The sequence below is a fragment of the uncultured Thiohalocapsa sp. genome, from assembly GCF_913062725.1.
Lineage (GTDB): Bacteria > Pseudomonadota > Gammaproteobacteria > Chromatiales > Chromatiaceae > Thiohalocapsa.
This window is the reverse complement of the sequence record NZ_CAJXWY010000005.1, coordinates 57,672-102,634: the sequence shown is the minus strand read 5'-3', so window position 1 is coordinate 102,634 and position 44,963 is coordinate 57,672. Positions and strand designations below refer to the sequence as shown.

The 44,963-nt window shown below is 67.8% G+C and carries 35 protein-coding genes (1 of these 35 only partly in view); 18 read left to right on the top strand and 17 right to left on the bottom strand.

Translation table 11 applies throughout. The features are described 5' to 3' along the window. The coding region (locus QZ588_RS02475; RefSeq protein ID WP_295539465.1) for an Rpn family recombination-promoting nuclease/putative transposase at positions 1 to 460 on the bottom strand (460 nt) is incomplete at its 3' end. Between the two features lie 826 nt (positions 461 to 1,286). Between QZ588_RS02475 and QZ588_RS02470 the strand changes: the two genes are divergently transcribed. Together QZ588_RS02470 and QZ588_RS02465 are read left to right on the top strand one after the other, a co-directional pair. Beyond that, positions 1,287 to 1,562 (top strand): hypothetical protein, encoded by a 276-nt coding sequence (locus QZ588_RS02470; protein WP_295539462.1) that lies wholly within the window; start codon positions 1,287 to 1,289, stop codon positions 1,560 to 1,562. Continuing rightward, positions 1,559 to 1,966, top strand: coding sequence for a type II toxin-antitoxin system VapC family toxin (locus tag QZ588_RS02465; protein ID WP_295539459.1), 408 nt, complete (start codon positions 1,559 to 1,561; stop codon positions 1,964 to 1,966). The genes QZ588_RS02470 and QZ588_RS02465 overlap by 4 nt, the downstream gene beginning before the upstream one ends. Positions 1,967 to 2,081: 115 nt before the next feature. On the opposite strand, the gene QZ588_RS02460 is transcribed toward QZ588_RS02465, so the two are convergent. Next, entirely contained in the window at positions 2,082 to 2,612 is a 531-nt protein-coding gene (locus QZ588_RS02460) for a hypothetical protein (protein ID WP_295539457.1), read from the bottom strand. A gap of 101 nt (positions 2,613 to 2,713) precedes the next feature. Between QZ588_RS02460 and QZ588_RS02455 the strand changes: the two genes are divergently transcribed. The 3 genes from QZ588_RS02455 to QZ588_RS02445 all read left to right on the top strand — a co-directional run bounded on the left by QZ588_RS02455 (position 2,714) and on the right by QZ588_RS02445 (position 4,886). Further along, complete coding sequence (locus tag QZ588_RS02455) at positions 2,714 to 2,965, top strand: type II toxin-antitoxin system HicB family antitoxin (RefSeq protein ID WP_295539455.1); 252 nt, start codon at positions 2,714 to 2,716, stop codon at positions 2,963 to 2,965. After that, on the top strand, positions 2,965 to 3,183 hold the full coding sequence (locus tag QZ588_RS02450) for a type II toxin-antitoxin system HicA family toxin (protein WP_295539452.1): 219 nt from the start codon (positions 2,965 to 2,967) through the stop codon (positions 3,181 to 3,183). The genes QZ588_RS02455 and QZ588_RS02450 overlap by 1 nt, the downstream gene beginning before the upstream one ends. 692 nt (positions 3,184 to 3,875) lie before the next feature. Further along, positions 3,876 to 4,886: an AraC family transcriptional regulator gene (locus QZ588_RS02445; protein ID WP_295539449.1), complete on the top strand. Its 1,011-nt coding sequence runs from the start codon at positions 3,876 to 3,878 to the stop codon at positions 4,884 to 4,886. Between the two features lie 129 nt (positions 4,887 to 5,015). Here the strand turns inward: QZ588_RS02445 and QZ588_RS02440 are convergent, their stop codons facing one another. The 8 genes from QZ588_RS02440 to QZ588_RS02405 all read right to left on the bottom strand — a co-directional run bounded on the left by QZ588_RS02440 (position 5,016) and on the right by QZ588_RS02405 (position 16,798). Then, positions 5,016 to 7,682, bottom strand: coding sequence for a nitrate reductase (locus tag QZ588_RS02440; RefSeq protein WP_295539447.1), 2,667 nt, complete (start codon positions 7,680 to 7,682; stop codon positions 5,016 to 5,018). A 133-nt stretch (positions 7,683 to 7,815) separates the two neighbouring features. After that, the gene (gene nirD, locus QZ588_RS02435; protein WP_295539444.1) at positions 7,816 to 8,151 is read right to left on the bottom strand and encodes a nitrite reductase small subunit NirD; all 336 of its coding nucleotides are present in this window, start codon (positions 8,149 to 8,151) and stop codon (positions 7,816 to 7,818) included. 69 nt (positions 8,152 to 8,220) lie between these two features. Further along, positions 8,221 to 10,659, bottom strand: a complete 2,439-nt coding sequence (gene nirB, locus QZ588_RS02430; RefSeq protein WP_295539441.1) for a nitrite reductase large subunit NirB — start codon at positions 10,657 to 10,659, stop codon at positions 8,221 to 8,223. Between the two features lie 157 nt (positions 10,660 to 10,816). Further along, positions 10,817 to 12,178, bottom strand: coding sequence for a CmpA/NrtA family ABC transporter substrate-binding protein (locus QZ588_RS02425; RefSeq protein WP_295539438.1), 1,362 nt, complete (start codon positions 12,176 to 12,178; stop codon positions 10,817 to 10,819). A 140-nt stretch (positions 12,179 to 12,318) separates the two neighbouring features. Then, positions 12,319 to 13,170, bottom strand: a complete 852-nt coding sequence (locus tag QZ588_RS02420; protein WP_295539435.1) for an ABC transporter ATP-binding protein — start codon at positions 13,168 to 13,170, stop codon at positions 12,319 to 12,321. A gap of 53 nt (positions 13,171 to 13,223) precedes the next feature. Beyond that, on the bottom strand, positions 13,224 to 14,255 hold the full coding sequence (locus tag QZ588_RS02415) for an ABC transporter permease (protein WP_295539432.1): 1,032 nt from the start codon (positions 14,253 to 14,255) through the stop codon (positions 13,224 to 13,226). 39 nt (positions 14,256 to 14,294) lie between these two features. Further along, entirely contained in the window at positions 14,295 to 15,788 is a 1,494-nt protein-coding gene (locus tag QZ588_RS02410; RefSeq protein ID WP_295539431.1) for a CmpA/NrtA family ABC transporter substrate-binding protein, read from the bottom strand. 428 nt (positions 15,789 to 16,216) lie between these two features. Beyond that, entirely contained in the window at positions 16,217 to 16,798 is a 582-nt protein-coding gene (locus QZ588_RS02405; protein WP_295539429.1) for an ANTAR domain-containing protein, read from the bottom strand. A 660-nt stretch (positions 16,799 to 17,458) separates the two neighbouring features. Here QZ588_RS02405 and QZ588_RS02400 point away from each other — a divergent pair. The 5 genes from QZ588_RS02400 to QZ588_RS02380 all read left to right on the top strand — a co-directional run bounded on the left by QZ588_RS02400 (position 17,459) and on the right by QZ588_RS02380 (position 22,598). Beyond that, entirely contained in the window at positions 17,459 to 19,543 is a 2,085-nt protein-coding gene (locus QZ588_RS02400) for an FAD-dependent oxidoreductase (RefSeq protein WP_295539427.1), read from the top strand. Between the two features lie 4 nt (positions 19,544 to 19,547). Continuing rightward, positions 19,548 to 20,984, top strand: a complete 1,437-nt coding sequence (locus QZ588_RS02395) for a cytochrome c3 family protein (RefSeq protein ID WP_295539425.1) — start codon at positions 19,548 to 19,550, stop codon at positions 20,982 to 20,984. A 116-nt stretch (positions 20,985 to 21,100) separates the two neighbouring features. Further along, on the top strand, positions 21,101 to 21,706 hold the full coding sequence (locus QZ588_RS02390) for a DUF3365 domain-containing protein (RefSeq protein ID WP_295539423.1): 606 nt from the start codon (positions 21,101 to 21,103) through the stop codon (positions 21,704 to 21,706). Next, the gene (locus QZ588_RS02385) at positions 21,706 to 22,125 is read left to right on the top strand and encodes a c-type cytochrome (RefSeq protein WP_295539422.1); all 420 of its coding nucleotides are present in this window, start codon (positions 21,706 to 21,708) and stop codon (positions 22,123 to 22,125) included. The genes QZ588_RS02390 and QZ588_RS02385 overlap by 1 nt, the downstream gene beginning before the upstream one ends. A 53-nt stretch (positions 22,126 to 22,178) precedes the next feature. Further along, positions 22,179 to 22,598: a globin family protein gene (locus QZ588_RS02380; protein WP_295539420.1), complete on the top strand. Its 420-nt coding sequence runs from the start codon at positions 22,179 to 22,181 to the stop codon at positions 22,596 to 22,598. A gap of 43 nt (positions 22,599 to 22,641) precedes the next feature. Here QZ588_RS02380 and QZ588_RS02375 read toward each other — a convergent pair whose 3' ends face one another. From QZ588_RS02375 to QZ588_RS02355, 5 genes are all read right to left on the bottom strand, one after another. Next, positions 22,642 to 23,958: an MFS transporter gene (locus QZ588_RS02375; protein ID WP_295539417.1), complete on the bottom strand. Its 1,317-nt coding sequence runs from the start codon at positions 23,956 to 23,958 to the stop codon at positions 22,642 to 22,644. Between the two features lie 66 nt (positions 23,959 to 24,024). Then, positions 24,025 to 24,444, bottom strand: coding sequence for a DsrE family protein (locus QZ588_RS02370; RefSeq protein ID WP_295539415.1), 420 nt, complete (start codon positions 24,442 to 24,444; stop codon positions 24,025 to 24,027). A gap of 231 nt (positions 24,445 to 24,675) precedes the next feature. Then, positions 24,676 to 26,094, bottom strand: a complete 1,419-nt coding sequence (locus QZ588_RS02365; protein WP_295539413.1) for a PhoH family protein — start codon at positions 26,092 to 26,094, stop codon at positions 24,676 to 24,678. A gap of 2 nt (positions 26,095 to 26,096) precedes the next feature. Next, complete coding sequence (locus QZ588_RS02360) at positions 26,097 to 26,567, bottom strand: peroxiredoxin (protein ID WP_295539411.1); 471 nt, start codon at positions 26,565 to 26,567, stop codon at positions 26,097 to 26,099. 117 nt (positions 26,568 to 26,684) lie between these two features. Beyond that, positions 26,685 to 27,224: a glycine cleavage system protein R gene (locus QZ588_RS02355; protein ID WP_295539410.1), complete on the bottom strand. Its 540-nt coding sequence runs from the start codon at positions 27,222 to 27,224 to the stop codon at positions 26,685 to 26,687. 221 nt (positions 27,225 to 27,445) lie between these two features. Here QZ588_RS02355 and dapA point away from each other — a divergent pair, with 221 nt between their 5' ends. The 3 genes from dapA (at position 27,446) to QZ588_RS02340 (ending at position 30,497) form a co-directional block, all read left to right on the top strand. After that, positions 27,446 to 28,324: a 4-hydroxy-tetrahydrodipicolinate synthase gene (gene dapA / locus QZ588_RS02350; protein WP_295539408.1), complete on the top strand. Its 879-nt coding sequence runs from the start codon at positions 27,446 to 27,448 to the stop codon at positions 28,322 to 28,324. A gap of 148 nt (positions 28,325 to 28,472) precedes the next feature. After that, complete coding sequence (gene bamC, locus QZ588_RS02345; protein ID WP_295539405.1) at positions 28,473 to 29,636, top strand: outer membrane protein assembly factor BamC; 1,164 nt, start codon at positions 28,473 to 28,475, stop codon at positions 29,634 to 29,636. A gap of 81 nt (positions 29,637 to 29,717) precedes the next feature. After that, complete coding sequence (locus QZ588_RS02340; RefSeq protein ID WP_295539402.1) at positions 29,718 to 30,497, top strand: MBL fold metallo-hydrolase; 780 nt, start codon at positions 29,718 to 29,720, stop codon at positions 30,495 to 30,497. Positions 30,498 to 30,605: 108 nt separating this feature from the next. On the opposite strand, the gene QZ588_RS02335 is transcribed toward QZ588_RS02340, so the two are convergent. Next, a complete protein-coding gene (locus QZ588_RS02335) occupies positions 30,606 to 31,118 on the bottom strand; it encodes a hypothetical protein (protein WP_295539399.1) in 513 nt (170 codons plus the stop codon). Positions 31,119 to 31,466: 348 nt separating this feature from the next. Here QZ588_RS02335 and metG point away from each other — a divergent pair, with 348 nt between their 5' ends. From metG to QZ588_RS02315, 4 genes are all read left to right on the top strand, one after another. Continuing rightward, positions 31,467 to 33,581 (top strand): methionine--tRNA ligase, encoded by a 2,115-nt coding sequence (gene metG, locus QZ588_RS02330; protein ID WP_295539397.1) that lies wholly within the window; start codon positions 31,467 to 31,469, stop codon positions 33,579 to 33,581. 187 nt (positions 33,582 to 33,768) lie between these two features. After that, positions 33,769 to 35,313, top strand: coding sequence for an efflux RND transporter periplasmic adaptor subunit (locus QZ588_RS02325; protein ID WP_295539395.1), 1,545 nt, complete (start codon positions 33,769 to 33,771; stop codon positions 35,311 to 35,313). 2 nt (positions 35,314 to 35,315) lie between these two features. Then, positions 35,316 to 38,480, top strand: a complete 3,165-nt coding sequence (locus QZ588_RS02320; protein WP_295539393.1) for an efflux RND transporter permease subunit — start codon at positions 35,316 to 35,318, stop codon at positions 38,478 to 38,480. Between the two features lie 166 nt (positions 38,481 to 38,646). Further along, entirely contained in the window at positions 38,647 to 42,081 is a 3,435-nt protein-coding gene (locus QZ588_RS02315) for a DUF2126 domain-containing protein (RefSeq protein ID WP_295539390.1), read from the top strand. Positions 42,082 to 42,171: 90 nt separating this feature from the next. Here the strand turns inward: QZ588_RS02315 and ftsH are convergent, their stop codons facing one another. After that, entirely contained in the window at positions 42,172 to 44,253 is a 2,082-nt protein-coding gene (gene ftsH, locus QZ588_RS02310; RefSeq protein ID WP_366929526.1) for an ATP-dependent zinc metalloprotease FtsH, read from the bottom strand. A 365-nt stretch (positions 44,254 to 44,618) separates the two neighbouring features. Here ftsH and QZ588_RS02305 point away from each other — a divergent pair, with 365 nt between their 5' ends. Then, positions 44,619 to 44,963, top strand: the beginning of a protein-coding gene (locus QZ588_RS02305; RefSeq protein WP_295539387.1) for a Na(+)-translocating NADH-quinone reductase subunit A. Its footprint extends 1,098 nt past the window's final position; 345 of the gene's 1,443 nt are visible here — the first part of the coding sequence; its start codon is at positions 44,619 to 44,621; its stop codon lies beyond the right edge, outside the window.

Genomic DNA, 44,963 nt, shown 5'->3' with positions numbered 1-44,963 from the left:
GGCGCACATCCGGGCGGGCGCGATCGCGCATCTCAAAGCACCACAGCGCCTGCTCGGCCTGCTCCGGCGCCTCGAACAAGGTGAAGTCGAGCAGGTGAATCCCGACCACGGGCTTGAGGCGCTGGTAGCCCTCACCGGCCTCGAGCTGCTCGCTCAGCAGGCGCGCCAGATACAGGATGCCGCGCGCGCTCCAAGCCGCGAAGCGTCGAACCTGCATCTCGATAGTGTAGTGCCGGCGCTGCTCGTCGATGGCCCTGAGATCGAGCACCAACTGCTTACCGCTGAGCCGCTCGGGCGTGAGGCGCGGGTTGAGCAGACTGACCTCGACGATCGGCGGCTCGTCGCTGCGCACGACATTGATCAGGTCGACCAGCAGCGCGGGCTCCTCGGAGAAGACGCGAAAGACGACGTAGTCGTTCTTCGGATCGAGCAGGTCAACGGCGGTTGGCATCTCAGGCATGCGGGCCGCTCCGGTGAAGTACGCGACCATGATACACACCGGTGTTCCGCATCCCAAGCCGCTAGCGCCTGTTCGCGCGCCGCCGCGCGCCGCCGTTGCCATGGCGCACACTCAAGGATGGCCGTGACCCGACAGCAATGCCGCCGTCTCCGGCGCGACCAGCGCGTCCGGCACGCCTGCCGTTGTCATCAGTCCGCGGGCGATTCCCGTACGAATTGACGGGCAGTCCGTCGCCCTGTGGCGTAAGCGGACCACGGCGCCGGGGTGTTTGCTGCCGATCCCCCAACTGCCGCAGCCGACCTCTCCCTGTGTAACTACCGCCCGGCGCGTCCCTGGTTTTGCCGGCAAACGGGGCAATGACGAGGCAATCATTGGTCAAACGCGCCAAATTCAGGGCAAAGTGCGCCACATTGGCCAAAATCGCCCATCGCCGATAGCACTGGCAGCGTCGCGGTGGTAGCGTCGGCGGATCGACCATTCAGCAGGTGAGGGCACAACCAACGGTTTTGGCGCGCTTTGCCATGGCATTGGCGCATTTCGTCATGGCATTGGCGCGTGTCGCCAATAGCCCATTCACATCTGTTGCCTGCAACGACTCAGTCATTGATTCCCAGCCCCGCGTCGACGGCGGGGGTGCTGCCGCGCCCGGCCCAGCCCGGTCCCACCCGGCCCAGCAGGTGTGGCATGCGCCGCGCCCTCGACGTCCTGATCGGTGTTGAGTTCAGCCGCGAGCAACGCGCGGTGGTGGGCTTCGATCTGGAACAGCTGACTTGATCGCCCAGCAGGTCACTGCTGCTTGACGAAGGTTGCGGCAGGGGATAGCGTGATGCATGAAAAGTACATGCGAGATGCATCTATGCCAGCGCTTCAGATTCGCGACTTGCCGGACGATGTTTACCAAGGCGTTGCCGCGGCGGCCAGGGCCGAACATCGTAGCCTTTCTCAACAAGCGGTTGTTGAGCTTCGACGCGCGTTGGGGCTCATCGACACCGCGCGGCGTCGCCAACGGATCGTTGCCATGCTGGCGGCAAGCAACCGCTGCCTGCCAGCAGATGCGCCCACGCCTGAGGCGCTGCTGCGTGAAGATCGAGAACGGCGGTGACAAGCACGGTCATCCTTGATGCGTCCGCGGCCGTTCGCGCCGTTATGGATTCGAACGCACAGCCCGCGCTGCTTTCTCGTATCGCCGAGGCGACCACCGTGATTGCGCCGACATTGTTGCGTGCCGAGGTCGGCAATGCGCTTTGGCAGTACGCCCGCGCCGGGGTGGTATCGGCAAGTGATATTGTCGATCGGCATCATGAGGCAATGGCACTGATCGATCTGTTCGTCGACGACGCTGCCTTGTTCCCCGAAGTCCTGACGCTTGCCGCTGCGCTGGACCATCCCGTGTATGATGCCCTGTACGCTCTGACCGCGAAGCGTCACGCCGCGGTCTTGTTGACCTTCCATCGGCGCCTGCATGGTCTTTGTGCGAATGAGCGCATTGAGGCCGAACTGTATTGATTATGGATCCCGGTTCACGGCTTTCTTCGCTAGATCCCCCCAAAGCAATCGCATCAACTCTCTCTAATGTTCGAGAACCCTGATATTTGGCTGTTTCTCGATCATGCTGGGGACTTCAACCTATTTCGCGCACATAAAAGTGAGTTCTAAAGAGAAAACCTCTCTGGGTCTCGACTTTGAAGCTCCGCAGCACGGTGTTCAGCGCCCTGTTATTGGCCGCTGCAACCACCGCGTCGAAGACGGCCCGCTCGTCCCAGCCTGCTGCCTTGGCCTCGTCGATCAGCTCGGCGGTGATCAGGTCCTGGTCCTTGACGGCGGTGAGTGCGAGTTTCAGCAGCGTCAGCTCGTTGGGCGGTAGAGGCGCCTGGGCCGGGTTGTCCCGGGCTGCGCGCAGCCGATCAAGGTCCAGGCCCATCTGCATCAGCCAACCCTCGTTGAGGTCGATGCAGAAGCGGCACCGCGCGGAGCTGGAGACCAGGTAACGGATCATGGCGGTGAGCTGTGGGGACAGCTTGGTGCCGCCCTGGAAATACCCGACCGCGGCCAGGAATGCCTCCAGGAGCGGTCTTTGTGTGCCTTGGCCATCAACAGGACGCCCTCCTAGGGCCGTCGCCACGATCCGCTCTCTGGTGGCTGAGCTGCTCACGGGCTCATATCATAGTTGACCGGTCAAGCATCCCTCGATAGGCTCAGAGCCCAGATGGTGGCTGACACGCACCCTCAATCCAATTGTCTACCCGCTGAACAATGCTTACAGAGTACATCGACGCAGCGCTGGCTCGCGCCCGTTACGAACTGATCGAAGACCCGGCGGCGCCCTACTACGGTGAAATCCCGGAGCTTCCCGGCGTTTGGGCAAGCGCCGAGTCCCTGGAGGCCTGTCGCGCCGAGCTCAAGGAGGCGGTCGAGGGTTGGCTGTTGCTCAGCGTTAAGCGCTCGTTGCCGATCCCGCCGTTGGGCAACGTCGAAATCGCCGAGATCGACGCCGAAGTGGCCTGATGCCCAAATTTCTGGCGATCAGTCACGCCGAGCTGATCAGAAAGCTGCGCAAAGCGGGTTTTGAAGGTCCCTTTCCTGGAGGGAAGCACCTGTTCATGCTGCGGGGCGACCAGCGGCTGACCCTACCGAACCCCCACCTCGGAGATATTTCGGTCGCGCTGCTGCAGCGTATCCTTCGCCAGGCAGGCATCGAAGGCGATCAGTGGCATGGTTTGTAGATGCTTGATCGATCAATACTCGATGGAAGCCGGTTGTGGCTTTCTCAGTGGATTCGTTCGAGATTGCTTAATACTACTTTGTTATCTTGGCTCTTCGGGATTCCAGTAGAGTACATACACTATCGCGAATTTTCAGCCGGTTAGAGCGACGAGAAGATCAAGATTAGCGCGAATAACGAGCCACTGCGGCAAGTCCTCGAGTCATTACTCGACTTGCCCGAGACGCGGGTCGAAGAGGCCTTTGAAGACCGCAACGGACAAATCCTGGTGAAGCTGGTCAGCACCCAAGCGGGCATGCCTGCCGTCGTCATCGGTCCGCGGGCGATTCCCGTACGAATTGACGGGTAGTCCGTCGCCCTGTGGTGTCCAAGCGGATCGCCGCCTGATCGGGCGCTGACGACCGCGGCGCCGGCGTGTTTGCTGCCGATCCCCCAGCTGCCGCAGCCGATCGCGCCCTGTGTGCCGACCGCCCGGCGCGTCCCCGGCACTCCCGACAAACGGCGCAATGACGGGACAATCATTGGTAAAACGCGCCAATTTAATGGCGAAGCGCGCCAAATTGGCCAAAATCGCGGATCGCCTGTGGCACTGACAGCGTCGCGGTGGTAGCGTTGCCCCTTCCACGTTTCAGGGCAAACACCATGCGGCAAAAAGCTTATCCCCTATGGGCCCCGCTGCACGCATTCAGACTGATGCGGCTGGACCTCACCCAAATCCTGCTGAATGCCGAATTGGATCCGGCACTGCAGTACATTGACGCCATAACCGGTGGAGAGGACGAGCTCTATCGTCTATTCGCCGCGGCGGCGCAAGTGGATGGCAAGCCCGACTTTGGTCTGCGTCTGGCTGTGGCCTATACGCGCGTGCCCTGCGGCGTCACCTATTACGGCTTTCATGCCGCCGCCAATTTTGGTGCCGCCCTCAAGCTGCTGGTCAAATACAAGGGCGACACCTCCCCCAACACACTCAACAGCACCAGCGATGGCCGATATTTTTCGCTGCATCACGCCGGCCCACGGCCGGACATGGACAGCGTAGGCGCCCTGCTGACGTTTTCGTGGCTGGTGGAAATGCAGCGCGTCACCTACCGCGACCCCGCAAAGCCCGTGGTGGTGACGCTCAAAGCGCCGGTGCCGGATCTCCCTTTGTACGAGCAGCATCTGGGCTGCCGCATCGATCTCACCAACAAGAACAGCATCAGATACACGCATGCCGCGCTGCGTGCGACGCCGTTGACCTCGCCGACCATGCAATCGTTCCGCAATCGTGTCGACGCCCGCGAGCTGGTGGCCGACACGGCCGAGGAGGGCTCGAGCTTTGCCGCCCTCGTCAAAGCCTGTATCCAATGCAACATGAGCACCGGCCGGATCAAAGTGTCGGACATCGCCATATCGCTCTGCACAAGCCCGCGCACCTTGCAGCGCCGGCTCGCAGACGAAGGCGTTTCACTGAAAGACCTGCAGGATGATGTTCGCCGCGAGTTTGCATTGAGCCTGTTGCAGCGGGAAGCCATCACCTTCATTGATGTTGCCCAGCGATTGGGCTACGGCGATGTGGGCACCTTCTTCAAGGCGTTCAAGGTCTGGTACGGCACCACCCCGGCGCAGTATCGCCAAGCCCACCAAGCGCGCCAAGCCCAACAAGCGCGCCATGGGCATGCCGAGCGGCCGGCGCAGTTCAACACCCGGCGGCGCGCAGGCTAGCGGCCATCGATGCGCCGGCAGCGGAGCTTGCCGTGAGCCGGCTTCGCGGGCAATCCGTGCCGGTGGGCAAGGGCGCCGATGCGAGCGCCGCGGGCCCAGGCCGGGCGGCGCCCGGGTCACCTGCTGCGCTCAGGCGGCGCGGCGGACGTTGGCGAGCAGCCGATTCAGCTCTGGAATGCACGAGCCGCAGTTGGTGCCGGCCTGCAGCGCCGCCCCCAGCGCCTCGGCGGTGTCGAGCCCGGCGCTGCGGATGGCCTCGATGAGGGTGTTCTGGCCAACGTTGAAGCAGGCGCAAATGGTCTCGCCGGCGTCGGCCTGACCGCGCGGCGGCCGCCCGGCGAGGAGGCCGGCGCGGGCGGCGGCGTCGAGCTGGCTTTGCCCGAACAGGTCGGCGAGCCAGCCGCTGCGGGGCAGGCTCGGTGTGGGTGCGATGAAGACACAGGCCTGCAGGCGCCCGTGCAGGAGGCGGGCGCCGCGGTAGCGGCCGTGGGTGGGATCGACGAAGTCCAGCCAGTCGCCGTCGGTGCCGAGGTGCCAACGCGCCCAGGCGGCCCAGTCCGGCATCGGCGCGCTGCCGGCGATCTCCAGGCGCCAGTGTTGCTCGGCGCGCACGGCGACGCAGTAGCGCGCGTCGTCCAGCGCAATGCGCTCGCGGCTTAGCACGAAACCGTACCAGGCGGCGCGGAAGGGACGCACCCGCACCGGCGTGTGCTTGAGCTCCGGCTGACCGGAGATCGGGTCCAGCGCCGGGCTCACCAGCGCATCGGCGCGGGCGAGGCGGGCCAGCGCGTCGCTCCAGTGCATGGGCACGAAGACTGACCCCGGGCGCTGGTCCGCGTCCACCTGCACCCGTGCGAGCATCCGGCCCCAACGGCTGACGAGCTCCGCCAGGGCGCCGTGCGCCAGGCCCTGGGCGGTGGCATCCACCGGGTGCACCTGCACGAAGGGCTCGCTGATGTGGCTCGCGAGCCGGGGGGCGAGACCGGTGCGGGTCATGGTGTGCCATTGATCGCGGATGCGGCCGCTGTTGAGTGCGAGCGGATAGTCGTCGTCCGGCGCCGTCGCCGGCGGGCGCGGCGTCACCGCCACCAGCCGGGCCTTGCCGCTGGGGGTGTAGAAGCGGGCGTCGGCGAAGATGCGCGGGGGCTGCCGGCCGGCCGCTGGGGTTGCCGGACAGGGCCACTGGGTGGGGGGCAGGGCAGCGTAGTCGGCGTCGCTCAAGCTCGCGAGCTGACCGATGTCGAAGTCCCGGCGGCCGTGGTTCTCGAACGCCGACAGGGCCGCGTGCTCGCGGAAGACATCCGCGGCGCTCTGATAGGCGAAGGCGTGGGCGAAGCCCAGGCGGCGGGCCACCTGGGTGATGATCCACCAGTCCGGCCGCACTTCGCCGGGCGGCGCAAGAAAGGCCCGCTGCCGGGAGATGCGCCGCTCCGAGTTGGTGACGGTGCCGTCCTTCTCGCCCCAGCCGGCGGCGGGCAGCAGCACGTCGGCCGTTCTGGCGGTGTCGGTGTCGGCGAACATCTCGGAGCAGACCACGAACTCGCAGGCCTGGAGCGCTACACGCACCCGGTCCGCGTCCGGCATGCTGACGGCGGGGTTCGTGGCCATGATCCAGATGGCCTTGATGCGGCCCGCGCCCACCGCCTCGAGCAGATCCACGGCCTTGAGGCCCGGCGCGGTGGCCATGCGTGCGGCGCCCCAGAAGCGCCCGACCCGGTCCACATCGTCCGCGGCGAAGTCCATGTGTGCCGCCAGCTGGTTGGCGAGTCCGCCCACCTCGCGGCCGCCCATGGCGTTGGGCTGACCGGTGATGGAGAAGGGCCCCATGCCGGGGCGGCCGATGCGCCCGCTGGCGAGGTGGCAGTTGATGATGGCGTTGACCTTGTCGGTGCCGCAGGACCACTGATTGACGCCCTGGCTGTAGAGGGTCAGCACGTGCTCGGTGCTGGTGAACAGCCGATAGAGCTCGGCCACCTGGCTCTCCGGCAGGCCGCAGCCGGCGGCGACCACGGGCACCGAGCCGGCGCTGGTGCGGGCCGCCTTGAAGGCGGCGGCGAAGCCCTCGGTGTGCTGTTCCAGAAAGTCCCAGTCCACCGCGTCTTCGCGCTTCAGCCAGTTGAGCAGGCCGTTGAAGAGCAGGGTGTCGGTGCCGGGGGCCAGGGCCAGATGCAGGTCGGCGATCTCGCAGGTGGCGGTGCGCCGCGGGTCGATGACGACGATCTTGCGCTGCGGATGGTCCTTTTTGGCCTGCTTGAGGCGTTGATAGAGCACCGGATGGCACCAGGCGGTGTTGGCACCCACCAAAAGGATCAGTTGCGCCTGCTCCAGGTCTGTGTAGTCGCAGGGCACGGTGTCGGCGCCGAAGGCGCGCTTGTAGCCGGCGACACTGGAGGCCATGCACAGGCGCGAGTTGGTGTCGATGTTGGCGCCGCCGATGAAGCCCTTCATCAGCTTGTTGGCGACATAGTAGTCTTCGGTGAGCAGCTGGCCGGAGACGTAGAAGGCGACCGCATCGGGCCCATGGCGGTCGATGACCTGCTTGAAGCCTTGCGCCACCCGTGCCAGCGCCTGGTCCCAGCTCACCGGCTGATCACCGATGCGCGGCTGCAGCAGCCGGCCGTCGGTGGCCAGGGTATCGCCCAGGGCGGCGCCCTTGGAGCACAGGCGACCGCCGTTGGCGGGATGGTCCGGGTCGCCGGTGACCTGCGCGCTGGTGCCATCGGCGCCCGGCGTCACCAGCAGGCCGCAGCCGACGCCGCAGTAGGGGCAGGTGGTGCGAACGGGGGCGTTGCTCATCGGCCGGTGATCCATGGTTGCGTTCGTGTTGCGGCGCGCCCTGCTGCGCGCCCGGCCCGCGGGGAGCGGCCGCTGGCGTGCGCCGCCGTGGTGGTGTCTGGGATGCGGCGGACCGCCGCACCGATTTGGGGGCTCAGACCGGTGTCATGGAGACCAGCACCCGGTCGCCGTCGATGCGAACCGCAAAGGTTGCCGCCCGACCCTCGTCCGGCGCCTGTGCCTGGCCGGTGGCGAGGTCCATGCAAAGGTTGTGCAGCGGGCAGGCGACGGTGCGGCCGTAGACGATACCCTCCGACAGCGGGCCGCCCTTGTGCGGGCAGCGGTTCAGCAGCGCGAAGACCTCGTCTTCGGCGTTGCGGAACACGGCGATGTCAACGCCGTTGCGCTTCAGCACCCGGGCGCCGAGGCGCGGAATGCTGGCGATGGGGCCGATGTCGACCCAGGTGTGCTCGGCCATCACGGCGCTCATGTGGTTCGTCTCGCGTGTCGATGGTTGGGCTTGTGCTGCGGCGGCGGTGCTGACAGCGCTTGCGGGGTGTCAGCCATTGGCCTCGTGCAGCGGCGTGAATTCATGTGCCTCGGCGCCGGCGGCGCGCGCTTTCCATGGATCGACCTGGGCTAGCTTTTGCGACGCCAGGAAGCGCTTGTAGAGCGCCTTGCGGCCGACCTCGTCGTCCACCACACGCTTGCGCACATAGGCGATGCCGACGCGCTCCACCCAGGGCGCGGTGCGCTCCAGGTAGCGGGCCTCCTCGCGGTAGACCTGCATGAAGGCGCCGCAGTATTCCTTTACCTGCTCCGGGGTCTCGACGCGGCAGAGCACGTCGGTGGCGCGTACCTTCACGCCGCCGTTGCCGCCCACGTGCAGTTCCCAGCCGGACTCGATGGCCACCACGCCGAAGTCTTTGATGGTGGCCTCGGCACAGTTGCGCGGGCAGCCGGAGACGGCCATCTTGAACTTGTGCGGCGTCCAGGAGCCCCAGGTGAGCGCTTCCAGATCGATGCCCATCTGGGTGGAGTTCTGCACACCGAAGCGGCACCATTCGGAGCCGACGCAGGTCTTGACGGTGCGCAGCGCCTTGCCGTAGGCGTGGCCGGAGACGAAGCCGGCGTCGGTGAGGTCTTTCCAGATGTGCGGCAGCTGCTCCTTGGTGAGCCCGAGCAGGTCGATGCGCTGCCCGCCGGTGATCTTGACCGTGCGCACGTCGTACTTCTCGGCGGCCGCGGCGATGGCGCGCAGCTGGGCAGGCGAGGTCTCGCCGCCGAAGATGCGCGGGATCACCGAGTAGGTGCCGTCCTTTTGGATGTTGGCATGGGCCCGTTCGTTGATGAAGCGGCTCTGGCTGTCGTCGGCGGTCTCGTTGGGCCAGGTGGCGATGAGGTAGTAGTTGAGGGCCGGGCGGCAGACGTGGCAGCCGTCGGGCTGGCGCCATTCCAGCGCCTGGAACACGTCGCCCATGCTGGTCAGGTGCTGGTCCCGGATGGCCGCACGCACCTGATCGTGGGTGTAGTCGGTGCACTTGCACAGCGGCTTGGCCTCGGGCACGGAGTAGTCGCTGCCCAGGGTATTGGCGAGGATCTGCTCCACCAGCCCGGTGCAGGAGCCACAGGACGCCGCCGCCTTGGTGTGTGCCTTGACGTCGTCGAGTGTGAATAAGCCTTTGGCGGTGATGGCGCGCACGATCTCGCCCTTGCACACGCCGTTGCAGTCGCAGACCTGCATGTCATCGCTCATGGCCGCGGCCTGGGTCTGGCCGCCGTGGCCGGCGTCGCCCAGGTGCGCCTGCCCGAACAGCAGATCCTCGCGGATGCCGGAAATGTCTCTGCCCTCGCGCATGAGCTGGAAGAACCAGGCGCCGTCGATGGTGTCGCCGTAGAGCACGGCGCCCGTGAGCCTGTTGTCCTGGATGACCAGCTTTTTGTAGACGCCGGCGCCCGGGTCCTGGAATAGGATCTCCTCGCACGCCTCGCCGCCGCGATAATTACCGGCGGAGAAGAGGTCGATGCCCGTCACCTTGAGCTTGGTGCTGGTGACCGAGCCCTCGTAGCGGCCGTAGCCGAGCCGGGCCAGGTGATTGGCGCAGACCTTGGCCTGCTCGAACAGCGGCGCCACCAGGCCGTAGCACTGGCCGCGGTGCTGCACGCATTCGCCGATGGCGTAGATGCGCGGGTCGTAGGTGAGCATGGTGTCGTCGACGACGATGCCGCGCTCGCAGTGCAGGCCGGCCCGTTGCGCCAGTGCCATGTTGGGACGGATGCCCACGGCCATGACCACCAAGTCCGCCGCCACCTCGGTGCCGTCCTTGAAGCGCACCCGCTCGACCCGGCCGTCGCCCTCGATGGCCGCGGTCTGCGCCTCCATCAGGAACTGCAATCCCCGCTGCTCCAGGGACGCCTGTAGCAGCGCCGCGGCGGGCTTGTCGAGCTGGCGCTCCATGAGGCTGTCGAGCAGGTGCACCACGGTGACGTCCATGCCCCGTTGCTGCAGGCCATAGGCCGCTTCCAGTCCCAGCAGGCCGCCGCCGATGACCACCGCCCGCTTGTGCTCCCGGGCGGTGGCGATCATGGCATCCACGTCGGCGATGTCGCGGTAACCCATCACGCCCGGTAGCTCGGCGCCGGGCACCGGGATCATGAAGGGATAGGAGCCGGTGGCCAGGATCAGGCGGTCGTAGGGCACCGCCAGCCCCTGCTCGCTCCTGACGACGCGCGCCTTACGATCGATGTCCACCACCGGGTCGCCGGTGTGCAGGGTGATGGCGTGCTCGTCGTACCACGCCCGGGTGTTGAGCATGATCTCGTCGATGGTCTTCTCGCCGGAGAGCACCGGCGAGAGCAGGATGCGGTTGTAGTTGGGGTGCGGCTCGGCGCCGAAGACGGTGATGTCGTAGAGATCCGGCTCCAGCTGCAGCAGCTCTTCGATGGTGCGCATGCCGGCCATGCCGTTGCCCACCAGGACCAGTCGTTCTTTTGCCATGGTGCTTGTGGCCTCGTGTCGGTGCGGTGCCCGGCCCCGTCGCCTTGCCCGTCGCGCGCTGCGTCGGTGTGCGGTGCGCGTGGTGGTGGCGGGTACCGGGGTCGATGCGTGTTTGTGTCTAACCCTCGGCTGATTGTTTGCGTCGGGGCCGTTGGCTTCAGTCGGCGCCGGCGGCGACGCTGCTCGGCGCCGGTCCGGCATTGGCGGCGGCCAGCGCGTCCAGGGCGATGGCGCGGTGATGGACGTCGAAGCCGCTCAGATAGCCCACCGGGTCGAGGGGGTCGAACCGCCGCCCGTCGAAGAAGCGATCCGGCCCCATGGCGATGGGGCTGGTGGCGTCCGTGAGCATCCAGCCGCGGCTGTGCCGGCCTTCGGGCTTGTGGTCGCACTCGGGCAGCGCGAGCCCGAGGGTGTCGGCGGCGTCCCGGTACAGGTCCGGGCGGTAGCAGGCCGCCGCCGTGGCGGTGAGGTCGATGGGACGGTCGATCTGGCCCCAGCGCAGCATCTGCGTGAGAAACCACAGGGCATGGGAGCGCCACGGAAAGGTCGCGGCGAAGCGGAAGAACACGTTGAAGTCCGCCATCGTCACCGCCGGCTCGTCCAGCGCATAGCGAAAGGTGCCGGTCATGGACTGGCGCACGGTTGCCACCGGTGCATTCACATAGCGGGCCTGGGCGATGAGCTCGGCCACCGTCGGGCGGTTTTCGTGGGCATCGGTCCAGCGCGCCGCTTCCAGCAGCGCCGTCAGCAGGGCGCGGTGGGTGTTGGGATACTGCTCCGCCCACTCCAGGTTGACGCCGAAGACCTTCTCCGGGTTGTTGTTCCAGAGCTCGTAGTTGGTGATGAGGACCCGCCCCAGGCCCTCGGCGACGGCGACGGAGTTCCAGGGCTCGCCGACACAGAAGCCGTCGACGTTGCCGGCGCGCAGTTGCGTGACCATCTGCGGCGGCGGCACCACCACCAGGCTCAGGTCCCGGTCCGGGTCGATGCCGGCGGCGCCGAGCCAGTAGCGCAGCTCGTAGGCATGGGTGGACAGGGGGTAGACCACGGCAAAGGTCAGCGGCCGGCCTCCTTGCTGCTTGCGCTCTGCGATGACCCTGGCCAGTGCCCGGGCGCTGCAGGGCCGGTGGCTGAGGGCGCCGGCATCGAGCTCACGCATGCGCTCGTACAGCGGCTGCGACACGGTGATGGCGTTGCCGTTGAGGTCCAAAGACAGCGCCGTGACGGTGGGCTTTTGGCTCGGGCCCAGGCCCAGGCTCGCCGCCAGCGGCATGGGTGCGAGCATGTGCGCGCCATCGAGAATGCCGATGCTCACCTTGTCGCGGACATTGGCCCAGGAGGTCTCTTTGGACAGCTCCACTTCCAGTCCGACGTCGGCGAAGTAGCCGCGCTCCTTGGCCACCACCAGCGGCGCACAGTCGGTGAGCGGAATGAAGCCGATGGTGAGCTTGGTCTTTTCCAGGCCTTGACCGCCGCCGGCATGGGCGCTGCGGCGCAGCCAGTTGGGGATGATGTTCATCTGCGACAGTAGAACGTTTGAGCCGTGATGTTTGTGGGGCCGGGGATGCCGGCTGCGCGTGGCGGTGGACACGGCCGTCGCACCGTGACTGGTCTGTCACACCCGGTGCCGCATGATCGCAGTGCGGACACGACGCCGCTTTAGCCGTTGGCCGCCAGCGGCAGCGGCGCGGCGTCTTGGCCCGCGTTGGGCTTGTGGCTGACCAGCCGCGGTTTGTCGTGGCGCTCGTGCAGGAATTTCACCACCTCGGCACGGTAGTGGTTGTAGGCCGCATCCTCGGCCAGTGCCAGGCGGTCGCGGGGGCGCAGCAGATCCACAGCCAGCACCTGACCGACGGTGGCCGCCGGGCCGTTGGTCATCATCACGATGCGATCCGACAGCAGTACGGCCTCATCGACGTCGTGGGTGATCATGATGACCGTGTTGTTGAGGCGCGCCTGGATCTCCATCAGCGAGTCCTGCATGTGTGTGCGGGTCAGGGAATCCAGGGCACCGAAGGGCTCGTCCAGCAGCAGCACTTTCGGCTCCATGGCCAGTGCCCGGGCGATGCCCACACGCTGCTTCATGCCGCCGGAGATTTCGCCGGGGCGGCGCTCCAGCGCGTGGTCCATGTGCACCAGGGTGAGGTTGTGGCGGGTCCATTCGTCACGTTCCCTGCGGGTCCTGGTCTTGCCGAACACCTGGTCCACCGCCAGGCGCACGTTGTCGTAGACGCTGAGCCAGGGCAGCAGGCTGTGATGCTGGAAGACCACGGCCCGGTCGGGGCCGGGCTCGGTGACCTCCCGCGCCTCCAGCAGCACACCGCCGGTGCTGGCCCGCAGCAGGCCGGCGACGATGTTCAGCACCGTGGATTTGCCGCAGCCGGAGTGGCCGATGAGCGAGACGAACTCGCCCTCGGCGATGTCGAGCTTGATGTCGCGCAGTACCTCGAGCTTGCCCTTGGGCGTATCGAAGCTGATGCCGATGTGATCGATCTTGAGGAAGCTTTGCATGGGCACTAGCCAGTGTCGGAGAGCGGGTGGCGGGGTGCGGGTGGCACCTGCGCTCAGCGCAGGATCGCGTCCTTGTCCCAGGAGAAACGGCGTTGCAGCATCAGCATGGCCCGGTCCAGCAGGAAGCCGATGACACCGATGACCAGTACGGCCACCATGATGCGGGCCAGTGAATTGGAGCTGCCGTTTTGGAATTCGTCCCAGACGAATTTACCAAGCCCGGGGTTCTGCGCCAGCATTTCGGCGGCGATGAGCACCATCCAGCCGATGCCGAGGCTCAAGCGCAGCCCCGTGAAGATCATCGGCATAGCCGACGGCAGGATGATCTTCAGCGTCTGCTTGAGCCAGCCCAGGCGCAGCACCCGGCTCACATTCATGAGGTCCTTGTCCACGGTGGCCACACCGACGGTGGTATTGATGATGGTGGGCCAGAGGCAGCAGAGGGTCACCGTGATGGCGGAGGTGATGAAGGACTTGGAGATCGCCGGGTCATCGCTGACATAGACGGCGCTGACGATGATGGTCACCAGCGGGAGCCAGGCCAACGGTGAGACCGGCTTGAAGACCTGGATGATGGGATTCATCCCGGCATAGAAGCCGGCGCTCATGCCGCAGACGATGCCGATGGGGATGGCGATGATCGATGCCAGCAGAAAGCCGGTGCCAACGGTGATGAGGCTGGTCCAGATCTGGTCCACGAAGGTGGGATAACCGGTGTATTGACGGTTCCTGATGCGCGCCAGCTTCTCTTCCGGCTCGCCGGCGGCGATGGATGCCTGCAGGCGTTTGTCGAGGCGTTCATAGAAGGCCGCTTCACGCTCGCGTGCCATCTGGTGCTCGTCCCACAGCGACTGACCTTGCGCCCAGACCTGCGCCGGCCCCGGCAGCTGTCCAAGGCTGGTCTGCACCTGGGCGGCGCCGGCGGACCAGAGCAGCAGGAAGAGACCGATGCCAAGCAGCGGCAGCAGCAGGCTCGTGGTCAGCCCGCCGGCGACGCGGGTCATGCCGTCGCCGGCGAGCCAGTCCAGACTGCGGGCGAGCCGGGGCAGCGTGAAGGTCTTACTGGTGATATCGGTGGCGGCCATGGCGTTGCTCCCAATACATCTGTGGTTGTGCCGCGGGGCTCAGAGGACCTGGTCCCCCGACAGCCCGATGTCGAATTGCTCGAGGTATGCATTGGGCTTGGAGCCGTCGTAGTCGACGCCGTCGATGAAGCCGGTCTGCCTGGGCTTGAAACCGGTCTCGGTGGCGAAGTCCGGGAAGTCGGATGCCGCCATCAGCCCATCGGCGATGAGCGCCTCGGCGGCCTGTTGATAGATGTCCGGGCGGTAGACCTGCCTGGCCGTCTCGATGTACCAGTCATCCGGCTTGGGCTCGGCGATCTGGCCCCAGCGGCGCATCTGGGTCAGGTACCAGATGGCGTCCGAGTAGTAGGGATAGGTGGCGTGGTAGCGGAAGAACACGTTGAAGTCCGGCACCTCGCGCTTGTCGCCCTTCTCGTACTCGAAGGTGCCGGTCATGGAATTGGCGATGACCTCTTCGTCCGCACCCACGTAGTAGGGCCGGCTGAGGATCTCCACGGCCTCTGCGCGGTTGGCGTTGTCGTTCTCGTCCAGCCATTTGGCGGCGCGGATCATGGCCTTGACGATGCGCACCGTGGTATTCGGATAGTCCTCGGCGAATTCCTTGGTGATGCCGAAGACCTTCTCGGGGTTGTTGGGCCAGATCTCATAGTCGGTGATCACCGGCACGCCGATGCCCTTGAACACCGCCTGCTGGTTCCAGGGCTCGCCGACGCAGTAGCCGTAGATGGTGCCCGCTTCCATGGTGGCCGGCATCTGCGGCGGTGGCGTGACGGACAAGAGCACGTCGGCGTCGATCTGGCCGTCGATGTCGCCCTTGTGCGGTGCGTAATAGCCGGGGTTCAGCCCGCCGGCGGCGAGCCAGTAGCGCAGCTCGTAATTGTGTGTGGATACCGGAAAGACCATGCCCATCTTGAACGGCCGGCCTTCCGCCTTGTAAGCCTCCACCACCGGCTTCAGGGTCTCGGCGCCGATGGGATGCTGCGGGCGGCCGTCGTCCAGCTTCGGCACATTGGGCTTCATCGCTTCCCAGACGGCGTTGGAGACGGTGATGCCGTTGCCGTTCAGGTCCATCGACAGCGGTGTGATGATGTGCGCCTCGGTGCCGAAGCCGATGGTGGCTGCCAGCGGCTGGCCCGCCAGCATGTGCGCGCCGTCCAGCTGGCCGTCGATGACGCGGTCGAGCAGCACCTTCCAGTTGGCCTGCGCCTCCAGGGTCACGTACAAGCCTTCGTCTTCGAAATAGCCCTTCTCGTAGGCGATGGCCAGCGGCGCCATGTCCGTGAGCTTGATGAAGCCGAACATCAGGTCTTCTTTTTCTGGCGCGCCGAGTGCCTCGCCGGCGACGGTGACCGGCGTGAGCGACGAGCCGGCCGTCACCGCGAGGGCGGCGGCGAGCAAGGCCCGCTGGAGGAAGCCGCGACGGGTCGGGGTCGGGTCAGTGGGACGGTGGGTCATGAGCTTGCGATGCCTTGGGGTTGGAGCGAAGAAGGTGAGTGACTGGATGCGCTGAGTGTTCGGAGCGGGGCCGGGCATGAAAAAAGGCGTCCACCGCGGCCCTGCATGCGCAGAGCCCGATGGACGCCTTTGTCCGGTGGCCGGCCGCCGTGGCCGAGCCGATTCATGCGTTGTTAGCTGCTTGGGGCACGCTTGGCCCGGTTGTTTGGCCCGGTTGTGCGACGGTGTTGCGACCCGCCTTTGGGTCTGCCCGACGTTGGACTTTCGCCGTCGCTGTTATGCAGGGCCAAGCACAAGTGGTGCCAACCAGTGACTGTGGCGGCGCTGCCGGGCCGTCGCCGTTTCGAAGTCGCTGTTTTGACGGCGTTGTTGCAACTGCGTCGTGGGGTTCGCGCCGGCCGGTTGCGCGGCCGCGGCACCGCACGGAAGTTGCACGACGACGGTGCGCAAGGGGCGCTCGACGCACCAGCAGTGCCCAGTGGTGTGATCGCGGCTCACGCGGGCGCTCAGCCCTGCATCAGCTCGGATGCGGCGATGACGCTGTCGGCGATCTCGGCGAGACGCTTATTGCGACGCATGGCGAGTTGGCGCATGGCCTGGTACGCCTGTGCCTCGCTCACTCCCTGCTGCTGCATGATGAGGCCCTTGGCGCGCTCGATGAGCTTGCGCTCGGCGAGCTTGTTGCGCGTCTGCGAGAGCTCCTGCTCCAGGGCCCGGTACTGGGTGAAGCGTGCCATGGCTGCGTCGACGATGGGCCGCACCCGGCGATTCTCCAGGCCGTCGACGACGTAGGCCGTCACCCCGGCCTCCACCGCCCGGCGAATACTTTCGCCGGCGTCGTCCTGGGTGAACATCACCATCGGTCGCGGCTGCCGGGCCTGCACCATGCGCAGATTCTCCAGGGTGTCGCGGCTCGGCGAGTCGATATCGATGAGCACCACATCCGGGGCGTGGCGGGCGACGGCGTTCAGCAGGTCGTCGTCCGGCGGCACACAGGCGACGATGTCGAAGCCTTCGGCGGCGAGCGTCGGCCCCAGCACCTCGCGCCGGGTGGGGCGTGGGTCGACGAGCATGACGCGGATGGACATGGGGCTGAGACTCCTCGGGGCGTCGGATGCCGGTGCAGGGGTGCGGGCGGGCTATGGAGATGCAGGGTGTTGCGTCACGGCCTTCGTCGCCGGCTCCGGCCCTGGACACCCACCGCGTTCGCCATCGGCCGGGGTGCGGGCGGTCGTGCCTGTCCGTCCAACTGTCGGTTGAAGCAGCTTTCGAGCCAAGGCATGCGCAGCGGTGGATGCCGCCGCTTCAACCGTAGGCGGGTCAGCGCCCCCGGGCGCCGCTCGCGTCGATGCTCAGCAACGGCGCTCATGCAGCCCCGGTGGTTGGCACGCCGCGGGTGCACCAGCACCGGCGCTCTGCACCAAGAGCGCGCATCTTCCGTTGCCATAACAACCACTTACCGAGATAGGTATTTGCTGATATTCGCAATCGACCCAAGGGCTTGATTGCGATTCGTCAAGTCTGGCACGCCACATGCAAGCGATGTGATGCGACTTCGATGGGCCAACGCTGGCCCACATCGGCGGGGCCGGCGCAACCGGCGCCCGCCGCGGGCGGCGAGGCACAGTGGCCCCGCCCACCGCAAAGACATCCGGCTCATCGTTGAGCCGCCTGGCAACGGCGCCCTGACCCCTTACAGCTGCTTTCGCTGCTGTTAAGCGGGTTGGGCGCCGTTTTTGTTTTGGGCGATGGCCGTCAGCGATGGCGTCACCGCCCCCGACGAGGACCAACCACAGGTGCAAGCCCCGCTGGACACCATCGCAGCACCGCCGGTCGCTGGCGCGTGCACGCCACAGTACGCCACGACAGTCATGCGAGCCGCGCCCGCCGGGACACTGCCCACCATTGTCATCGGCACCGGCCCCGTCGGTATCCGCACCGCACGGGAGGTGCTGGAGCGCGGCGCCGCAGACGCCGCTGGCGTCTGGCTCTTCGGTGACGAGCCGGTGGCGCCCTACAACCGCGTGGTGCTGTCCTGCTACCTGGCCGGCGAGACGGACGACATCGATCTGACGCTGCCATCCGACCCACGGCTGGTGACGCAGTTCGGCGTGCGGATCATCGCCATCGACCGCACCGCTGCAACGGTGACCGACTCCCTTGGTTGCGTGCACCCCTACGAGCGGCTGGTGCTGGCCACCGGCTCACGACCGCGCATACCGGCAATCCCCGGCGTGGACCTGCCAGGGGTATTCACCTTCCGGGATCTCGCCGATGCGGAACGGCTGAAGGCCCGCACCGCCCGCGCGCGGGCGGTGACCGTCATCGGCGGTGGCATCCTCGGGCTGGAAACGGCGCGGGCGCTGCATGTGGCCGGCACGCGGGTGCGTGTGATCGATCACAACGCCCATGTCATGTTCAGCCAGCTGGACGCCGCCGCGGGCGAGCTGTTGGGCGCCTTCGTGGCGGATCAGGGCATCGAGGTCATCGCCGGCGACCGGGTGCAGCAGATCATCGGCGTCGGCCAGGTGACGGGCGTACAACTCCACTCCGGGCGGCTCATCGACTGCGACACCGTGGTCATCGCCGCGGGCATCGTGCCCAATGTCCAGCTGGCCCGGGATGCCGGGCTGGGGGTCGCCCACGGTGTGCGCGTCGACGACGGCATGCATACCTCTGATCCACGCATCTTCGCCGTCGGTGAGTGTGCGGAGCATCGCGGCGTGGTCTATGGGCTGGTGGCCCCGGGGCTCGAGCAGGCGGCGGTGGCCGGGCACAACATCGTCGCCGCCCGCACGCATCGGGTCGAGGCCCGTTATCCGGGCTCGGTGACCACGGCGCGGCTGAAGGTCGTCGGCTGCGAGGTGTTCAGCGCCGGCGATGTACAGGAGTCCGAGGTCAACCGCCCCCATGCCCTCCATCGAGACGTCGATCAGGGCATCTATCGCAAGCTGATGCTCGCCGGCAATCGCCTCATCGGCGCCATCGCCATCGGCCCCTGGCACGAGAGCAATCGCCTGCAGGAGGCCATCGTCGCCCGCCGCCGACTCTGGCCCTGGGAAGTCTCCCGGTTCCAGCGCACCGGCGTGCTCTGGTCGACGCTCGAAGAACAGAGCATCTTCGACTGGCCGGCCAACGCCGCCGTGTGCAATTGCACCGGTGTCAGTCTGGCGCAGCTGCGTACGGCGCTGGCGCAGGGCGCCACCAGCCAGTCGCTGCTCTCGGCGCGCACCAGCGCCGGCACCGTCTGCGGCTCCTGCCGGCCACTGCTGGCCGAGCTCGCCGGCGCCCATGCCCCCGATCCGGTGCCCGCCGCCGGCGGCCTGGCGACCTTCTCGGTGCTGTCGCTGCTGCTCGGTGTGGCCATCTTCCTGCTGCCCGGGCTGCCGCTGAACGCCTCGGTGCAGGATGCCCTGCGTTGGGACGTGCTGTGGCGGGAGTCGTTGTGGAAGCAGGTGACGGGCTTCTCGCTGCTCGGCCTCGCCGCGGCGGTGTCCGTGCTGGGGCTGCGCAAGCGCTTGCCCGCCTTCACCCTCGGTCGCTTCGACGGCTGGCGGCTGGTGCACGTGCTCTTGGGCGCGCTCGCCGTGGCGGTGCTGCTGGCGCATACCGGCATGCGCCTGGGCAGCAACCTGAATCTCTGGCTCATGGCGAGCTTCACCGGTCTCCTGGTCGCCGGCGGTATCGGCGGGGCGGTGATTGCGCTGGAGCACCGGCTGCCGCGGCCAGTCGCCAGGCGCAGCCGTAACACCGCCGTCTGGGCACACGTGCTGCTGGTGTGGCCGTTGCCCGTGCTGCTCGGCTTTCACATCCTCAAAGGCTATTGGTACTGAGCCCATGGCAACGCGCAACTATCCGCGCCTGTGGGCGCTGTGGATCGCCAGCACCCTGTTGGGCATCGTGATTCTGGCCAAGGTGTTGGCCAACGGCGAAGACAAGCGGCTGTTCATGCCGGGGCCGCTGAGTCACGGCCACCATCAGATCGCGCTCGCCTGCAACGCCTGCCATGTGGATGCCTTCGGCGGCGGCGAGGTGATGGAGGGGGCCTGTGAGCACTGCCACGGCGAGCAGCGCGAGAAGCCGCTGGATTCGCACCCCAAGGCCAAATTCCGTGACCCGCGCAACGCCGATCGCCTCACCGCGCTGAACGTGCTGCGCTGCGTCACCTGCCACGTGGAGCACCAGCCGGAGCTGCTGAAAGGCGCCGGCTACACCCAGCCCGTGGATTTTTGCTTTCACTGTCACCAGGACATCGGCGACAACCGCCCCACCCACGCGGGACTCGGCTTCGAGACCTGCAACAGCGCCGGCTGCCACAACTTCCATCACAACCGGGCGTTGTACGAGGACTGGCTGCTGCGCCATCAGGACGAGCCGGACCTGTTGCCGGTGGCCGAGCGCGGACTGCCCGCGCGGGACTTCGCCGACGTGCTGGACCAGCTGATGGACTATCCGCGCAAGGCCTACCCGCCGCAGCCGCTCGCGTTGGCGGATGCCGATGCGCCGCCCGCCGCCCGCGGCGATGCCATCGACCGGGATTGGCTCGAGACCAGCCATGCCGCCGCCGGCGTCAATTGCTCCGCCTGCCATCAGCCGACGGACGCCCCCGGCGAGCCCGGCGCATGGATCGACCGGCCCGATCACAGCGCCTGCGCCGGCTGCCACGGCGCCGAGGTGGACGGCTTCACCCGCGGCCTGCACGGCATGCGACTCGCCGCCGCCGTGGGTGAGGCGGCGAAACATCCCCTCGCGCCCATGACCCCCGCGGATGCCCGTCTGCCCATGCAACCGGACGCCCGCCACGCCGCGCTCACCTGCACCAGCTGCCATGGCGCGCATCGCTTCGACACCGCCTCGGCGTCGGTGGACGCCTGCCTCGGCTGCCACGCCGACGAGCACAGCCTCGCCTATGTCGGCTCGCCCCATCATCGGCTCTGGCAGCAGGAGCAGGCCGGTGAGCGACCGGCTGGCAGCGGCGTCTCCTGCGCGAGCTGCCACATGCCGCGGGTGGACTTCGAGGCCAACGACTGGCTGGAGCGCATCCTGGTGCAGCACAACCAGAGCGCCACGCTACGCCCCAACGAGAAGATGATCCGGCCCGCCTGCCAGCATTGCCACGGGCTCGGCTTCTCCATCGACGCCCTCGCTGATCCGGCGCTCATCGCCAACAACTTCCGCGGCCGGCCGTCGGTGCACATCGAGAGCATCGATATGGCCAAGGCCAACGAGGCCCGGGCCCAGGCCGAGCTGCAGGCGGAACTGGAGGCGAATTGAGACCCGCGCGATTTCCGCGGCCGCGGGCGAAGCCGGCGCCGCACTGGAGCGATGGGCCGATTGCCCAGCAGGACGCATCCGAGTCAAGCCAACACCCTCAAGGGGAGCCAATCCACATGAAGACCCTGCACAAGCTGAGCCTCACCGCCGCCGTGGCCGCCATCGCCGCCGGCACCTTCGCCGTCGCCGACATGCCGCAGGAGGCCGACCAGCCCACCGTCACCCCGCGCGCCATGGCCGACGCGCTGCACCTGGTGATGGACTCCGACCGCGCCGTCTACACCCGCAAGATCGTCAACCGCCTGGCGGCCAAGGATAAGGTCATCTCCGCCAGCGAGCATTACGACGACGACAAGGCCCTGGTGCTGCCGGCGCAGATGTTCCGCTACGGCGCGGAGATGGTCGCCGAGCGCGCCCAGGACAAGCCGGACGTGAACTTCAGTTATTCGCTGCAGTCGCTCTGGCCCGTCAATAAGCAGAACGCGCCTCGCACCGACGCCGAGAAGACGGGCCTGCAGTATGTCGCCGACAACAAGGGCGATAACTACTACGCGGTGGAGACCCTGGGCGACACGAAATACTTCACCGCCGTCTACGCGGATGTGGCCGTTGCCCCCGTCTGCGTGTCCTGCCACAACGAGCACAAGGACTCGCCGAAGCGCGACTTCGAGATCGGCGATGTCATGGGTGGTGTGGTGATCCGCATCCCCATGGAAGGCTGATGGGCGCAGGCGCCGCCCGCCGGTGCCTGCTGGGCCTGCTCGTCGCCGCACCCGCGGCGGCGGCCGCCGGCACCGCAGATCGCTATCCGGTGTTCACTGACGAAGGTCTGGCCACCGGCCGGGCCATTTGGGTGGAAAACTGCATGACCTGCCACGGCTACGGCATCGCCGGTGCGCCGGACCCGAACAAGGCTAAGGCCTGGGCGCATCGGCTGGAGAAGCCCCGCGAGACCTTGTACGACCATGCACTGAACGGCTTCTTCGGCCCCGACGGCACCATGATGCCCGCCCGCGGCGGCAATGCGGCGCTCAGCGACGCCGAGGTCAAGCGCGCCGTGGACTATATGGCCGCGGTGGCCCGGCGTGCCAATGACAAGGTCCGCGCCGAGACCGACCAACACCCCAACACCAACCCCTGAGCTCGAGTCACGCGGTCGCCATTGCGGCCGCATTTCACAAAAGAGGAACCGCCATGTCCCCCGACACCATCAGCCACGTCCAGACCTCCTGGGCCAAGGTCAAGCCCATCGCCGATCAGGCCGCCGAGCTCTTCTACGGTCGCCTGTTCGAGGTCTATCCAGAGGTTCGTCCCATGTTCAAGGGCGATATGCAGGCCCAGGGGCGCAAGCTCATGGCCATGATCAACACCGCCGTCAATGCCCTGAACAACCTCGATGCCGTCGTTCAGCCGGTGAAGGACATGGGCGCCCGCCACGCCGGCTATGGTGTTGCCGACGGCGACTACGACAAGGTGGCCGATGCCCTGCTATGGACGCTGGAGAAGGGCCTCGGCGATGACTTCACGCCCGAGGTCAAAGGCGCCTGGGTGGAGGTCTACACCACCCTCGCCGCCACCATGAAGGCCGGCGCCGCGGAGCAGCAGGCCGCCTGAGCGCGCCCTGCGTGGCATGCCCCCGGGCCGGACTCGCCCTCGATCAGCTGCCAATGGGTGCCTGCGCCAGCGTTCTGGGGGCCGCCCGCAGGCGCACGTACAGACTGGCGAAGAACAAGAGCACGTTGATGCTGCCCACCACCACGAAGGGCGCCCGGGGGTCCACCGCATCGAACAGCCGCCCGCCCACCGCGGTGATGATCAGGATGCCGACGGCGCCGGAGATATTGAAGGCGCCGAGCACCGAGCCGCGTTGATTCCTCGGGGTCTCCTGGCCGATCAGCGACTGCGCGGCCAGAAAGACGCTGATCTGGCCGATGCCCTGCAGAATGAAAAAGACCAGCCGATAGTCGCCGTAAGGGTCATCGAGCAGGAGCAGGGCGAGGTTGCCCACCGCCGCCAGCACCATGCAGACGGCGAGTCCGGTGACGCGGTCCATGCGGTCGAGGATGGGCCCCATCACCGGCGCCCAGAGCAGGGCGGCGATCTGTGCGATGACGAAGATCAGCGTACCGTTCATCACCGCCTCGGCGTTGGTCATGCCGGCGGCACGCCCGGCCAGGGTGCCCCAGAGGATGAGGAACGCGGCGTTGATGGATTGGTCGCCGCGGGCGATGAAGGCCGCGGCATAGGCGAGCAGGACGCGCGGGTTACGCGCCTGGGCAAAGCCGCTCAGGAAGAGCGCCCGCACCGTCGGGCGTTCCTCGCGATGCACCGGCACACCGGCCTGCAGCCCGAAGCGGACCGCCACTGCGCCGACGATGCAGATCAGGGCCACGCCCAGGTGCGTCAGTATGCCCGCCTCCAGTGGGCCGAAGCCGCGCAGCGTGAGCAAGTCCGGCAGGGAGCCGAAGCCCTGGTTCATCACCACCACCCCGAGGCCGCTCAGCACGCCCACCATGGCCACCAGCTTGCCGCGGCAGCGCTCGATGGGATAGTCCACCAGCACCGTGGACAGCGCCCCCGCCACCGCCACCACGCCGATGCCGTAGACGACCCGATAGGCGAACAGCCAATCGACGGACGGGGCGAGCGGGTAGAGCACGTAGGTTGCGCTGAGCATCAAAAAACCGACGGCGAAGACCCCACGCCGGCTGATGCGATCGATGAGGACGCCCGCCGGGATGAACAGCAGCAGCGTGATGATCTCTGTCAGTAGCACCAGATCGCCGGTGATGGTGCCCTGAACCGACTCCGACACGCCCAGATGGGCGTTGAGGATGTAGGTCTGACCGGCGGTGATGAAGGTCATCAGGCCGATGGACAGGAACGCCGAGAGCAGAAACGTATAGCCATTGCCGCGGCTGACGCCCGCCGCAAGCACGACGGGGCCGATTCTGTATTGGGTCGGGTCGGGCATGGGTGACCTTGCGTGAGGCGGGTGACGTGGCTGCGGTGACTGGTGAGCCTCGGGCGGCTGTCGTCGTCAGGGCCGAATATACGCGTAGCCTTGCCCCTGCAGCTCGGTGATGCGGGTGACACCGCCTTTCTCGGCGATCTGGAACCCGGGGAGCAGTTCGTCCGGTGCCAGCCCCAGGGCCTCCAGGGTATTGCCGCAGGCCTCGAAGGTGACGCCTTGCGCCTGCAGTGCGGCAATGTCGCTGCGCACCCGATCCACCGCCTCGATGTCGTTGAAGCGCCTCACCGCCGGGCCGAGGGAGACCAGCACGATGTCGATATGCGCGCCGCCGCCGACACCGTTGATGTGGTTCTTGATGTTGTTGAGCGCGAAACTGACCCTGTCCTCGTCGGCGACGTGATAGACCACCCGGGGCTTGTCGCCGGCCAGTGCGACGGCGGGTGAAAGGGCCAGGGTGAGCAGCAAGCTGAGCAGCATGATGCGCATGGGGGGCATCCTCGGGTGTTGGTGGTGGTGAGATCCCTGCCGGGTTCTGATCGGGACAGCGGCGGCATGGCCCCGGCTGCCATGACGGCGGATTATGACCGCTGGCAGGCCTGAGCGCAGCATGCCGTCGTGTCCGAGGTCGCCGCCTGTGATGTGTTGCGCCAGACCGGGGCCGGACTGGGCTGAGGTCGTCCGGGGCCGGGCGGCGGCCCGGCCTGCCGTGGCCGCGGCCTAGAGGCTCTCCGATGCAAAGTCCGCGAGCCGCGAGCGCTCGCCGCGGATCAGCGTGATGTGGCCGCCGTGCTGCCAGTCCTTGAAGCGGTCCACCACATAGGTGAGGCCGGAGGTGGTCTCGGTCAGGTAGGGGGTGTCGATCTGCGCGATGTTGCCCAGACAGACGATCTTGGTGCCCGGACCGGCGCGGGTGATGAGCGTCTTCATCTGCTTGGCGGTCAGGTTCTGCGCCTCGTCCAGGATGATGTACTTGTGCAGGAAGGTGCGCCCGCGCATGAAGTTGAGCGACTGGACGCGCACCCGCGAGCGCAGCAGATCGTTGGTGGCGGCGCGGCCCCAGTCGCCGCCCTCGGTTTGGGTGAGTACCTCCATGTTGTCCATCAGCGCGCCCATCCAGGGTGTCATTTTCTCTTCTTCGGTGCCGGGCAGGAAGCCGATGTCCTCGCCCACGGGCACCGTGACGCGGGTCATGATGATCTCGCGGTAGATGTTGCGGTCCAGCACCTGCGCCAGGCCGGCGGCCAGCGCCAGCAGCGTCTTGCCGGTGCCGGCGGTGCCGAGCAGGGTGACGAAGTCGAGCTGTGGGTCCATCAGCATGTTGAGCGCGAAGTTCTGCTCGCGGTTGCGTGCCGAGATGCCCCAGACGTTGTGGCGCTGGACGCGGTAGTCCTCCACCAGCTCGATGACGGCCTCGGTCTCGCCGCGGCGCTCGCGCACCATGGCCTCGAAGCTCTCGTCCTGCGCCATGTACAGGCATTGGCTCGGGTACCACTCCGCCACGTCCGGGCCTTTGACCCGGTAGAAGGTGCGCCCTTCCTCCTGCCAGGCGTCCATCTCCTTGGCGTGGTGCTCCCAGAAGTCGTCGGCGAGCGCCGCCATGCCGGTGTAGAGGAGGTCGACGTCGTCGAGCACGCGGTCGTTGGAATAATCCTCCGCCGGCAGCCCCAGGACCGCCGCCTTGATGCGCAGGTTGATGTCCTTGGAGACGATGACGACGGTGCGCTCGGCGCGGCGCTGCTGCAGCGTCTGCGCCGTGGCCAGGATCTCGTTGTCGGCCGTGGTGCCGGGCAGCACGGTGTCGAAGTGCTGCGACAGGGGCTCGGTCTGGAAGAAGAGCCTGCCCGCCGGCGGCTCGGTGAAGCCGGAGCCGTACTCGCCGAAGGGCTGGATGGGCAGCCCGGCGTCGATTTCCTCCTTGTCGGCGTCCTGCATCAGCTGGTCGAGGAAGCGGCTCACCTGGCGGACGTTGCGGGCCACTTCCGAGACGCCCTTTTTCGCCGCGTCCAGCTCCTCGAGCACCACCATGGGCAGGAAGATGTCGTGCTCCTTGAAGCGGAAAATCGCCGTTGGGTCGTGCATGAGCACGTTGGTGTCCAGGACGAAGAGGCAGGGCTTGTCGTTCTCGCGCTTGATCATGGCTAGCGGCCGAGGTCACGCACGGCCGCCAGCACTGCGTCGACGTGGCCTTTGACCTTCACCCCACGCCACTCCCGGCGGAGCACGCCGTGCTCGTCGATGAGAAAGGTGCTGCGCTCGACGCCGAGGGACTCTTTGCCGTACATCTTCTTGAGCTTGATGACGTCGAAGGCCGTGCACAGGGCTTCGTCCTTGTCGGAGAGCAGATCGAAGCCAAAGCCCTGCTTGGCCTTGAAGTTCTCCTGGGCCTTGATGCCGTCGCGCGAGACACCAACGATGACGGTGTTGAGTGCCCCGAATGCCTCCTGGGCGGCGGTGAAATCGAGCCCCTCCTGGGTGCAGCCCGGCGTGCTGGCCTTGGGGTAGAAGTAGAGCACCACGCGCTTGCCGCGCAGGTCCGAAAGCTTCAGGGCTTTGTCGCCGGTGGCGGCGAGCTCGATGTCTGGGACGGTCTCGCCGGGTGCGACTGCCATGGTGGGAATCCTCTGTACGGTGCCTTGGCGTGGGATGGTGGATGGCCGGGGCCGGCCACCACTGGCAGCGTCCCCCGGCCGCCGGCAACCGCCTGCGGGCGGTTGCGCGTCGCGCGGTCAGGACTTCAGCGGTTCCAGTACTGCGTCCAGGTTGAGGCCGTCGCAATAGTCCATGAACTCTTCGCGCAGGGTGGCGATGTGCGTGGAGGCGGGAATGCCGACGGTCATGTGCACGGCGAACATGGGCGTGCCGGTGTGGGCCGCGGCGTAGGTGTTGGTGGCCAGGTCTTCGATGTTGATCTGCCGTTCGGCGAAGAAGCCCGCCAGATTGTTGACGATGCCCGGGTGATCCATGGCGATGACGTCGACGGCGTAGGGCACCTTGTCGGTGTTGCGCGCGCGCTCGCCGGTGCGCTTGCAGGTGATGGTGAGGCCGAGCGAGCGCTCCAGCTCCGGCAGGGCGTTCTCGACCTTGGCGAGGGTGTTCCACTTGCCCTCCACCAGCAGGATGGCCGCAAACTCGCCGCCGAGCACCGTCATGCGGCTGTCCTCGATGTTACAGCCCTGCTCCAGGATGGTGCGTGACAAATCATTGACCAGGCCCGGGTGGTCCTGGCCAAGGGCGGAGATCACGAGGAAGGTCTTGCGTGTGCTCATGGTTTCCTTAATGTAACAAAAACGGCGCGCCACCGTTTTTTGGTGAGTGTATCGCATGGCGTTTTTCGCGGCCAAGGGCAGGCCTGCGGGTGGTCGCCCGGGGCGGCCCTGGTCGTCGTCGCGCCCCGTCGTGGCGCCGCCGCTCAGGCGGCGTTGCCTTGTAACGGGGTCGGGGCGCGCGCTAGTATCCGCGGAGTTTGTCCTTACGCAATAGGGTAGCCATGTTTGTGCGCGGGAGCATCGTCGCGCTGGTCACGCCGATGGACGCCGGGGGCGCCGTCGACGATGCCGCCTTGAGCCGTCTGATCGCGCTCCACGTGGCGTCGGGCACCGCCGCCATCGTCGCCGTCGGCACCACGGGCGAGTCGGCGACACTCGACGAAGATGAGCACTGTGCGGTCATCGCGCGCTGCGTCGAGCTCGCCGACGGGCGCCTGCCGGTCATCGCCGGCACCGGTGCCAACGCGACCGCAGAGGCCATTCGGCTCACCCGCTGTGCCGAGCGGGCCGGCGCCGACGCCGCACTCCTGGTCACGCCGTACTACAACAAGCCCACCCAGGCCGGGCTCATCGCCCACCATCGGGCCGTGGCCGAGGCGGTGTCCATGCCGCAAATCCTCTACAACGTGCCCGGGCGCACGGCCTGCGATCTGCTGCCGGAAACAACCGCTGAGCTGGCACGGATAGAGAACATCGTCGGCTTGAAGGACGCCACCGGCGACCTGGCGCGGCTGCCGCGACTGCGCGCCCTGTGCGGCCGGGATTTCGCCCTCTACAGCGGTGATGACGGCAGCGGCTGCGAGTTCATGCTGCGCGGCGGCGACGGCGTCATCTCCGTCACGAGCAACGTGGCGCCGGCGCTGATGCGGCGCATGTGCGAGGCGGCGCTGGCCGGGGATCGGGAGACGGCGCTGGCGCTGAACGCGCAACTGGATGCCCTGCACCAGGCGCTGTTCGTGGAGTCCAACCCGATCCCGGTGAAGTGGGCCATGGCGGAGATGGGTCTTGCACAACAGGGCATCCGTCTGCCGCTCACCTGGCTGAGCGAAGCCTCTCAGCCGGCGGTGCGCGAGGCCCTGCGGCGGGTCGGCGCCGTCTGAGCCGGCGCCGCCCGATGCGGCCGCTCCCTGTAACCCATCGCCGCAAGCCGAGCCCGAGGCGCACCAACGCAGGGCGCCAGGGCGGGCGATTGTGCCATCATTGGCTTTGCGCTTACCTCAGCGGCACGAGACCAGTGTCCCAGCATCCATGATCAAGCCATCAACACTCACGCTCGCCGCCACCGTGGCGCTGCTGCTCGCCGGCTGCGGCGGCACCATGGAGAAGGTGCTTCCGGACCAGTCGCTGGCGTACAAGAAACAGCGCGAAGCTTCCGAGAACCTGGAGCTGCCGCCGGACCTCGCCAGTGCCAGCTTCGATGATGCCCTCGATGTGCCCGGCGCCGGTGGCACCGCTACCTACTCCGGATATGTCGGCGAGCGCGCCGCGCGCGCCCGCATCGCCAACAGCGGCGTGGTGCTGCCGGAGGTGGAGGGCGTGTCGCTGCGCCGCTCCGGCGACCGCCGCTGGCTCGACATCGATGCGCCGCCCGGTGCGGTCTGGCCGGAGGTGGTGGACTTCTGGCGTCAGCAGGGCATCCTGCTGGTTGAGCAGGACCCGACCGCCGGTGTCATGAAGACGGATTGGCTGGAGAATCGGGCCGAGGTGCGACAAGACTTCATTACCCGCCAGGTGCGTAAAGTGCTCGACGGGCTCTACTCCACCTCCACGCGGGATCAGTACCGCGTGCGCATCGATGCCGGCCCCACCCGTGATTCCACCGAGGTGTATCTCACCCATCGCGCCATGGAGGAGCGGTTGGTGCGCAACACCGTCGGCGAAGGCGCCACGACGGTCTGGGAGCCGGCCGCCAATGATCCGGACAAAGAAGCCGTCATGCTGCGCCGGCTGATGCTGTATCTGGGTGTCTCAGACCGCGACGTCCGGCGCATGCTCGCCGGCGGCGGCGCCACCACCACCGCAAGCGCCGCCGCTGCGGCCGGCGTAGGCAGCCGGCTCGTGGGCAGCGGCGCGGATATGGTGCTGGTCATTCCCGGCGAATACCGCCAGGCCTGGCGGCAGACGGGGCTCGCCCTCGACCGCAGCGGCTTCGCGGTCGCGGACCGCAACCGCAGCGAAGGCGTGTTCTACGTCCGCTACGATGACCCTGATCGCGAGACCGGCGAGCGGGGTATCGTCGATCGCATCGCGTTCTGGCGCAGCGATGACGACGGCGCCGTGGAGCAATACCAGGTCCGCCTCGATGCCGGTGCCGACGAGACCCGGGTGCGCGTGCTGACCGCCGAGAGCCAGCCGACGACGGGCGGCACCGGCGAGCGTATCTTGCGCCTGCTGCAGGAAGAGCTGCGCTAGCCGCACGCCCACGTCGTCTCCCAGACGCGACACGGGCTTCGGCGCAGGCGCCAACGGACCTTGCACACCGGCTGAAGGCGCATGCGCTTCGCGGTACTGGGCAGCGGCAGTCGGGGCAATGCGACCCTGATCGAATGCGACGACACGCGGGTGCTGCTCGATTGTGGCTTCCCCCTGCGGGAGGCCGAGCGGCGGCTGGCGGCCATCGACGTTCATCCGCGCGATCTCACCGCCATCGTCGTCACCCACGAGCATGGCGATCACATCGCCGGCGTGCCGCGTCTGGCCCAGCGCCACGGGCTGGAGGTCTGGGCCTCACCCGGAACCTGGAAGGGCGCCTGTGCCGGCGCCGGCAGGCGTGCCGGCGCCGGGGCGGTGGCACGTCTGCGGCTCTTCCCGAGCCATGCGCGGCGCGTGCGCATCGGCGGCCTGACGCTGTATCCCATTCCCGTGCCCCATGACGCCCGCGAGCCCTGTCAATTCGTCTTCGAGGGGGACGGCCGCCGACTCGGCATACTGACCGACGCCGGCACCGTCACCCCGCGCATGTGTGATGCGCTGCGCGAGTGCGATGCACTCATGCTCGAAGCCAACCACGATGCGGAGCTGCTGCGCCTCGGGCCCTATCCTGCGAGCCTGCAGCGCCGCGTCGGCGGGGCCTTCGGCCACCTCAGCAACGAGCAGACCGCGGCGCTGCTCGAGCGGGTGCACCATCGCGCGCTCGGCAAGCTGCTGTTGTCCCACTTGAGCCAGCAGAACAATCGCCCTGAGCTGGCCCGCGCCGCTGTGCAGGGCGTCTGCGGCGATCTGGACATCATGGTCGCGGATCAGGATAACGGCAGCGGCTGGATTGGCGTTTGAGGGAAGGCCCGCCAGCGCCGCGGGCGCGCGGCGGTGATGTCGCGGCGGCGGGGCGGCCGCCGCGCCGACGGCATCCGGGAAGCCGCCGTGGCCGGCGCCGGGCGGTGGTCAGGCGGTTTCGTCGTCGCCGTCGTCCGTGCGTTTGCGCTGTCGCCGGCGCTCGCGGAAGGACTGACGGCCCTTGAAGGCGGCGATTTGCTGGATGATGTGCTGATAGGGCAGCGCCGCGAGCCCGCCGTAGCGCTGCACCGCCGCCTCCAGCAGGCCGTACACGTCCTCCACCGGCTCCGCCGCGTCGCCGGCGGCTGGCTGCTCCTCTGCGAGCGCCGCCCGCACCCCGCGGAGTCCGCCCACCTGGATGCGCATGGCCTTGGCGTGCGGCAGTGCGCCGTGTCCTTGGGGGGTGCGCAGCGCGAAGCGCGCCTGGGCGCGCAGGTACTCCAGAAACGCGAGGCAGCGCGCCTGGGCATCATCGGCGGTGCAGTGCACGCCCTCGCGCTCGGCGATGCAGAAGCGTTTGGCGCGGGCACAGGCGCAATGGCCGGTCAGGATGGATTTCTCATAGGGGCAGCGGCGCTCGTTGACGGCGTTGTAGGTGTCGCGGAAGGCGTCTTGGTCCAAGGTCCTCGTCCCCGATTGGCTCTGGGTCAGTTGCGCACATGCAGGATCGGCCCAAGGGGTCGCATCGCGCGCGTCAGGGCGCTGATGGTGCGCGCGCGCGCACGTCAGCGCGAGTCGGCTGCGCAGGGCGCGCTGCGGCACGATGCACGAAGCCTGCGACAGGTTGCTGTATGGTTACGACGAAGTGGGCACCGGGGTTGGCGATTTCAGCCGCGGGCGCGCCATTGGCTAAGACGCAGTTGCTGGCCAGCGGTCCTTCCCCCAAGCTTACCCATTCCCGGATAATGGCGGTTTGCTCCGCGGGCGCCGCGTCGCCGGCAGCCCCTCGACCTGCGCCGAAGCCGACCCATGACATCAGCCGATCCAACTGGCGACCCGAGCGGCGACCCCGCAACCGCCCGACGCCGCGATATCCTCATCACCAGCGCGCTGCCCTATGCCAACGGGCCGATCCACATCGGCCATCTGGTGGAATACATCCAGACCGACATCTGGGCGCGCTTCCAGAAGCTACGCGGACACAACTGCTGGTACGTCTGCGCCGACGATGCCCACGGCACGCCCATCATGCTGAAGGCGCGCGCCGAGGGCATCACGCCGGAGGCGCTGATCGCCCGCGTCGCCGCGGAGCACAAGGCCGACTTCGCGGACTTTCGCATCGGCTTCGACAACTATCACTCCACCCACTCCGACGAGAACCGCCACTGCGCGACGCTGATCTACGCGCGCAACCGCGACAAGGGGCATGTGACGGCGCGCACCATCCACCAGGCCTACGACCCGGTGGAGCAGATGTTCCTGCCGGATCGGTTCATCAAAGGCGAGTGCCCCAAGTGCGGCGCCGCCGACCAGTACGGCGACAACTGCGAGGTGTGCGGCGCCAGCTACTCGCCGGCGGAGTTGAAGAACCCACGCTCGGTGGTCTCCGGGGCGGTGCCCGAGGAGCGCGAGTCCGAGCACTTGTTCTTCCGCCTCGGCGATTTCGAGCCCATGCTGCGGGAATGGACCCGCGGCGGCGGGCTGCAGGCGCAGGTGGCCAATAAGCTGGACGAATGGTTCGAGGCGGGCTTGAAGGCATGGGACATCTCCCGGGATGCGCCGTACTTCGGCTTCGAGATCCCCGACCACCCGGACAAGTTCTTCTATGTCTGGCTGGATGCGCCCATCGGCTACATGGCGAGCTTCAAGCACCTGTGCGAGAGCGAGCGGGGCCGGGCCGCCGGGCTCGACTTCGACGCCTTCTGGGGTAAGGAAAGCCAGGCCGAGCTCTATCACTTCATCGGTAAGGACATCATCTATTTCCACGCCCTGTTCTGGCCGGCGATGCTGCACGGCGCCGATTTCCGCACGCCGACGGCCATCTTCGCCCACGGTTTCCTCACCGTGGACGGGCAGAAGATGTCCAAGTCCCGGGGCACCTTCATCAAGGCGCGGACCTATCTGGAGCATCTGAATCCGGAGTACCTGCGCTATTACTTCGCGGCCAAGCTCGGGCCCGGCGTCGATGACATCGACTTGAGCCTGGACGACTTCCAGGCGCGGGTGAACGCGGATCTGGTGGGCAAGGTGGTGAATATCGCCAGCCGCACCGCCGGCTTCATCAGCAAGCGCTTCGGCGGCCGGCTCAGCGCCGAGCTGCCGGAGCCCGGTCTGTTCGAGGCTTTTGCGGCGGCGGCGCAGGAGATCGCCGACGCCTACGAGCGCCGGGAGCTCAGCCGCGCCGTGCGGGAGATCATGGCGCTGGCGGATCGGGCCAATCAGTACATCGACGAGCAGGCGCCCTGGGTGGTGGCCAGGCAGGACGGCCGCGATGCCGAGCTGCAGGGCATCTGCACCCAGGGGCTGAACCTGTTTCGCCTGCTGATCGGCTGGCTGAAGCCCATCCTGCCGGGCACGGCGGAGGCCGCCGAGCAGTTCCTGCGGATCGAGCCCCTGACCTGGGATGCCCTGTCCCGGCCGCTGCTGGATCACGACATCGCCAAGTTCAAGCCGCTGATGACCCGCGTGGAGCCCAAGCACATCGCGGCGGTGCTGGCGGCGTCCAAAGAAGACCTGGCGGCCGTCCAAACGCCGGCGGCGGGGCAGGGCGACGACGCGGCGCCGGCGGGTCGCCACCTCGCCGAGGCTCCCATCGCCGAGACCATCGACTTCGACGCCTTCGCCCGGGTGGACCTGCGCATCGCCTGCATCGCCAAGGCCGCTCCCGTGGCGGGCGCCGACAAGCTGCTGCAGCTGACGCTGGATCTGGGCGGCGAGACCCGCAACGTCTTCGCTGGCATCAGCAAGGCCTACGACCCTGCTGAGCTGGAGGGCCGGCTCACGGTGATGGTGGCCAACCTGGCGCCGCGTAAGATGCGTTTCGGGGTGTCCGAGGGGATGGTGCTGGCGGCGGGACCGGGCGGCAAGGACATCTTCATCCTCGGTCCGGATGCCGGCGCCGAGCCGGGGATGAAGGTCAAATAGCGGGGATGTGACCGTTGGTGGCCCCTTCAGGCCGATGGCCCGGCCGTGCTCCACGCCGCCGCGCGCAGGAATGCGGTATCTCGTTGTCGTACGCCCGTCGTTAGGTGCAATCTCTTGCGCGATCGAGCGTGCGCCGGACCCTGCGCCGGTCGCTCTGCGTAACATGAAACTATTGGAGTGAGCCCCCATGGCTTTTGGCGCACAGCGCAACCCCCGTCCCCTGCCGGTGTGCCGGCGCTTCCAAAGCCACCCGCTCGTCCCGCTGATTTTGGGCGTCGCCATGGCGACGCCGGCTTTCGGTCAACAAGCCGCACAGCCGGGCGACAAGCCGCCACCTGCGGTGGTGGTCGCCGCGGTGGACACGCAGCGCGTCGACAAGCGCTCCCGCTTCATAGGCAACATCCAGGCCATTCAGTCTGTCGATCTCAAGGCCCGGGTGGAGGGCTTTCTGGAGGCTGTTGCCTTCGATCAAGGCTCGATGGTGGACCAGGGCCAGGTGCTCTACCGCATCGAGCAGGATCAGTACCAGGCGGACCTGGCGCAGGCGCAGGGCCAGCGCGCGGCGGCCAAGGCGCAATCGCAGGCCGCCGCCGCGAGCCTGGAGGACAAGCAGGCGGACTTCGAACGGCAGGCGGCGCTCATCAAGAAGGGCGACACCTCCCAGACCGCCTTCGACCGGGCCAAGGCCGCCCGCGACGAGGCCAGGGCGCAGGTGCAGCAGGCCAAGGCGAGCGAGCAGCAGGCCCAGGCCGCCGTGGATAACGCCAAGATCAACCTCGGTTACACCACCATCAAGAGCCCCATCGCCGGGCGCATCGGGGCGACCGCCGTCACCGCGGGCAATCTCGTCAACGCCAGCACCGGCACGCTGGCCACCGTCGCCCAGCTGGATCCCATCCGGGCGGTGTTCTCGGTGCCGAGCGCCGAGCTGGTGCGACTGCAACAGCAGATGGGTGGGGGCACCACCAGCGCCGAGGCGCGCGCGGCTTTTGTGCCGGAGCTGGTGTTGCCGGACGGCACCCGGTACGACAAGCCCGGCAAGATCGCCTTCGCCGACAACAAGGTGGATGCGTCCACGGGCACCGTCGCGATCTATGCGGACTTCCCGAACCCGGACGCGGTGCTGCTGCCGGGGCAGTTTATCAATGTGATGGTGCGAAACGCCAAAAGCCAGCGCCTGCCGGTGGTGCCGGCGGCGGCGGTCCAGCGCACCCGCGGCGGCACCCAGGTCTTCCTGGTGGACGGCGATGACCGGGTGCAGGCGCGTACGGTCAAGCTCGGGGCGCGGGTTGGCGGCGGTTATGCGGTGACGTCCGGCCTGAGCGCCGGCGAGCTGGTGATCGTCTCGGGCCTGCAGAAGGTCAAGCCCGGCATGACGGTCTCGCCCAGTGGTGCATCTGCATCCGGCGGTGCGTCCAGTGATGCATCCGGCGGCGCGTCCAGTGGTGCATCCGGTGGTGCGTCCAGTGGTACATCCGGTGGTGCGTCCAGTGGTGCATCCGGCGGCGCGTCCAGTGGTGCATCCGGCGGTGCGTCCAGTGGTGCATCCGGCGGCGCGTCCAGTGGTGCATCCGGCAGCGCGTCCAGTGGTGCATCCAGTGGTGCATCCGGCGGTGGGGCGCCCAAGGACGCGCAGGATAAAGCCGCCGGCGGCACCGGCGGCGCCGATGCCTCGGCCGGCGCGGATGCCGGCGGTGGCACCGCAACCCAAGCCGCGGGCGACGGGGGCTAGACATGATCTCGCAGGTCTTCGTCGAACGCCCGCGGCTCGCCGCCGTGGTGTCCATCGTGCTGGTGGTGGCCGGTCTCCTGGCGCTGCGCACCATCCCCGTCGCCCAGTATCCGCCCATCACGCCACCGGTGGTGGTGGTGAGTGCCACCTATCCCGGTGCCGATGCCCAGACCATCGCCGATACCGTCGGCGGGCCCATCGAAAAGCAGGTGAACGGCGTCAAGGACATGCTCTACATGTCCGCCACGGCGTCCAGTACCGGTCGCTATACCCTGACTGTGACCTTCGCCGTCGGCACCGATCCGGACCTCGCCCAGGTGAACACCCAGAACCGGGTCGCCCAGGCGCTGGCGCGGCTGCCGCAGGAGGTGCAGGACCTGGGCGTGAACGTGCAGGCGAAGTCCACGAACCTGCTGCTGGTCATCACCGTCTATTCGCCGGATGAGTCCCGGGACGAGCTGTTCCTGTCCAATTTTGCCACCATCAATGTCCAGGATGAGCTCGCCCGCATCGACGGCGTCGGCGAGGCGAGCCAGTTCGGGCCCGAAAACTACTCCATGCGCATCTGGCTGGAGCGGGACAAGATGGCGGCCCTCGGCATCGCACCCCAGGAGGTGGTGAATGCCATCCAGCAGCAGAACATCCAGGCGGCGTTGGGGCAGGTGGGTGGCCCGCCGATCCCCGACGACCAGGCCTTCCAGTACACCATCGTCGCCAAGGGGCAGCTGGAGGCCCCCACGGCGTTTGGAGAGATCGTCGTGCGCACCGGTGCCGATGGCGGCGTCGTGCGGATCAACGACATCGCGCGCGTGGAGCTGGGCGCGCAGTCCTACAGCAGCAACACGCGCTTCAACGGCGAGCCCACGGCGGGCATCGCCATCTATCAGGCACCGGGCGCCAATGCGCTGGATGTGGCCGATCGGGTGCGTGCCGAGCTCGCGCGCCTGCAGCAGCGCTTTCCGGACGGCGTCGCCGCCAAGATCATGTACGACTCCACCAATTTCGTGGAGGCCTCCATCGAGGAAATCGTCCTGACCCTGGCCATTACCGCGGTGATCGTGCTGTTGGTGGTGTACATCTTCCTGCAGGACCTGCGCGCCACCATCGTGCCGGCGGTGACCATTCCGGTGTCGCTCATCGGCGTCTTCGTGGTGCTGCTGGCGGTGGGCTTCTCGGCCAATACCATCAGCCTGTTCGCGGTGGTGCTGGCCATCGGACTGGTGGTGGATGATGCCATCGTGGTGGTGGAGAACGTGCAGCGCATCATGGCCGAGGAGGGGCTCGACCGGCGTGCAGCGACCCTCAAGGCCATGCGTCAGGTCACCGGTCCCATTGTCTCCACCACGCTGGTGCTGTTCGCCATCTTTGCGCCGGTGGCCTTCCTGCCCGGTATCTCGGGTGAGCTGTTCCGGCAGTTCGCGGTGACCATCTCCGCGGCCGTGGCCATCTCGGCGGTCAATGCGCTCACGCTGTCGCCGGTGCTGACGGCGCTCTTCCTGGGCACGCCGAAGACGCCCAGGCGCGGCCCGTTCGCCTGGTTCAACAAGGGCCTGGCGCGCACGCGAAGCGGCTACGTCGCCGTGGCCGGGCTGCTGGCCCGACGGGCGCTGCTCGCGGGGGTGCTGGTGGTGGCCGTTGGGGCCGGCGTCGTGCTGGTGCTCGAGCGCCTGCCGAGCGGCTTTCTGCCCAACGAGGATCAGGGCGTGCTCTATGCCGATCTGAGCCTGCCGAGCGCCGCATCCCTGCCGCGCACCGATGCGGTGGTCGCCAAGGTGCGGGAGATCGCGGCACAAACCGACGGCGTCGCCGACGTGCTCACCGTGTCCGGCTACAGCCTGCTCACCGGTGCGCCATCGTCCAACGCGGCGCTCGCGGTGCTGGTGCTTGACCCCTGGGACGAGCGCACCACGCCGCAGACCAGCCTGAGCGGACTCTACGCCAAGCTGAATGCCGAGCTGGACGCCATCCCGGGCGCCAACATCCTGCTCTTTCCGCCACCGCCGATTCCCGGCCTCGGTACCGCCGGCGGCTTCACCATGCAGCTGGAGGCCCTGGGCGGGCAGTCGCCGCAGGAGCTCACCGAGGTGATGCGGGGTCTGCTGGCGGCGGCCAATCAGGACCCGCGTATCGCCGAGGCCCGTTCCACCTTCAGCGCCGATGTGCCGCGGGTGTTCGTGGACCTGGATCGCACCCAGGCGCAGTATCTGGACGTGCCGGTGGCGACCTTCTTCCAGACCATGCAGGCCACCTTCGGCAGTAGCTTCGTCAATAACTTCACCTACCTCGGACGTACGTATCAGGTGAATGTGCAGGCGGAGCAGGGCGCCCGGCGGACGCTGGAGGATATCGGCGCCACCTATGTGCGCGCCGACAACGGCGCCATGGTGCCGGTGTCGGTGCTGGCGACAATCCGCGAGGAGCTCGGTGCGGATCTGATCTTCCGCTACAACCAGTTCCTCACCGCCCAGATCAATGGCAGTGCCGCGCCGGGCTACTCCACCGGCGACGCCATGCAGGCCATGATGGACGCCGCCGACGCGGCCTTGCCGGATGGCTATGCCGTGGAGTGGACGGCCATGTCGTATCAGGAAGCGCAACAGACGGCGGGTGGCGAGATCGCCATCTTTGCCCTGGCGGTGCTGTTCGGCTATCTGTTCCTGGTGGCCCTGTACGAGAGCTGGGCCATTCCGTTCGCGGTGCTCACCTCGGTCACCGTGGCGCTGCTGGGCGGCGCCCTGGCACTCTGGGTGGTCGGGCTGGATAACGATCTTTATACCCAGATCGGCTTTGTGCTGCTCATCGGCCTGGCCGCCAAGAACGCGATTCTCATCGTCGAGTTCGCCAAGGAGCAGCGCGAGGCGGGCAAGAGTCTGTACGAGGCCGCCGTCACCGGGGCGCGCATGCGCTTCCGGGCCGTGCTCATGACCGCGCTCGCTTTCATCGTGGGTCTGTTGCCGCTGGTGCTCGCCACCGGTGCCGGCGCCAACGCCCGGGTGCATTTGGGCTTCACGGTGCTGGGCGGCATGCTGGCCGCCACCCTGATCGGCATCCTGCTGATTCCGGGGCTGTATGTCATGTTCCAGTGGAGCGGCGATCGGATCGGCGCGCTCATCGGCGCGCGTCCGACGGCTGCAGCCAAGCCGGCGGCACGCGAATCGGGCGGCTGATCTCGCCGGTGACGCACGGGTGGGTGAGCAGCGGAGGGCGCCGCTGCCGGCGGGGTGGCGCTCCGGGTCGTGACGGAACGATTTTTGCTGCGCGGCACAAGGCGACAGCGCTAGAGTACGCGCACAGAGCCGTCATCCTCCCGTCGTCCCGGAGATCCAGCCGCCGATGTCCATCCTCGTTGCCATCGATCACAAGACCGAGTACCGCTTCGATCGGGCGGTGGGCCTCGGCCCGCACACCATTCGGTTGCGCCCGGCGCCGCACTGCCGCACGCCCATCCGCTCTTACTCCCTGCGCATCGAGCCCGAGCCGCATTTTCTGAACTGGCAGCAGGATCCGTTTGGCAACTATCTGGCCAGAGTGGTGTTTCCCGAGAAGGCCCGGGCCCTGTCGGTGACGGTGGATGTCATCGCCGACATGGTGACCATCAACCCGTTCGACTTCTTCGTCGACGCGTCTGCCTACAACTTCCCCTTCGCCTACGACCACCAGCTCACCAAGGAGCTGGCGCCCTACCTGGAAGTGGCCGAAGACGGCCCGCGGCTCAAGGCGTGGCTGACCGGCATCGACCGAACCCCGCGGGAGACCGTCTATTTCCTGGTCGATCTGAACAAGAAGCTCAACGAGGACATCGGCTATGTGATCCGCATGGAGCCCGGTGTGCAGCGCTGCGAGGAGACGCTGACACTCGGGCGCGGCAGCTGCCGCGACTCGGGCTGGCTGCTGGTGCAGATCCTGCGTCACCTGGGGCTGGCGGCGCGCTTCGTCTCCGGCTACCTGGTGCAGCTGACGCCGGACGTGCAGGCGCTGGACGGCCCGAGTGGCACCGACCGTGATTTCACCGATCTGCACGCGTGGGCGGAGGTCTATGTGCCGGGCGCGGGCTGGATCGGGCTCGACCCCACCTCGGGCCTGTTCGCCGGTGAGGGCCACATCCCCCTCGCCTGTACGCCGGCCCCCGTCTCCGCGGCGCCCATCACCGGCGCCACGGACAAGTGCGATGTGAGCTTCTACTTCCATAACCGGGTCAAGCGCATCCACGAAGACCCGCGCGTCACCAAGCCCTACACCGACGCGCAGTGGGCGGCCATCGAGCGTCTCGGGCACCAGGTGGACGAAGAGCTTCGGGCGCAGGACGTGCGCCTCACCATGGGCGGTGAGCCCACCTTCGTCTCCATCGACGACATGGAAGGGGCGGAGTGGAATATCGCCGCCCTGGGGCCCACCAAGAAGGGCCTCGCCGAGGATCTGCTGCTGCGCCTGAAGCGCCGCTTCGCCCCCGGCGGGCTGCTGCACATCGGTCAGGGCAAGTGGTATCCCGGTGAGCAGTTGCCGCGCTGGGCGCTGTCGTGCTGGTGGCGCAAGGACGGCGAGCCGGTCTGGCGCGATGCCGCCCTGTTCGGCGACGAGCGCGAGTCCTACGGCCATGCCCCGGCCGATGCCGAGCGCTTCATTCACACACTGGCGGCAAAGCTGGGCGTGGCACCGGCGCACGCCCAGCCGGCCCATGAGGACGTGTTCTACTATCTGTGGAAGGAATCCCGGCTGCCCGTCAATGTCGACCCGTTCGACAGCAAGCTGAAAGATCCCATCGAACGCGCCCGTCTGGCCCGGGTCTTCAGCCAGGGGCTCGAGCGCACGGCGGGCTATGCACTGCCGCTGCGCTGGGCCGGCCTGCCCAGCCGCGCGGACGGCGGCGGTTGGGCCAGCGGCAAGTGGGCGCTGCGCGATGGCAATCTGTTTCTGATCCCCGGCGACTCGCCCATGGGGTTCCGGCTGCCCCTGGATGCGCTGCCCTACGTGCCGGATGCGGCGCTGGATACACATCCGCAGCGCGACCCCTTCGAGCCACTGCCGCCGCTGGCCGCACGGGACTTTGCGCACTACGGCCGCAAGTCAGACGAGATCGCCCGCCGCTATGCGCGCATCACCGAGCCCGACCAGCCCCGCGAGGCCTTCCGCGAGCAGGGCCAGCGCCCCGAGCAGACGGCGCAGCGCCACGGTCGCGCGCCGCTCACCGAGGACCAGCGCCAGGCCTTATCGGAGCAGGCGACCCTGCCGGACGACTATCCGCCGGAGCTGATCCGCACGGCGCTGTGCATCGAGGCGCGCGCGGGTCGGCTCTACTGCTTCATGCCGCCGCTCACCCACGCCGAGCACTGGCTGGACCTGATCCACTGCCTGGAGGAGACCGCCGCCGAGACGGGGCTTAAGATCATCATCGAGGGCTACGAGCCCCCGCGTGATCACCGCTTCAACAAGCTGGCCGTCACCCCGGACCCCGGTGTGATCGAGGTGAACGTGCACCCGGCCCAGGGCTGGGACGAGCTGGTGCGCAACACCGAGATTCTCTACGAGGAGGCCAGGCTGACCAGGCTCGGCACCGAGAAATTCATGCTCGATGGCCGCCACACCGGCACCGGTGGCGGCAACCACGTCACCCTGGGCGGACCGACCCCGGCGGACAGCCCGTTACTGCGCCGCCCGGACCTGCTGCGCAGCCTGATCACCTACTGGCAGCATCACCCGAGCCTGTCCTATCTCTTCTCCGGTACCTTCATCGGCCCCACCAGCCAGGCGCCACGGGTGGACGAGGCCCGTAACGACAGCCTGTACGAGCTGGCCATCGCCTTCCAGCAGATGCCCCGCGGCCGCGCCGGCGAGCGCCAGCCCTGGGTGGTGGATCGGGTGCTGCGGAATTTGCTGGTGGACGTGACCGGCAACACCCATCGCACCGAGTTCTGCATCGATAAGCTCTACTCGCCGGACGCCGCCAGCGGCCGCCAGGGGCTGGTGGAATTCCGCGCCTTCGAGATGCCGCCGCACGCGCGCATGTCGTTGGCGCAGATGCTGCTGCTGCGGGCGCTGGTGGCGCGGTTCTGGCAGCAGCCCTACACCCGGCCACCGGTGCGCTGGGGCACAGAGCTGCACGATCGCTTCCTGCTGCCGCACTTCGCGCGGGTGGACTTCAATGACGTCATCTGCGATCTGCAGCGCGCCGGCTATGCGCTGGACCCGGCCTGGTTCGATCCTTTCTTCGAGTTTCGCTTCCCGCACTACGGCGACATGATCGCCGCCAATGGCGTGCGCATGGAGCTGCGTGGTGCCATCGAGCCCTGGCACGTGCTCGGCGAGGAGGTCACCGCGCAGGGCACGGCGCGCTTCGTGGATAGCTCCGTGGAGCGCCTCCAGGTGAAGGTGGACGGCATGCTCGGCGAGCGCCACGTGCTGGCCTGCAACGGCCGGCGGGTGCCGCTCAAGCCCACCGGGCGCCGCGGCGAGTACGTGGCCGGCGTGCGCTTCAAGGCCTGGGCACCGCCATCCGGCCTGCACCCCACCATCCCGCGGCACAACCCGCTGGTGTTCGACCTGGTGGATCTCTGGAATCGCGCCAGTCTCGGCGGCTGCACCTACTACGTCGACCACCCGGGCGGCCGCGCCGAGGAGCGCTTCCCGGTGAACAGCTACGAGGCCGAGAGCCGCCGCATCGCCCGCTTCCGCGTCATGGGCCACACCCCCGGCGACATCGATCCGCCGCCCGAAGAGCCCGCCGGCGAGCATCCCTACACGCTGGATCTGCGCTGGACGTCGGGCTGCTGAGGCGCCGCCGCGGCTCCCCGGTGATCGTCTGCATGTGGGTGTTGGGCGCGCGTTCCAGCCGATTCGGCTGTGGCGTCACCGGGCCTCGGGTCAGCCGTTGGCAGAGCGGATCGCCCGCGGGATGGCGTCGGCCCCTTGGTCGCGCGCAGCAGCGGGCTTGGAGAGACCGGCGTCGCGCAGCAGGGCGTCGATGTCGGCGGCGTCCAGGGTCTCGGCTTCCAGCAGGCGGGCGGCCAGGCCTGTGAGCGCATCCTGATGCTCACGCATCAGGGCGCGGGCGTCTCGCTCCACGTTTTCCACCAGGGCCTTGATCTCGTGGTCGATGCGCCGGGCGGTGTCGTCGCTGAAGTTGGGCGCCTCGGAGATGTCGCGGCCGAGGAAGACATGCTCGTGTCCGCGCGGGAAGGACAGCGGACCGATGGCCTGGCTCATGCCCCAGCGGCTCACCATCTTGCGGGCCAGGTCCGTGGCGTGCTCCAGGTCGTTCTCGGCGCCGGTGGTGACCTCGCCGAACACCAACTGCTCGGCGATGCGCCCGCCGAGCATGACGCCGAGGCGGTCGCGCAGATAGCTCTGTTTGTAGGTGTGGCGCTCCTCCCGCGGGACCTGCTCGGTGATGCCCAGCGCCTGGCCGCGGGGGATGATGGTGACCTTGTCCAGCGGGTCGGCGTGGGGGAGCAGCCACGCCATCAGCGCATGCCCGGACTCGTGCACGGCGATGAGCCGGCGCTCGTCGGTGCCGATGGCCTGCTCGCGCTCGGCGCCGAGGACGATTTTGTCCCGGGCGAGGACGAATAGCGCCATGTCCACCGTGCGCTGGCCGCGGCGCGCGGCGAGGAGGGCGGCCTCGTTCACCAGATTCGCCAGGTCGGCACCGGAGAAGCCGATGGTGCGCTCGGCCACCTGGTCCAGCGCCACATCGTCGGCGAGGGGGATTTCTTTGGCATGGATGTCCAGGATGGCGCGGCGGGCGGCCTTGTCCGGCAGTTCGAGATAGATCTTGCGGTCGAAGCGCCCGGGGCGCAGCAGGGCGTTGTCGAGCACGTCCGGGCGGTTGGTGGCGGCGAGCACCACCACGTCCTCGTGCGGCTCGAAGCCGTCCATCTCGGCGAGGATCTGGTTCAGGGTCTGCTCGCGCTCGTCGTGGCCGCCGCCGAGACCGGCGCCCCGGGAGCGGCCCACGGCGTCGATTTCGTCGATGAAGATGACGCCGGGCGCGGTCTTCTTGGCGGCGTCGAAGAGATCGCGCACGCGCGCGGCGCCGACGCCGACGAACATCTCCACGAACTCCGAGCCCGAGATGCTGAAGAAGGGCACCCCCGCCTCACCGGCGACGGCACGGGCCAGCAGGGTCTTGCCGGTGCCGGGCGGGCCCACCAGCAGCACGCCCTTGGGAATCTTGGCACCGAGGGCATGGAAGCGCGCGGGGTCCGCCAGATGGCCGATGATCTCGGCGAGATCCGCCTTGGCATTCCTGAGGCCGGCGACGTCATCGAGACGCACCTTGACGTCCTCGGTGCGGAAGCGCTTGGCGCCGGATTTGGCGAAGCCGAAAATGCCGCCCTGCGGGCCCCCGGATCCGCCCATGAGCTTTTGCTGCATGCGCCAGCTCACATACAGAAAGATGCCCAGGATGAGTAGCCAGGGCACGAAGGCGATCAGTATCTGTGCCAAGCCGCCGCTCTGCGTCGAAGTGGCGCGGATCTCGACGTCGTGGCGCTGCAGCAGCTGCAGGAGCTCGGGATCATCCATCTGCGGCCTGGTGCTGGTGAAGCGCGCGGCATTGGCGGCGGTCGCCGCGGCGGTGGTGTCGTCGCCGTGATCCGCGCCCCGCACCCGCCCGCCGCTGCTGCGGGGGCCAACGCCGCCATCGCCGGGCTCGGCGCTCGTGTCCTCACCGGGTGCGGCACCCGGCTCGAAGCGGCCATGGATACGGTCGCCGTCGAAGGTCACCTCGGCCACGCGGTCGGCGCGCACCGCCTGTTTGAAGGCGGTGTAACTGAGTTCCCGGGGCGGCGCCGAGACCAGGCTGTTGAGCGCCATGGCCAGCAGCACGATGGCGACGGCGGCGAGCGCATAGCTGCGCCATTCGGATGGCGGGGGCGCGCCGTCGCCGCCGGGGCTGGGGTGGTGGAGCGGTTGCTTGGTGCTGGGGAGCTTGGGGTCGGGCATTGCCATGACTCGGGGGCGTTCGGTTCCGCCGCAAGACCTCCGCGGCCAGGAGGCGGCCTCTCACTCAAGCTTAGGACCTGTGGGCGGCATCGTATAGGCGCGCGGGCCGGTGAGGTGACCGCACCCCTGATCCCAGGACGGGACGCTTATGCATTAGCGCACGCGGGCGGTGGTGATGACGCGTCTTTTCCCGCTTTAAGCGTAAGGATTTATCCGTGCGCACAGGTTGCGGTGGCTGTGCTAATTTCGGGGCGTGGGTTGGCGATGACGTCGGCGCGTGCATGCGGCGGCCCGTGCTCCTCGCCAGGACAGCCCGATGCCTGAGCGAACGCCGATCCACGGAGTCATGCAGTCGGAGTTTCACGGTGGTTGCAGGTAGTACCGGGCGGTCTCCAGCGGCACACGCACCGCCCATCCGTCGCTTTCGGCTTCGCAAGGGGCTGGATATCCCGCTCGGCGGTGTGCCGGCGCCGGTGACCGACGCCACTGCCATCGAAGCGGCGCAGCCGGTTCACCGCGTGGCCTATGTCGGGCTCGACGTGCGCGGGCCAAAACGCCTGCCCACGCTCGAAGTCGCGGCGGGGGATCGGGTACGCCTCGGCCAGCCCATCACGCGCCGCAAAGCCTACCGCCAGGTGGTTGGCACGGCGCCGGGCAGTGGTGTCGTCGAGGCCATTCATCGCGGGCCCCGCCGCGTGCTGGAAACCGTT

Bases quoted from the DNA above. Each gene is read 5' to 3' on its own strand.
- QZ588_RS02470 (WP_295539462.1), top strand. From the start codon at position 1,287: ATGCATGAAAAGTACATGCGAGATGCATCTATGCCAGCGCTTCAGATT.
- QZ588_RS02455 (WP_295539455.1), top strand. From the start codon at position 2,714: ATGCTTACAGAGTACATCGACGCAGCGCTGGCTCGCGCCCGTTACGAA.
- QZ588_RS02450 (WP_295539452.1), top strand. From the start codon at position 2,965: ATGCCCAAATTTCTGGCGATCAGTCACGCCGAGCTGATCAGAAAGCTG.
- QZ588_RS02445 (WP_295539449.1), top strand. From the start codon at position 3,876: ATGCGGCTGGACCTCACCCAAATCCTGCTGAATGCCGAATTGGATCCG.
- QZ588_RS02440 (WP_295539447.1), bottom strand. From the start codon at position 7,682: ATGAGCAACGCCCCCGTTCGCACCACCTGCCCCTACTGCGGCGTCGGC.
- nirD (WP_295539444.1), bottom strand. From the start codon at position 8,151: ATGAGCGCCGTGATGGCCGAGCACACCTGGGTCGACATCGGCCCCATC.
- nirB (WP_295539441.1), bottom strand. From the start codon at position 10,659: ATGGCAAAAGAACGACTGGTCCTGGTGGGCAACGGCATGGCCGGCATG.
- QZ588_RS02425 (WP_295539438.1), bottom strand. From the start codon at position 12,178: ATGAACATCATCCCCAACTGGCTGCGCCGCAGCGCCCATGCCGGCGGC.
- QZ588_RS02420 (WP_295539435.1), bottom strand. From the start codon at position 13,170: ATGCAAAGCTTCCTCAAGATCGATCACATCGGCATCAGCTTCGATACG.
- QZ588_RS02415 (WP_295539432.1), bottom strand. From the start codon at position 14,255: ATGGCCGCCACCGATATCACCAGTAAGACCTTCACGCTGCCCCGGCTC.
- QZ588_RS02410 (WP_295539431.1), bottom strand. From the start codon at position 15,788: ATGCCCGGCCCCGCTCCGAACACTCAGCGCATCCAGTCACTCACCTTC.
- QZ588_RS02405 (WP_295539429.1), bottom strand. From the start codon at position 16,798: ATGTCCATCCGCGTCATGCTCGTCGACCCACGCCCCACCCGGCGCGAG.
- QZ588_RS02400 (WP_295539427.1), top strand. From the start codon at position 17,459: ATGGCCGTCAGCGATGGCGTCACCGCCCCCGACGAGGACCAACCACAG.
- QZ588_RS02395 (WP_295539425.1), top strand. From the start codon at position 19,548: ATGGCAACGCGCAACTATCCGCGCCTGTGGGCGCTGTGGATCGCCAGC.
- QZ588_RS02390 (WP_295539423.1), top strand. From the start codon at position 21,101: ATGAAGACCCTGCACAAGCTGAGCCTCACCGCCGCCGTGGCCGCCATC.
- QZ588_RS02385 (WP_295539422.1), top strand. From the start codon at position 21,706: ATGGGCGCAGGCGCCGCCCGCCGGTGCCTGCTGGGCCTGCTCGTCGCC.
- QZ588_RS02380 (WP_295539420.1), top strand. From the start codon at position 22,179: ATGTCCCCCGACACCATCAGCCACGTCCAGACCTCCTGGGCCAAGGTC.
- QZ588_RS02375 (WP_295539417.1), bottom strand. From the start codon at position 23,958: ATGCCCGACCCGACCCAATACAGAATCGGCCCCGTCGTGCTTGCGGCG.
- QZ588_RS02370 (WP_295539415.1), bottom strand. From the start codon at position 24,444: ATGCGCATCATGCTGCTCAGCTTGCTGCTCACCCTGGCCCTTTCACCC.
- QZ588_RS02365 (WP_295539413.1), bottom strand. From the start codon at position 26,094: ATGATCAAGCGCGAGAACGACAAGCCCTGCCTCTTCGTCCTGGACACC.
- QZ588_RS02360 (WP_295539411.1), bottom strand. From the start codon at position 26,567: ATGGCAGTCGCACCCGGCGAGACCGTCCCAGACATCGAGCTCGCCGCC.
- QZ588_RS02355 (WP_295539410.1), bottom strand. From the start codon at position 27,224: ATGAGCACACGCAAGACCTTCCTCGTGATCTCCGCCCTTGGCCAGGAC.
- dapA (WP_295539408.1), top strand. From the start codon at position 27,446: ATGTTTGTGCGCGGGAGCATCGTCGCGCTGGTCACGCCGATGGACGCC.
- bamC (WP_295539405.1), top strand. From the start codon at position 28,473: ATGATCAAGCCATCAACACTCACGCTCGCCGCCACCGTGGCGCTGCTG.
- QZ588_RS02340 (WP_295539402.1), top strand. From the start codon at position 29,718: ATGCGCTTCGCGGTACTGGGCAGCGGCAGTCGGGGCAATGCGACCCTG.
- metG (WP_295539397.1), top strand. From the start codon at position 31,467: ATGACATCAGCCGATCCAACTGGCGACCCGAGCGGCGACCCCGCAACC.
- QZ588_RS02325 (WP_295539395.1), top strand. From the start codon at position 33,769: ATGGCTTTTGGCGCACAGCGCAACCCCCGTCCCCTGCCGGTGTGCCGG.
- QZ588_RS02320 (WP_295539393.1), top strand. From the start codon at position 35,316: ATGATCTCGCAGGTCTTCGTCGAACGCCCGCGGCTCGCCGCCGTGGTG.
- QZ588_RS02315 (WP_295539390.1), top strand. From the start codon at position 38,647: ATGTCCATCCTCGTTGCCATCGATCACAAGACCGAGTACCGCTTCGAT.
- ftsH (WP_366929526.1), bottom strand. From the start codon at position 44,253: ATGCCCGACCCCAAGCTCCCCAGCACCAAGCAACCGCTCCACCACCCC.